The organism is Calidithermus chliarophilus DSM 9957 (genome assembly GCF_000430045.1).
Classification (GTDB): Bacteria; Deinococcota; Deinococci; order Deinococcales; family Thermaceae; genus Calidithermus; species Calidithermus chliarophilus.
On sequence record NZ_KE387023.1, the window covers coordinates 930,038 to 972,477 of the forward strand.

The window sequence follows — 42,440 nt, forward strand, 5'->3', positions numbered from 1 at the left end:
GGGTGGGGGCGTGAGCCGGGGCAGGCCCGCCGCCCGGCCGCCGTAGGGCGCCCCCCGCCGGCCCTTCCGCCCTCAGCCATCCTTCCCCCAGGAGTCCTGCCATGGCATACGAACCCAAACCCGAGCACAAGTTCACCTTCGGCCTGTGGACCGTGGGCAACGTGGGGCGCGACCCCTTCGGCCTGCCCACCCGCCCCCCCCTCGAGCCCGACTACATCGTCTACAAGCTGGCCGAGATCGGCGCCTACGGGGTCAACCTGCACGACAACGACCTCATCCCCGTCGAGGCCACCGAGGCCGAGCGCGAGCGCATCCTCAAGCGCTTCAAGAAGGCCCTGCAGGACACCGGCTTGGTGGTCCCCATGGCGACGACCAACCTCTTCGGCGACCCCGCCTTCAAGGACGGCGCCTTCACCTCGCCCGACGCGCGGGTGCGGGCTTATGCCATCCAGAAGACCATGCGGGCCATGGACCTCGGCGCCGAGCTCGGCGCGAAGACCTACGTCTTCTGGGGCGGGCGCGAGGGGGCCGAGGTGGACGCCGGGGGCAACGTGCTCGACGCCCTCGCCCACTACCGCGAGGCGCTGAACTTCCTGGCCGAGTACTCCGAGGACCAGGGCTACGGCTACCGCTTCGCCCTCGAGCCCAAGCCCAACGAGCCGCGGGGCGACATCTACCTGCCGGTGGTGGGGGCAGCGCTGGGCTTCATCGCCACGCTGGACAAGCCCCACCTCTTCGGCCTCAACCCCGAGGTGGCCCACGAGACCATGGCGGGCCTCAACTTCGTGCACGCGGTGGCCCAGGCCATCGACGCGGGCAAGCTCTTCCACATCGACCTCAACGACCAGAAGATGGGCCGCTTCGACCAGGATTTGCGCTTCGGCGCCGAGAACCTCAAGACGGCCTTCTTCCTGGTCAAGCTGCTGGAGGACTCCGGCTACGACGGCCCCCGCCACTTCGACGCCCACGCCCTGCGCACCGAGGACGAGGCGGGGGTGTGGGAGTTCGCCAAGGGCTGCATGAGGACCTACCTCATCCTCAAGGAGAAGGCCGAGCGCTTCGGCCGCGACCGCGAGATCCAGGACCTCATCGGGGCCTACAAGGTCCAGGACAAGGCGCTCGCCCGGCTCACCGCGAAGTACAGCCGCGAGAACGCCCGGGCGCTGAAGGGGCTCGAGTTCGACCGCGAGGCGCTGGGGCGGCGGGGGCCGGGCCTGGAGTGGCTGGACCAACTCACGGTGGAGCTGCTGCTCGGGGTCAGGTGAGGGGCCCGCAGGCCCGCGGCGCTTGGTAGAGTTTGGGAAGGGTTAACGCCTCATGAGACCTGAAATCCTCCACAACTCCAAGCTCCGCCTCACCGTCCTCCCCGGCTTGGGGGCGAGCGTCGGCGGCCTCGAGCTCTACCGCGAGGGCTTCTGGCTGCCGCTGCTGCGCCCGACCTCGCTGGCCGCCGTGGCCGCGGGGGCCTCGCCCGACACCTCGAGCTACATCCTGGCCCCCTACTCCAACCGCATCCGCGAGGGGCGCTTCAGCTTCCGCGGCAGGAGCTACCAGCTCCTGCCCAACTGGCCCGACGGGGAGCAGACCATCCACGGCGAGGTGCACGGCCGCCCCTGGACCGTCGTCGAGCGCAGCGAGGGCCTGCTGGTGTGCCACTTCAACGCCAACAACCCCCAGGCCCTCAACTTCCCCTTCCGCTATACCGTGCGGGCGGTGTACTGGCTGGGCGACAGCAGCCTGCGCATGAGCCTCGAGCTCACCAACACCGGCGAGGAGGCCATGCCCGCGGGCTTCGGCTTCCACCCCTACTTCGTGCGGCGCCTGGGCGCCAGCCTCGACCCCCTGCTCTCCTTCCGCGCCGCCCGGGTCTACCTCACCAACGGCAGCCGCATCCCCGACGAGCCCCCCGTCCCGCTGCCCCCCGGCTTCGACTTCTCCACCCCCCGCCCCCTGGGCGACGCCGCCTTCGACCACGTCTTCAACGGCTGGGACGGGTCGCTCAGCCTCGAGTGGCCCGGCATCGACGTGCGCCTGCAGCTCGAGGCCGACCCCGTCTTCTCCCACCTCGTGGTGTTCACCGCCCCCGACGGCACGCTGGCCCTCGAGCCCGTCTCCCACGCCACCGACGGCTTCAACCTCATGGACCGCGGCTGGCCCGACACCGGCGTGCGCGTCCTCGAGCCCGGCGAAAGCCTCGCCGGCGAGGTGCGGATCAAGGTCCGGGCGGAGGGGTGGTAGGTGGGGGCGGGGGTGGGGACGCGTGGCACGTGGGGGGTTCGGAGAGCCGTCAGCGGTCAGCCATCAGCCATCAGCCATCAGCGGTCAGCTCGTGGCCCGGGGTTGCCCCTCCCCGTCCCTCCCCGCGCGCGGGGAGGGTGTATCCCCCCCAGCCCCCCTTGCTAAGGGGGGAACAAGGCGTTCGGCTATCAGCTATCGACCATCGACCCCACAGGAGCCCCATGAAACCCGTCAGCATCGGCATCGACCTGGGCACCAGCGGCCTCAAGGCCCTCGCCCTCACGCCTGAAGGCCACGCCGTGGCCGAGGCGGGCGCGGCCTACCCCTTGCTCACCCCCCGGCCCGGCTGGACCGAGCAGAACCCCGCGGACTGGCTCGAGGCCGCCCGCAAGGCGCTCGCCGAACTCACCGGGAAGCTCGAGGCGGGCGGTTATACCCCGGTCGCGCTCGGCCTCTCGGGGCAGATGCACGGCGGGGTCTTCCTCGACGGCGGGGGAGAGGTGGTGCGGCCCGCGCCGCTGTGGAACGACCAGCGCACCGCCGAGGCCTGCGCCGAGCTCGAGGCCGCCGTGCCTAGGGCCGAGCTCATCCGGCGCACCGGCAACCCGGCCGTCACCGGCTTCCAGCTCCCCAAGCTGCTGTGGCTGCGCCGGGCCGAGCCCGGCGCCTTCGCCCGCACCCGCCGGGTGCTGCTGCCCAAGGACTACCTGGGCTTCGCGCTCACCGGCCGCGCCGCCACCGAGCCCTCCGACGCCTCGGGCACCGGGGCGCTCGACCTGGCCAGGCAGGACTGGGACGCCGAATTGCTGGCCGCGCTGGGTCTCGACGTGGGCCTTTTCCCCACGGTGATCCCCTCGCACGGCGTGGTGGGCGGGCTTAAGGCCGAGTGGGCACGGGCCACCGGGCTGCCGGAGGGCCTGCCGGTGGTGGCCGGGGCGGGCGACAACGCGGGCGCGGCCATCGGGTTGGGGCTCTCGAGCGCCCGCCCGGGCGTGGGCAGCGTCTCGCTGGGCACCTCGGGCGTGATCTTCCTGCCCCTAGAGCACCCCACCCCCGACCCCCACGGCCGCGTCCACCTCTTCTGCCACGCCGACGGCGGCTACCACCTGCTGGGCGTGACCCTGGCCGCCGCCGGCAGCCTCCAGTGGTACCGCGACCGTCTGGCCCCCGGCGTGCCCTTCGACGCGCTGATGCAGGAGGCCGCCGCCGTGCCCCCTGGGAGCGAGGGGCTGCTGTTTTTGCCCTACCTGGCGGGCGAGCGCAGCCCCCACCTCGACCCCGACCTGCGCGGGGCCTGGCTGGGCCTGAGCCTGGCCCACGCCCGCGGCCACCTCACCCGCGCCCTGCTCGAGGGCGTGGCCTTCAGCCTGCGGGACGTGCTCGAGGTCATGAAGCCCCTCGCTGCCGCGGACCGGCTCCTGGCCATCGGCGGCGGGGCCCGCTCGGAGCTGTGGCTCTCCGTCCTCGCGGCCGTGCTCGAGGCCCCCCTGGCCCGCACCCCTGTCGAGGAAGGCCCGGCCCGGGGCGCCGCCCTGCTCGGCCTGGTGGGCGCCGGGGTATACGGCAGCGTGGGGGAGATGCTGGAGGCCACCGCGCCCGCGTCCGACCCCCTCCCCGGCCATCCTGAGCCAGCCTACGCCGCGGCGTACGAGCGCTTCAAGGCGGGGTTCCGGGCGGTGGCGGGGGTGGCTCGAGCGGGGTCGATAGCTGATAGCCGATAGCTGATAGCCGAACGCCAAACGCAAGACGCAAGACGCAAAACGCAAGACGCAAAACGCAAGACGCAAAACGCAAGACGCCTTGTCACCCCCTTAGCAAGGGGGGCCGGGGGGGATAAACCCTCCCCGCCCGCGGGGAGGGACGGGGAGGGGCAACCCCGGGCCACGAGCTGACCGCTGACCGCTGAAGGCTGACGGCTTACTGCCGCCTTCCACACGCCACCCTACTCACTCCCGGTACAAATCGGCCCGTGTCGGCGGGAGGTTTACGCGCCCCCGGGCGTCCGGTTTGGCCAGCAGGCTCTGGTGGATGGCGAGGTGGCCGAAGGCGAACTGGTGGGCGGAGGCGGTGAGGTAGAGGCGGTAGAGGCGGGTGCGTTCGGGGCCGACGAGGGCGGTGGCTTCGGGGAGGCGGGCCTCGAGGCGCTGGCGCCAGTGCTCGAGGGTGCGGGCGTAGTGTTCGCGCAGGTCCTCCACGTCGCGCACCTCGAAGCCGGCGGTTTCCGCCTCGCGCAGCATCTCCCACAGCGGGAGGATCTCGCCGTCGGGGAAGACGTAGCGCCGCATGAACTCGCCGGAGGCGGCCCAGGCGGGGGATTTCGGCGGGACCGGCCCCCGCGCGATGGCGTGGTGCAGGAAGAGGCCGCCGGGCTCGAGGCAGGCGAGGGCGGCCTGGAAGTAGCGCCCCAGGTTGGCCCGGCCCACGTGCTCGGCCATGCCCACGCTGGCGACCTTGTCGAAGCGGCCCCGCACCTCGCGGTAGTCGAGGGCCTCGACCCTCACGCGGCCCTCGAGCCCCCGCTGCCGCACCCGCGCGCGGGCCTCCTCGAGCTGGGTCTGCGAGAGCGTGATACCTACGGCCTCCACCCCGTAGCGCTCGGCCGCGTAGACCACCAGCCCGCCCCAGCCGCAGCCGACGTCGAGCAGGCGCTCGCCCGGCCGCAGCCGCAGCTTGCGGCAGATGAGCTCGAGCTTGGCCTCCTGGGCCTGCTCGATGGTCTCGTCGCCGCGGGGGAAGTAGGCGCAGGAGTAGACCATGCGCGCGTCGAGCCACAGGCGGTAGAAGTCGTTGGAGAGGTCGTAGTGGTGCTGCACCGCCTGGCGGTCGCGGGCCAGGGAGTGCGCCGCCCCGTGCAGGCGGGCGCCGAGCCCGCGAACGCCCGCCGCGCTCAGGGCCACCCCCCGCACCCACTCCAGCGGGGAGGCGGGCAGCTCGACGTGCTCCAGCGCCGCCAGCACCGCCCCCAGGTCGCCCTCGACCTCGAGATCCCCCCGCACGAAGGCCTCGCCCAGGGCCAGGTCGAGCGGGGGAGCCAGCCCCTCGAGCAAGCCCCGCCCCAGCACCAGCGTGGCCTTAGGCTCCGCCGTGGCGGGCAACACCGATCCGTCCCACAGCCGCACCTCGAAGGGCCGGGCGGGGAGGACGCGCTCGAGCAGGCGCCGCAATTCGCCAGCCTGCATGTTCACCGCCTCCTTTCCTTCAGGGTAGGCCGGACCCTCGGCCGGGCGCAACGGGTGGGCGGGTTAACCCGTCGGCGCGCGCGAGGAGGCGGGCCCTGGCTGGCCTTTAGCTGACGAGGCCGCGAGACACTGGCCCCTGGGGCGGGAGCTTTTCGGCCATAAACCGAACCGTTCCAGAGAAAAAAGCGGGGAAAACCGTACAGTGTCGCTAGGAGGGATCCAATGAATTCAGCTCGCCTTTGGTTGGCGGCGGGCCTGGTGGCTGCCATCGCAGCCTGCAGCCAGGCCCCCAAGTCTTCGGCCCTGCCGGGCGGGGTTTTCCCGCTGGGGGGAACCCCGGTGGTGCTCAGCACCGTCCCGGCGGCCGGGGCCGTCGGCGTGCGGCCGGACCGGCCGGTGAGCGTCACGTTCGACGAGGCCATGGACGCGGCCCCGACCCAGACCGCCGTCAGCGTATTCCCCGGCCGCTACGACCCGGCCAGCAACCCGGCGAGCTTCGACAGGCTGCGCCTGAGCAGCGTGTGCAACGGCAAGTGGCGGGTTCGCAACCCCAACCCCCAGCCCATCAGCTTTAGCTGGGACGTGTTCAGGACCCCGCAGAAGGGCGTGGGCGTGGTGCCCGCGGGCGGCGAGGTGTTCTTCTACACCTCGAGGGGGATGCCCGGCACCACGCGCATCTTCGTGGGCGGCGTGCAGCAGGACGTGAAGGCCGCCTTCCCCGGCGCCTGCCCCCCGCGCGAGGAGCAGTTCGCCTGGAGCGCCGACTCCGCCACGCTCAGCCTGACCCCGGCCCAGCCCTTCGCCGAGGCCAGCACCTATACCGTGGCGCTGAGCACCCTCGCCCACAGCCGCGCGGGCGGCCACCTGGCTGAGCCCTACGCCTGGAGCTTCACCACCCTGCGCACGCCGCAGTGCCCGGCTGGGGCCAGCGTGACCCGAACCTACCAGATCCAGGGCAGCGGCATGGCCAGCCCCCTGGCGGGCCAGACCGTGACCACCGAGGGCGTGGTGATAGGCGACTACCAGGCGGGCGGGCAGCTCGGCGGCTTCTACATCCAGGACTTCCGCGGCGACGACGACCCCGCCACCTCCGACGGGCTGTTCGTGTTCAACACCTCCTTCCCGGTGAGCGTGGGCGACTACGTGCAGGTGACGGGCAACGTCAAGGAGTTCGCCTCCGGCAGCGACACCCTGACCGAGCTCGAGGCCGTCAGCAGCGTGACGGTGTGCGAGGGCGGGGTTTCGGTGGAGCCCACCCCGGTAGACCTCCCCGTAGCGGCGGTGGCCGACCTCGAGCGCTACGAGGGCATGCTGGTGACCTTCCCCGAGACCCTCACCGTCACCGAGGTCTTCAACCTCGCCCGCTTCGGCGAGCTCACCCTCTCCTCCGACGGGCGCCAGTACAACCCCACCAACGGCAACGGGCTGGGCGACTCCCCCGCCCTCAACCCGCGCCGCCGCATCCTGCTCGACGACGCCTCCACGGTGCAGAACCCCGCCACCATCCCTTACCTCAGCGGCCCCGGCCCTGACGGCACCCGCCGTGTGGGCGACACCGTGAACGGCCTCAGCGGCGTGCTGACCTTCGGCTTCAGCGCCTACCGCGTGCAGCCGGTGGGCCCGGTGAACTTCACGAACGCCAACCCGCGCCCGGCCACCCCCGAGGCGGTGGGCGGCTCGTTGCGGGTGGCGAGCTTCAACGTGCTCAACTACTTCACCACCTTCGGCTCGCGCGGGGCCAACAACCCGGCCGAGTTCGAGCGCCAGAAGGCCAAGCTCGTCGCCACCGTCGCCGGCCTCAACGCCGACGTGGTGGGCCTCATCGAGATGCAGAACAACGGCGACACCGCCCTCACGGACTTCGTGGCCGCGCTCAACGCGGTGCTGGGGGCGGGCACCTACGCCGCCGTCCAGACCGGCACCATCGGCACCGACGAGATCAAGGTGGCCCTGATCTACAAGCCCGCCAGGGTCAAGCCGGAGGGGGCCTTCCGGGTGGACATCGACCCCGTCTACTCCCGTCCCCCCCTGGCCCAGACCTTCCGCGACCTGGGCAGCGGCGGGCGCTTGACGGTGGTGGTCAACCACTTCAAGTCCAAGGGCTCCTGCCCCTCCGACCCCTCCGACCCCAACCAGGACTACGGCCAGGGCTGCTGGAACGTGCAGCGGGTGCAGCAGGCCCAGAAGCTTTTGGGCTTCCTCGAGCAGCTCAAAGCCACCGACCCCGACGTGGTGCTGCTGGGCGACTTCAACGCCTACGCCGCCGAGGACCCCGTGAACACCCTCACCGCCGCGGGCCTGGAGAACCTGGTGCTGCGCACCCCCGCCCCCAAGCGCTACAGCTACGTCTTCAACGGGGAGAGCGGCAACCTCGACCACGCCTTCGTCACCGCCTCGCTCAGCCCGCAGGTCACCGGCTTCACCGAGTGGCACATCAACGCCGACGAGCCCCGCGCCTTCGACTACAACACCGAGTTCAAGCCCGACGACCGCTACGCCCCCACCCCCTACCGCTCCTCCGACCACGACCCGCTGCTGATCGGGCTCAGCCTCACCGCCGACCCCGCCGCCCCGCCCGACTTCGCCCTCAGCCTCTCGAACACCGCGCCCAGCGTGCAGGCCGGGCAGGGCACCCGCCTCACGGTGAGCGCGACAGCGCTCGAGGGCTTCACCGGCGACGTCACCCTCTCGGTAGGCCCCGGCGTGCCGGGCGTCCTGATCTCCTCGCCCACCAACACCCTCAGCCTGCCGGGCGGCCCCACCAGCACCGACCTCGACGTCGCCACCTCCGCCAGCCTGGCCTCCGGCGCCTACACCTTCACCGTCACCGGCACCGGCGGCGGCCTGACCCGCACCGCCAGCTTCACCCTCACCGTCACCCCGGCCCCCGCCACGAGCTGCGTGGTGATCAGCCAGGTCTACGGCGGCGGCGGCAACAGCGGCGCCACGCTCAAGAACGACTTCATCGAGCTGTTCAACTGCGGCAACACCCCTCTGGACCTCTCGAGCTGGAGCGTGCAGTACGCCTCCTCGAGCGGCACCTCCTGGCAGCGCACCAACCTCACCGGCTCCGTCGCCCCCGGCCAGTACTACCTGGTGCAGCAGGCCGCGGGCACGGGCGGCACCGTCAGCCTGCCCACCCCGGACGCCGTGGGCAGCATCGCCATGAGCGCCACGGCCGGCAAGGTGGCGCTGATGAAGAACCAGACCACCCTCACCGGCTCGAGCCCCGTCGGCAACCCCGACCTGGCCGACTTCGTGGGCTTCGGCGGCGCCAACGCCTTCGAGGGCAGCGGCCCGACCCCCGCGCTCTCCAACACCACCGCCGCCTTGCGGGCGGGCAACGGCTGTCAGGACAGCAACAACAACGCCGCCGACTTCAGCGTGGGCGCTCCCAACCCGCGCAACACGGCCGCGCCGCTCAACCCCTGCACGCCGTAGCGTGCCATGACCCGGCCCCCCGCCCGCGGGCGGGGGGCTGCCGCGGTTAAAAACCGGGAGGCGCCAACCGGCCCGCCCCGCCTTGGGCTGTTGCGGCCATGCTGGCACCTTGTTCCGGAGTCGTCGCGTGCTTGGCGCCTTCTGCACGCAGGGTTTGGCCCGCGGGCGAGAGGAGGAACCTTCCCCTTGAAGGCTCGAGCGTCGCTCCCGCCCCTCGGTGACGTTAAGGTGCACCTCGAGGCTGTGCCGGGCTTGATGGGGCACTGAGCCGGGACTGAGCTAGGGGGGGTTGGTTTTTTTGGCGGTTGGTGGGGGGGGTGCTGCGGTGCTATGGTTTGGCGACCACGGTTCCGCCGTCGGGGGAGCTAGGGGGAGGCGATTCCCCATCACCTCCCCCTCAGCTCCCCCGACACCCCCGTCACCCCCTCCCTCGCGAGCCGCACACCCCGGCCGGGGCGGGGCAGCAACCACCGAGCGCCTGTCCCCTGGGGCGTGGGGCTGTAGTTAGCCTGCGGGGTGGGCACAACCCCAGTGGATGATCGATTTCAAGGCTATCGGCTATCAGCTATGGGCTATCGGCTATCAGCTATGGGCTATCGACTATCGACTATCGACTATCGACTATCGACTATCGACCTCACTGCAACCCCATCGAGATGAACTTCGCCTCGAGGTACTCCTCCAGCCCCCACCAGCCCCCCTCGCGGCCCACGCCGGAGTTTTTCATGCCGCCGAAGGGGGCTTGGGGGGCCATGGCGGTGGGGATGGCGTCGTTGATGCCGACGATGCCGTAGTGCAGGCCCTCGGCGACGCGCCAGGCGCGGGCGAGGTTGTTGGTCCAGGCGTAGGCGGCGAGGCCGTAGGGGGTGTCGTTGGCGAGGCGGAGGGCTTCCTCCTCGGTGGTGAAGGGGATGACGGGGGCTACGGGGCCGAAGGTCTCCTCGGTCATGATCTTCATGCCGGGGCGCACGCCGCTGAGGACAGTGGGCTCGAAGTAGAGGCCTTCGCGCACCTTGCCGCCCACCACGGCCTTCGCGCCCTTGGCGAGCGCGTCCTCGACGTGTTCGCGCACCTTGGCGAGGCCCTGGGCGTCCACCACCGGCCCCACCTGGGTCTCGGGGAGCAGGGGGTCGCCCAGGCGCAGGGCGGCGGTGGCGGCGGCGAAGGCTTCGGTGAAGGGTTCCAGGACGCTCTCCTGCACGAAGACGCGGTTGGTGCAGATGCAGGTCTGGCCGGCGTTGCGGAACTTGGAGAGCACCACGTCGCGGGCGGCTTTGTCGAGGTCGGCGTCCTCGAAGACCAGGAAGGGGGCGTGGCCGCCGAGCTCGAGCGAGACGCGCTTGAGGGTCTTGGCGGCCTGGGCGTAGAGGACGCGCCCGACCTCGGTGGAGCCGGTGAAGGTGACCTTGCGGACGCGCTCGTCCTCGAAGAAGGGCTGGCTGAAGGCCACGGGGTCGGAGGTGGGCAGCACCTGCAGCGTGCCCTTGGGGCCGCCGGCCTCCTCCCACAGCCGCGCCAGGTACAGAGCGCTCATGGGGCTCTGCTCGGCGGGCTTGATGACGATGGCGCAGCCCGCCGCCAGCGCGGGGGCGGCCTTGCGGGTGATCATGCCGGTGGGGAAGTTCCAGGGGGTCACGGCGTAGACCACGCCCACCGGCTCGTAGGACACCAGCCCCCGCTTGTGGTCGAAGCGCGAGAGCACCCGCTCGCCGTGCAGCCGCACGGCCTCCTGGGCGTACCACTTGACGAAGCTCGCCGAGTACTTCACCTCCCCGCGCGACTCGGTGATGGGCTTGCCCATCTCGAGGCTCATCAGGCGGCCCAGCTCGGCCTCGTGGGCTAAGAGCAGGTCGTTCCAGCGCTCGAGGATCTCGGCGCGGGCGTAGGGGTTGGTGCGCTTCCAGGTCTCGAAGGCCTCGAGCGCGGCCTCGATGGCCCGCCGGGCCTCGGCGGGGCCGCAGTCGGCCACCTCGCCCACTATGTGCCCGTCGCCGGGGTGGGTGACGGTGAAGGTCTTGCCGGTGGTCTGCCAGCCGTCTGCGAAGTAGGCCTGGTTGGGGAGTTCCTTGATCATGGGGGGTCCTTTCTGGGGGAAGTCGATGGTCGATAGCCGATAGCTAAAAGCGAAGGACGAAAGGCTCGTGGCCTGGGGTGAAGGGGGTGTCTTGCGTACGCCACACGACCTCACCCATCGTGCCTAAGGCCAACCTCCGGGCTGAAATCCTTGCTGGTCCAGGTGGAGCGCACCTCGAGGCTGCCCAGCGCCTCGGGCGGCGCGGTGCGGGGGTCGCGGTCGAGGAGCACGAAGTCGGCCCAGTGGCCGGGCTCGAGGCGGCCCCGGTTGCCCTCGTCGCCCTGGGCGAGGGCGCCGCCCACGGTGTAGGCCCATAGCGCGGTCTCCAGGCTCACGCCGTTGCCTTCGCACATCGGCTCGGCCACGGCGGCCTGCAGGCCGATGAGGGGGGAAACCCGGCTCACCACCGGCCCGTCGGAGGAAAAAGCCACGGTGAGGCCGGCGGCGAACATGGCCCGCAGGTTGTAGCAGCGGCAGACCATGGCCTCGGGGAGGTACTTGAGGAAGTTGCCGCGCAGCTCGTGGATGAACACCGGCTGGGGCACGGCGATCACGCCGAGCCGCCGGGCGAGCTCGAGGTGTTCCTCCCCCGCCAGCCCGAAGTGCTCGATCCGGTGGCGGGGGCCTTGAGTACCGGCACCGCCGGGGGCCTCATGGCCCTTCACTTGAGTACCGGCACCGCCGGGGGCCTCATGGCCCTTCACTGGCGAATCCCGATACAGCCGCTCGTACACGTCTAGAACCTGGTTCAAGGCCCGGTCCCCGATGGCGTGGGTGCCGATGCGGAAGCCCTGGCGGTGGGCCTCGAGCGCCAGCTCGTAGAGTTCTTCCGTCTCGAAGCGCAGGATGCCGTAGCTGGGGGGCTCGAGGGTCTTGTAGGGCTGGCTGATGGCGGCGGTGGCCCCCGAAAGCCCGCCGTCGGCGAAGAACTTCACCGAGTCGCAGCGCAGGAAGCCGGAGCGGTGCTTTTCGGGCAGGGGGAAGGTCTCGCTGCCCCCGTCCGGGCGGCGGATGTAGAGCAGGTTGACCCGGACGGGCAGCTTACCGGCGGCGTCCAGGGCGCGGTAGGCCGCGTAGAGCGGCGGGTCTACGGCGGGGTCGGTGGCGCTGGTGATGCCCAGCGACTTCAGGTACTCCAGCCCCGCCAGCACCCAGCGCTCGTAGTCGGCCTGGGTGGGCGCGGGCATGGCGTTGAACACCAGCCCGTAGGCCGTCTCGTAGAGGATGCCGCGCCCAAAGTCGATCTCCCCGCCCGGCACGCGGGTCTCGGGCGTGACCCCCGCCGCCTGCAAGGCCGGGGTGTTCACGGCGTGGATGTGGGCGCAGGTGCGCGTCAGCAGCACCGGGTTTCGCGGGGCGATGGCGTCGAGGGCCGAGCGGTCGGGCCAGCCGCCCATGCGGGCCTCGTTCCAGCCGCGCCCCCAAAGCCACTGGCCGGGTTGCAGGGTCTGGGCACGCTCCCTCACCGCGGCGTAAAAGGCGTCGAGGCTTTCCACGCCCCGCAGGTCGAGCAGCGTGGTGCGCAGTTGTCCCACCTTCCACACGTGCACGTGCGCGTCGTTGAAGCCGGGCAGCAGCGTCTGGCCCTCGAGGTCCACGCGCCGCGTGGCCGGGGAGAGAAGAGGCTCGAGCTCGCTCATCCGCCCGGCCGCCAGGACGCGCCCCTCGCGCAAGGCGACGGCCTCGAGCGCCTCGAGCCCGCCGGGCGCGGGACCGGGGTTGAGGATGGTGCCCCCATAGATCAGGGTGTCAGCTTTCATGGGTGGCCTCCCGGGATGCGTCGATAGTCGATGGTCGATAGCCCATAGCCGATAGCCGATAGCCAAGGCGAAGGCGTCTTGCGTTTTGCGTCTTGCGTTTGGCGTTTTGCGTACGACGTAGGACGTACGACGTACGACCCTCGCCCGGCGTCACGAATCCACCTCCGGGTTCCGCCACACGATGAACACCCCGTAATTCGCGCAACTGGCGTCCTCGAGGTAGTCCGGGATGATGCCCCACACCGCGTAGCCCCGCCTGAGCTGCACCGAGAGCACGGGGTCGGAGAGCTCGCCGCGCACCACGCGCTGCACGTACTGCTCGACGGGCATTTGGTCGCGGTGGGCCCCGTAGCCCTTGGGCATGGCCCCGGCCACGTGGCCCTTGAGCCCCAGGCGGCGGATGAGCCGGTGGCGGGCGGTGTAGAGCAGCGTGGAGAGGCCGTGGCCCCGGAACTCGGGGTGAACGCCGATGTCGGCGCCGTAGAGCCAGTCGCCGTCCGGGTCGTGGGTGGTGAGGTAGTTGCCGCCCACGGCCTCGAGGTACTTGTGCGCGAAGTGGGCGAAGTCCACCTTAGCGCGCAGGTCGGTGGAGCAGGCCACCACCCGGCCCGTGGCCACCTCGAGCACCGCGTGCTGCCCCTCGGGGAAGATGCGCATCTGCGAGAGGTAGTGCTCGGCCAGCATGCGCTCGTGGGGGGCGAGGTCGGGGAAAGAGGCGGCCTGGATGGCCTCGAGGTGGGGGGCCATCCAGGGCTCGCTTTGCACCACGGCGAAGCGGCCGTCGGGGCTGGTGAGGATGGGGCTGGGGTGGGTCATGAGGGTTCAGCGCGACTTCACCTGGGTCCAGGCCTCGTCGAAGAGGCGGGAGTTCTTCCCGGCGTCGAGGATGTACTCCAGCACCTTGAGCTGGGCCTCGCTGGGCCAGATGGCGGGGTTTTTGAGGGTGCTCTGCTTGAGGAGCTTCTTGGCCTGGGCGTTGGGCGTGGCGGATTGTTGATATTCGGCCAGCCGCGCGCCGATCTTGGGGTCGAGGATGAAGTTGATGAAGCGGTGGGCGGCGTCGGGGTTGGGGGCGCGGGCCGGGATCGCCATGCTGTCGATGAACAGCGTGCTGCCCTCCTTGGGGATGGTGAAGCCGTACTTGGGGTTGCCCGCCGCCGTGCGCAGGGCGTCCTGGTTGTAGACCACCGCCGCCACCGCCTGCCCCGCCAAGAGCGCCTTGGTGGCCGAGACCCCGCCCTGGAAGCCCAGGCTGTTCTTCGACTTCTTGGCCTGCAAGAGCACGTCGATGGCCTTCTTCATGGCCGCGGGGTCGGCGGAGTTGACCGACTGCCCCACGTAGCGCAGGGCGATGCCCAGCATCTCGCGCTGCGAGTCCATCAGGGCGAAGCGCCCCTTCTGCTGGGCGGGGTCGAAGATCACGCCCCAGGAGGTGGGCGGGGTTTTGAACACGTCGGTGCGGTACATCAGGCCCACGGTGCCCCACAAGTAGCCCACGGTGTACTGGTTGCCGGGGTCGAAGGGCGGGTTGGCGAACTTGGGGTCGAGGTTCTTGACGTTGGGCAGCTTGCTCTTGTCCAAGGGCTGCAACAGCTTGAGCTGGACCATGCTGGGGATGATGAAGTCGCTGGGCACCACCAGGTCGTACTGCCCCAACCCGCCCGCTTGCAGCTTGGCGACCATTTCCTCGTTGGACTCGTAGTAGGTGATGTTGACCTTGATCCCGGTCTGCTTCTCGAAGTCGCTGACGATGGTGGGGTCGATGTACTCGGTCCAGGTGTACACGCGCAGCTCCTTGGTCTGGGCCAGCGCGAGCCCGAGCACGGTGATAAGGGCCAGAAGGTGCTTCATGGGGGTCCTCCTTTGGTGAGTGTCGTACGCTTTGCGTCGTACGTCATACGTCGTACGTCGTACGCAATACGCCAGACGCTAAACGCAAAACGCTAAACGCCAGAAACCACGACCCACCGGCTTCTTGCGTCCGGCAGTTTTTGGCTATCGACCATCGACCATTGACTATCGACTACCGACTTCCTCACGCCGTCGCCGCCATCGCCTGGTGCGTGGCGTAGATGGCCTCCTTCACCACGCCCAAGGCTTCTTCCAGCATGTCCTGGGGGATCTCGAGCGCCGGCAAGAAGCGGATGCAGTTGGTGTAGAGCCCGGCCCGGATCAGCACCACGCCGCGCTTGCTGGCCTCCTTGATGGCGTTCATGGCGAAGTCGGACCACGGCTCTTTGCTCACCGGGTCGCGCACGAACTCCAGCGCCATCATCGCGCCGATGCCGCGCACGTCGCCGAGCACCGGGAGTTCGGCCTTCATGGGCTCGAAGGTGCGGCGCACGGTCTGCTCGACGCGGGCGGCCTGGGCCAGGGTCTCGGGCCTGGAGAGGTGCTCGAGCGCGGCCAGCGCGGCCACGCAGGCCAGGGGGTTGCCGCCGTAGGTGCTGCCCACCCCGCCCACGTGGGGCGAGTCCATGATCTCGGCGCGGCCCGTGACCGCGCTGATGGGCATGCCCGCGCCCAGGCTCTTGGCCGAGATGATCAGGTCGGGGACGACGCCGGAGTGCTCGACGGCCCACAGCTTGCCGGTGCGGCCCGAGCCCGACTGGATCTCGTCGGCGATCATCACCGCGCCGGTGGCGTCGCAGACCTCGCGGATCTTGCGCAGGAAGGAGTGGGGCACCGGGATGAAGCCCCCCTCCCCGATCACCGGCTCGATCACGATGGCGGCGAGGGCGGAGGGGTCGATGTGGGCGGTGAGGGCGTTCTCGAGGTTCCAGCAGCACCACTCCACGTACTCCTCGGGGGTCATGCCCCTGGGCGTGCGGTAGAGGTTGGGCATGGGCAGCCGGTAGACCTCGGGGGTGAAGGGGCCGAAGCCCTTCTTGAACAGGCCCCACTTGCTGGTCATGGCCATGGTCAGGTTGCTGCGCCCGTGGTAGGCCCCCTCGAACACGAGGATCCCGGAGCGCCCGGTGTAGCGCCGGGCGAACTTGACCGCGTTCTCCACCGCCTCAGCCCCGCCGTTGGAGAGCAGGGTCTTCTTGGGGAAGTCGCCCGGGGTGAGGCGGTTCAGGGCTTCACAGACCGCCACGTAGGCCTCGTAGTTGGTCACGATGGAGCAGGCGTGGACGAACTCCTCCACCTGCGCCTTGATGGCCTCCACCACCGCCTGCGGGGCGTGGCCCACCGCCATCATGCCGATGCCGCCCGCCAGGTCGATGAGGGTGTTGCCGTCGGCGTCCTCGATCAGCGAGCCGCGGGCCCGCTTCACCGCGACGGGGTTGGCCTGCGCGAGGGCGCTCGTCACCGACGCGGCGCGCCTCGAGTTGAGCTCCTGGCTCTTGGGGCCAGGGATGGGGGTCTTGAGCTGGATGTACGCCATGGGTTCCTCGGTCGAGTTCGTAGGTCGCGGAGGCTTCGGGCAGCCCGCGACAGGTGTTTTGTCTTAGCTATCGGCTATCGACTATCGACGTTCTCAGGCGGCGGGATGCTGGCCTTCTGGATGTCCATACACCCCCCTAGCGCGACTTCACCTGCGTCCAGACCTCGTCATAAAGCCGCGCGTCCTTGCCCAGGTCGAGGACGAACTCGAGCTTGGCCTTCACGTTCTCGGTGGGGTAGATGGCCGGGTTCTTGAGGTCTTCCTTGTTGATGAACGGCAGCGCGGCCTTGTTGGGGGTGGCGTAGCGGTTGTAGTTCGAAAGCTGCGCCCCGATCTTGGGGTCGAGGATGAAGTTGATGAACTTGTGCGCCGCGTCGGGGTTGGGGGCCTTGGCGGGGATGGCCATGTTGTCGAGGAAGAGTGCGGCGCCCTCCTTGGGCACCACGAAGGCCACGTTGGGGTTCTCGGAGGCGGCCTTGATGGCGTCGCCGTTGTAGACCACCGCGTAGGTCGCGGTCCCGGCCACCAGGCGGTTCTTCGCGCCCACGCCGCCCTCGAAGCCCACCGCGCGCTTGGACTTCTTGGCCTCGAGCAACAGCTTCCCCGCCGCCTGCACCTGCTTGGGGTCGCGGGTGTTGATGCTGTAGCCCAGGTAGCGCAGCGCCCCGCCCATCATCTCGCGGATGGAGTCCATGAGCACGTAGTTGCCGCTTTGTTTGGGGTCGAAGATCACCGCCCAGCTATCCGGGGGGGTCTTGACCTTGTCCTTGCGGTACATGATCCCCGACATGCCCCACTGGTAGGCCGCCGAGTACTTGTTGCCGGGGTCGAAGGGCGGGTTGGCGAACTTGGGGTCGAGGTTCTTGAGGTTGGGGACCTTGCTCTTGTCGAGGGGCTGGACCAGCTTGAGCGCGACGAGGGTGGGGATGATGTAGTCGCCGGGCACGATCACGTCGTACTGGCTCACCCCGCCCGCCTGCAGCTTGGCGAGCATGTCCTCGTTGGACTCGTAGAGGTCGATGCGGACCTTGAGCCCGTACTGCTTCTCGAAGGCGGCGATGATGGCCGGGTCCATGTACTCCGACCAGATGAACAGCCGCATCTCCTTGTTCTGGGCCAACGCCAGTGAAACGAACGCCAACAGGGCCAGCAATTTTTTCATGCGCTCCTCCGGGTGAGCCGTTCGCTGAGCAACACCAGAATGACCGTAGCCAGGAAAATCAGGGTGGAGAGGGCGTGGATCTGCGGGGTGACCCCGCGCCGCACCGAGCCGTAGATGATGAGCGGGAGGGTTTGGGAGTCGGGGCCGGCGGTGAAGAAGCTGATGACGAAGTCGTCGAGCGAGAGGGTGAAGGCCAGCATGGCCCCGGCCACGATCCCCGGCGCCAGCAGGGGCAGCAGCACCCGCCGCACGAAGTAGCCGTACGAGGCGTAGAGGTCGCGGGCGGCCTCGTCGAGGTCTGCGCCTAAGCTCTTGAGGCGGCTCTGCACCACCAGCGCCACGAAGGCGATCTGGAAGGTCACGTGCCCGATGATCATGGCCGGCAGGCCCAGCTCGAAGAGGCTCGAGGCCTGCCGCAGCACGCTGAAGGCCACCACCAAGGCCGCCGCCAGGATGATGTCGGGCGTGACCACCGGCAGGTAGAGCAGGTTGTCGAGGAAGGCCCGCGCCCGCCGGGTCCAGGGGTAGCGCTCGAGGGCGATCGCCAGCAGCGTCCCCAGCACCGTCGCGACCAGCGTGGACACCACCGCCAGCACCATCGTCGTCACGAAGGCCGCCTGGATGGTCTCGGTGAGCTTGGGGTCGGGCGAGAGCGCCGGGTTGAAGAGGCTCTGGTACCACTTCCAGGTGAAGCCCCCCCACGACATCCCGTAGCGGGTCTCGTTGACCGAGAAGACCGCCACCGCCAGCATGGGCAGGTACAAGAACGCCAGCGTCAGGACGGCGGTGATGCCGACGGCGGGGTGGAGGCGGCTCATAAGCAGCCTCCGGCCGTGCCGAACGCCAGGATACGTCGATAGCCGATAGCCGATAGCCGATAGCTAACGAGGGCTAGTGGCGTGTGGCCCACGGTCTGTCGAGGGTCCAGCGTCAAGGGTCGAAGGCCGAGGCGTTTTGCGTCTGGCGTAGGACGTACGACGTACGACGTATAACCCGCGTTTAGCGTTTTGCGTTCAGCGTTCAGCGTCATACCAGATCCACGTCCTTTCCGCTGCGCCGGTAGACCCGCAGGGCCACCAGCGTGAGGGCCATCAGGCCCAGGCTGATGGCGGCGGCGAAGGGCCAGTCGCGGCTGGCGCCGAACTGCTGCTGGATGAGGTTGCCCACCAGCAGGTACTTGGCCCCGCCCAGCAGGTCGGGGATGACGAACATGCCCATGGCCGGGATGAAGGTGAGGATCACCCCCACCGTGAGGCCCGGCAGGGTCTGGGGCAGGATGGCCTGGAAGAAGACGCGGGCGCGGCTGGCGTAGAGGTCCCTGGCGGCTTCGATGAGGCTGGAGTCGATGCGCTCCACCGAGGAGTACAGCGGCAGCACCATGAAGGGCAAGAAGGCCGAGACCATGCCGACGTAGACCGCGAAGGAGCCGGGGTAGAGCGCCGCGCCCGGCTCCGCGAGCCCCAGCGCCGCCGCGACCTGCGCGAAGGGCAGGTCGGGGGAGAGCAGCAGTTGCCAGGCGTAGGTGCGGATGACCAGGTTGGTCCAGAAGGGGATGATGACCAGCGTGAGCCAGAGGTAACGGGTGCGCGGGGGCCGGCTGGCGATGAAGAAGGCCAGGGGGTAGGCCAGCAGCGCCGCGATGAGCGAGGTCACGAAGGCCACCCACACCGAGCGCCCCAGGATCAGCAGGTTGTCGGGGCTCCAGCCGAAGAGCCCGTAGCCCAGCAGCCGCCTGAGGTTCTCGAGGCTGAAGGTCCAGACGACCTCGCCGTAGGTGCCCCGCTCGGCGAAGGCCACCGCCACGAGCGCCAGGCTGGGCAGCACCAGAAAAGCCATCAGCCAAAGCGCCGCGGGCAGCAGGAACAACAGGCCGCGCCTCGAGAGCGCCCCCGGCGTGGTGAGCTCGCCGTACCAGACCAGGACGCGGTTCACGGGCAGCCTCCGAAGGTGCCGAACGCCGAACGCCCAACGCCGAACGCCAGAACGCGCTGATAGCTACATGCAAAACGCAAAACGCCAAACGCTAAACGCTGAAAACCACAGGCACCGGCGTCTTGCGTCTTGCGTTTTGCGTCTCGCGTTCCACGCCAAAGGCTAATCATCCAGCACCACCAGCGCTTCCTTCGGCAGGTGCACCACGACCTCCTGGCCCGGCCGCAGCGCGGGGTGGGCCGCGGCGCGCACGCGCAGGCCGCCGGGCTCGAGCCAGGCTTCCTGGTGGCTGCCGCGGTAGACCACGTCGCGCACCCGCGCCCGCAGGCAGTTGTGGCCCCTGGGGTCGGGCACGAGCTCGACCCGCTCGGGGCGGATGGCGAGGTTGCCCTGCTCCCAGCGGGGCGGGGCGGGGAGCTCGAGGGGCCCCAGCGGGGTTTCTGCGCCGCCGCCCTCGCGCCGGGCGGGGATCAGGTTGGCCGCGCCCAGGAACTCGGCCACGAAGCAGGTGCGGGGGCGGGCGTAGACCTCCTCGGGGGTGCCCACCTGGATCACCTGGCCCTCGCGCATCACCGCGATGCGGTCGGAGACGGTCATGGCCTCGTCCTGGTCGTGGGTGACGAGGATGAAGGTGGTGCCCAGGCTACGCTGCAGGCGGCGCAGACCCACCTGCACCTCGGCCCGCAGCTTGGCGTCGAGGGCGCTCATGGGCTCGTCCAAAAGCAGCACCTGCGGCTCGTTGACCAGGGCGCGGGCCATCGCCACGCGCTGCTTCTGGCCGCCGGAGAGCTGGTGGGGGTAGCGGGCCATGAAGCGCTCGATCTGCAGCATGCCCATGACCATCTCCACCCGCTTCTGCACCTCGGCCTGCGGCACGCGGCGGCTGCGCAGCCCGAAGGCCACGTTCTCGAAGACGCTGAGGTGGGGGAAGAGAGCGTAGCTCTGGAAGACGGTGTTGACCGGGCGCTGGTTGGCGGGCATGCCCGTGATGTCCGCGCCGCCCAGCCGCACGCAGCCGGCGCTGGGCAGCTCAAAGCCGGCGATGATGCGCAGCAGGGTGGTCTTGCCGCAGCCCGAAGGCCCGAGCAGCGTGAAGAACTCCCCGGCCTTGATCTCCAGGCTCACCCCGCCCAGCGCCGTCACCTCGCCGAAGCGCTTGACGACGTCCTCGACGGCGAGGGTGCCGGTGGCGGCTCGAGCCTGTGGGTTGACTGAGGGTCGGGTCACTGCCATCGTGGTTCCTCTAGGTGCTCACCAGGGCGCTTTCGCCCTTCTTCAGTACGGCCAGGATCTCCTCGGCCACCCGCTCCCCGCTCGCGCAGCCGCCCTCCATGTAGCCCTGGGCGTCGACGGAGGTGTGCTCGCCGCAGAAGTGCAGGCCCCCCACCGCCTCGGCCTCGGCGCCGGAGAAGGCGGTCCACTGCCCCACCCGGTAGGCCGAGTACGAGCCCTTGACCCAGGGGTCGGCCGGCCAGAAGGCCCGCACCGGGGCCACGCGGGGGTCCTGGGCGGCTTTGACCCCGGGCCAGATCTTCTCGAGGTCGCCCAGCCAGGCGGCGACCTGCGCCTCGGCCGTGCCCTTGCCCACCGCCAGCCCCTGCTTCCCGCCGGTGTAGTTGGAGAAGGGGCCGCCCACGCCCTCGGGGGTGCGCTTGGGCTCCCACTGGTTCTGGAAGGGGTAGTCGGTGAAGAGCTGGCCGCTGGCGCCGTAGCGGGTGCGCCAGACGCGCTCTTTGAACTCGGCGATGAGCTTGGAATTGGTGCCGTAGCCGATCTCGCGGATGGCCTTGAACTTGACCGCCGGCAGCGGCACGCCGATGGCCACCTCGCGCAGCAGGGTGAAGGGCAGGGCCAGCACCACCCGCGGCGCCACCACCTGCACGCTCCTGCCGCCCTGGCGGAAGGACAGCAGGTACTGCCCGTCGGAGCGCTGGGAGATGGCCTCGAGCGCCGAGTCGAGCTGGATGGAGTCGCCCACGATCTGCGCCAGGCGCCGGGGCAGCAGGTCGTTGCCCCCCTCGACGGTGTAGCGCTCGTCGGAGGCGCCGAAGACGCGGAACTGGCCCTGCCCGCCGATGAGGTAGAGCAGGTTCAGGCACGACTGCTCGTCGGCCTCGAGGCCGTACTCGATGGTGTAGGCCACCTCGAGCAGCTCCTGCATGAGCGGGCTGGCCCCCGCCCGCACCAGGTAGTCGCGGATGGAGAGGCTGTCGAGGAAGCGGCCGTTCTTGCCGGGGTCCTTGTAGCTGATGTAGGTGTAGCGGCCCAGCCCGGTGTCGATGAGGTCGGTGTCGATCTGGCGGGCGATGGGGCGGAAGCCGTCGATAACCTCCTCGGTGGGCACGAAGCGCCCGCCGAAGTGGTAGACCTCGGGTTCGAGGCCCTTGTCGGCGGCGAAGAGGTCGCGCAGCTCGAGCTTGAGCTCGGAGGCCAGCCGCCGGATGGAGTAGTGCCAGGAGTCGATGAGCTCGCCGCCGATCTCGACCGGGCGCGAGAAGCGGCCGCGCAGGGTGTGCATGCGCCCGCCCACGCGGGTGTTGGCCTCGTAGAGCCGGAAGGGCACGCCGTTCTGCCACAGCCGGTAGGCCACCGTCAGCCCGGCGATGCCCGCGCCCACGATGGCGACGGGCCTGCCCAGGCTGCTGCCGGAGAGGGCGGCGTTGGGCGGGGCGCTGCACCCCGCGAGCGCCGCCCCGGCCGCGCCCAGGCCTGCCTGGAGCACCGCGCGGCGCGAGAGCCGGGCGTCCTCGCGCTCGAGGGCGCGCCGCCGCTCGGCGGCCTGGAGTTGCCGGTCCCACCCCACGACCTCGTCGGTCTCGAGGCCTTTGATCTCGGCCAGCCGGGCCAGGCGGAACGCGCGTCGGAGTTGTCCCATCAACGGAGTGCGGCTCATAACTCCACCTCCCCAAACCAGGACCAACGGGGGAATATGTCGTAGAACGTCAGGCCGTGGCGGCCTCGAAGCTGTGCCCCAGGATCTCCAGGCCCTTGCGCACCTCGTCCTCGCTCGCGACCAGCGGCACCAGGCAGCGGATGACGTTGTGGTGCATCCCGGCCTTCATCAGCAGCAAGCCGCGCTCGCGGGCCGCGTCGAAGACCCGGGTGGTGAGGGCGGGGTCGGGGGCCTTGCTCTCGCGGTCGCGCACGAGCTCCATCGCGACCATCGGCCCCAGGCCGCGCACGTCCCCGACCTGGGGGAAGCGCTCTTGGATCTCGCGGAAGCCCTCGTGCAGGATCTCGCCCAGCCGCCGGCCCTTCTCCAGAAGCTTCTCCTCCTCGAAGACCTCGAGCACCGCCAGCCCCGCCGCGCAGGCCAAGGGGTTCCCGGCGAAGGTGCCGCCCAGCCCGCCGGGCATGGGCGCGTCCATGATCTCGGCCTTGCCCAGCACCCCGGCGATGGGCAGCCCCCCGCCGATGCTCTTGGCGAAGCAGATGAGGTCGGGCTCGACGCCGGCGTGCTCGATGGCCCAGAACTTGCCGGTGCGCCCGATGCCGGTCTGGATCTCGTCGTCGATGAGCACGATGCCGTGCTTGGCGGTGAGGCTGCGCAGGGCCTTGAGGAAGGGGGTGGGGGCGGGCACGAAGCCGCCCTCGCCGAGCTGCGGCTCGATGATGACGGCGGCGACGCGGTCGGGGGCGATCGCCGTGTCGAAGAGCTCGTGCAGGCCGTCCATGGCCCGGCGGGTGTCGAGGCCGTGGTACTCGTAGGGGTAGGGGGCGTGGTAGACCTCGGGGGCGAAGGGCCCGAAGTTCTGGCGGTAGGGCGTGGCCTTGCCGGTGAGGCTCATGCCCAGCAGGGTGCGGCCGTGGAAGGCGTTCTTGAAGGCGATCACCCCGGGACGCCCGGTGTAGGCGCGCGCCACCTTCACCGCGTTCTCGGTGGCCTCGGCCCCGGTGGTGACGAAGAAGGCCTTCTTGTCGGCGTCGCCGGGCGCGCTGTCGCACAGCTTCTCGGCGAGCTTGATGTAGGGCTCGTAGGCCGTGACCTGGAAGCAGGTGTGGGCGAAGCGCTCGAGCTGCGCCTGCACCGCCGCCACCACGCGCGGGTGGTTGTGCCCGACGTTGAGCACCCCGATCCCGCCGATCCAGTCGAGGTACTCGCGGCCGTCGACGTCCCAGATCTTGGCCCCCTGGGCCTTGGCCGCCACCACCGGGTGCACCTGGGAGACGCCGCGCGGGACCACCTTGTGCCGCAACTCCAGCAACGCCTGGTTGCGGGACTCTGTCGTGGGCATGGGTTCCTCCTTTGGCTCACCAGCCTATTGGGGCCCCCGTGCGCCCGGCTATGGCGCCGGGCCACGAATTGCGCCCTCATTTATTGTGGCCCAGCTCCAATAGCTGCAGCCCGAGCTGGAGGCGGAACTGGGCCTGGGGGTCGCGCAGGTCGAGGCCGGTGAGCTGCTCGAGGCGCTCGAGGCGGTACCTCAGGGTGTTCTCGTGGACGCCCAGCGCGTGGGCGGTGCGCTTGAGCTGGAAGCCGTGCCGGGCCAGCGCCTTCAGCGTCTCCAGCAGCGCCTCGCGCCCGCGCTCGGCCTCCAGCGGCCCGAACAGCTCGCGCAGCAGGTCCTGCTGGGCCTGGGCATCCCCGGCCAGCACGCGCGGCAGCAGGAGCTGGGCGTAGGTGCTCACCCGCCCCGGGCGCAGGTGCGGCAGCAGGGCCTGCGACTCGCGGTAGCTCTCGGCCACCCCGGCCCAGCCCGCGCGGGCGCGGGAGAGCCCCAGGCTCAGGCCCTTCTGCGGCAGCCGCTCCCACACCCGCGCCGCGTCGAAGCCCTCGGGCAGCAGGAAGAGGACCTGGTTGAGGAAGACCGAGATCAAAGGGGCCAGCCCCTGCTCGCGCAGCAGCTTGCGCAGGCCCTCGGCCAGGCGCTCGCGGCGGTTGAAGCCCTCCGGGCTCAGCGGCACCGGCTCCTCGAGCACCAGCAAAGCCAGGTAGTAGCGGCCCTCGGGGTGGAAGCCCTGCAGGCGGGCGCGCTCGAGGTTGTGCGGGGTGGGCTCGAAGCGGCCCTCCAGCAGCGCGTCGAGGAAGGCGTAGCCCAGCCGGGCCTCGCGCTGGGCGATGTCGCGCTGGTGCATCAGGTGCAGCCCCGCCACCGTCGCGGCGTGCTCGGCGGCGCGCATGTCGAGCTCGGAGAGGGGCTCTTCCCCCTCGATCAGCCACACGCTGCCCACCAGCTCGCCCCCCAGCCGGATGGGGCAGACCACCCGCCCCACCATCCCGATCTCGGGCCGCGCCGGCAGCCGCAGCGGCCCCAAGCTCTCCCGCAGCCGGCGCTCGAAGCCGATCTCCTGCAGGTAGTGGCTGAGCTCGGGGGTGGTGCCGCCGGAGGCGATGGAGCGCAGGCGCAGCTCGTCCTCGCCGCCGGTGAGGGCGTAAGCCAGCAGGTTGCCCTCGAGGTCCTCGAAGACCACCGAGCGCCCGATGAGCCCGCTGAGCACGTCGGCCAGGGGTTGCAGGCCGCCGGCCTCGAGCGCCGAGAGCGTGAGCGCGCGGTGGATGGCCTCCGAGCGCTCGATGACGCTGTACTGGCGGGCCAGGAGCTGCTGGTTGAGCTCCCCGATCACCTGGGAGAAGGGCACCTCCCAGGGCAGCTCGACGGCCGGGATGCCCGATAGCTCGGCCTCCTCGCGGGCGACCTCGGGGAAGCTCTCGAAGAACTGGGGGACCGCCAGCACGACGGCCGCGGGCTCGGCCCGGGCGATCTGGCGCATGAAGGCGCGCAGGGCCTGCTCCTCGCGGGGCCAGGCGTAGCCGGTGGTGAGGAAGAGGAAGCCGGGCCGGATCCACTCCTGGGGGTCGGGGATGTCCACCGCGTGCGCCCCCAGCACCCGGCTGTTCAGCCGCGCTGCCGCCGCGACCACCCGGGCCCGGCTGAGGGCGGGCAGGCGGAGGGCCTCGAGCAGGGTCATCGTCGTCAATGCTGATTCTAGGTTTCTCCAGGGTGACTTTGTCAAAAGTCACCCCGACCGGCCCTCGCGAACATGCCGCCGCTAGGGGGTGGCGTACGCCACAGCCGCCGTGCGGCTAACCTGGCGGGGCGGCATGCTCGGGAGCGAGAGGGAGAATGAGGGCTCCGGCCTGGGTTTGTTACCCTACCTCCTGACAAGCCCAGGCCGGAGCTACTTAAGTGTCCTGGGGGGAACCTGCTTACACGTCCTCCCGGCTCGCGCTCGAGGCGGCCGGTTCTGCCTTCTGCCGGATAATAGACCCGGATCGTGGATCGACCGCGTAATTTCCCGACAAACTGCCTCTGAAAAAGGTTCTCATGAGATATTAACCTATAAACTGGACTGCGAGCCTTTCTCGACCACAACGCTTATCGCATCGAGAAACCGGTATCGTTTTACCTACAGAGTTGCTTTAGCGGGAATGGACGCAATCTGAACTAAATTAAGAAGCTTCTAGTATAATCTCATTCGTTCTAATAGATGTGCAGTGCGTGAGCCCTATCCGTGGGGAGAAGGGAGGTCTGGGCGGTTGTAGCCATTCGCAGGTGCCCTCGAGCTGTGTCGATCAATTTGGTCCAAGGAATTTGGGGGTTGTCGATGAAAGCAAAGGCTTTACTGCTGGCAGTGGCGATGACGGCATTGGCCGCGTGCGGGACGCAACAGGCGCCGCAAAGCGGCGGGGTGGGACCACAGACGAACTCGGGACCGCGGGTGGACCCGATCTTCGTCGCTGGCAACCCGACCTGTCAGGACCTCGGCTATACCTACGAATTCAAGCTCGACCTCGACCCTGCTTCGGGCGAGTACACCGACGCGGCGACGGGCGTCAAGGTGACGATCACGAACAACGTCGCAGGTGACGGGGTTCTCGACGCCTGGTCGGCAACTTTCGAAGGAAATCCCTTCGGGATCGACGCCGTGATCATGAAGGGTGGGCCTGGCGCCAACGTTTACGTCTACAACCCGGAAGCCACGGCCGATGGCAACCTCGTGACTCCCACCAACCCCAGCAACGGGAAGCCCTACGGCATCTCCCACGTCAGCTTCTGCTTCGACTTCAACGTCATCGTCACCAAGACCGCCGACCCCTCGCTGAAGCGCACCTGGACCTGGAACATCGAGAAGAAGGCCGACCAGAGCAGCCTGACGCTCTCGGCAGGGCAGTCCTTCATCGTCAACTACACGGTGAAGGTGAGCGCCACCTCCACGGACAGCGACTGGAAAGTCGGCGGGGAGATCAAGGTCAAGAACCCGGACCCCAACTACGCCGCCACCCTCACCAGCGTCACCGACGTGATCTCGAAGGCCGGCGACCCCGACGTTGTCGCTACCGTGAACTGCGGGGTGACTTTCCCCTATAACCTCCCCTCCGGGCAGACCCTCACCTGCACCTACACGGCCAGCCTCCCCAACGGCGACACCCGGACCAACACCGCCACCGCCGCCACCGCCGGCAAGGTCGAGGGCGGTTCGGGCACGGCCACGGTGGACTTCAGCAAGGCCACCATCACCCAGGTGGACGACAAGGCGGACGTCACCGACAGCCTGCAGGGCAACCTCGGCACCGCGAGCGCCCCGGGCACCACCTTCACCTACAGCCGGACCCTCAAGTACGACGCCTGCGGGCAGTACACCTACGGCAACACCGCCTCGCTCACCACCAACACCACCGGGGCGACCGGCTCCTCGTCGTGGTCGGTCGCGGTGAACGTGCCCTGCGCCACCGGCTGCACCCTCACCCCCGGCTACTGGAAGACCCACTCCAAGTACGGCCCCGCGCCCTACGACGACACCTGGGCCCAGGTCGGCGAAGACGCGGCCTTCTTCCTGAGCGGCCAGACGTACTACCAGGTGCTGTGGACCCCGCCCGGCGGCAACGCCTACTACATCCTGGCCCACGCCTACATCGCCGCCCGGCTCAACCAGCTCGGCGGTGCCGACTTCACCGCGGCCCAGGCCGCCTTCAACTCGGCCACCGCGCTGTTCGGTACGTACACCCCGGCGCAGGTGGCGGCCATGAAGGGCAGCAGCACCGTGCGCCAGCAGTTCATCAGCCTGGCGGCCACGCTCGACAACTACAACAACGGCCTCATCGGCCCCGGCCACTGCAGCGAGTGACCGGCGGACAGTCCCCGGGACCCGGCCAGGCCGGGTCCCGGCTTGGCATTCGCCCGCCGCCGGGGGACAATCAGGCCATGGGCGTTCGCAAGGTGGAGCAGATCAGCGGGCGGGTGGGCGGAGAGGCGGCCGGGTTCGACCTCGAGCTCACCTGGGACGGCACGCGCCTGAAGGGCCGCGTCGGCGGCGCGGTGGTGGGCAAGGACGTAAACCTCAGCCTGCACAGCGGCTTCGTCACCGGGCGGGTGGGGGGCAGCCTCGAGGGCTTCGACGTGGCCGGAAGCCTTCAGCCCCACGCGGTCGAGGTGCGCTTCGGCGGCAACACCCTGGGGCAGGACCTCAGGCTCGAGCTGTCGCGGGGCCAGGTTCGCGGGCGGCTCGGGGGCAGCCTGATCGGCAACGACGTCGCCCTCGAGCACTCCGGCGAGCAGCTCAGCGGGCGCATCGGCGGCCGCAGGGACGGCAAGGACGTGCGCCTGAGCACCCAGGCCCCGCCGGAGGTGGCGGCGTTGGCGGCGGCCATCGCCTTCCAGTTGTTCGAGGAGTCGGCGGCGGGGGCGGGCTCGAGCGGCTAGCCTCTGCCCCCTCGAGGACGAGCCGGAACGCGGCATGACCTAAGCCGGCTTGACAAATGACCAGCGGTCAGTAAATATATGACCTGTGGTCAGTAAGCTTCGTGCCCGTAAACAGCAGGACAAAGAAGCCCGCCGGGAGCAGATCCTGGCGGGAGCGCTCGAGCTCTCGCAGCAGGTCGGCTTCGCCGAGTTCACCATGACCGCGCTGGCCGCGCGGCTAGGGCTGGCCAAGGGAACCCTCTACCTCTACTTCCAGACCAAGGAAGAGCTCTTTCTCACCCTCTACGAGCGGCTGCTGGGGGAGTGGTTCGACGCGCTGGAGGCCGAGCTGAACGCCGAGGGGGCTTGGGACTCCATCCGGATGGCGTGGGTGCTGCGCCAGACCCTCGAGTCCCGCCCCCAGCTCACCCGGCTGCTGGTGCTGGTGGAGGGCATCCTCGAGCACAACATCAGCCTCGAGCGGGCCCGGCAGTACAAGGGCTGGCTGGCCCAGCGGGTGCAGCAGGCCGGCGCCCTGATCGAGCGACGGCTGGCGTACCTGAGCGCGGGGGAGGGCACGAGGGCACTGGTCTTCACCCAGGCCCTGGTGGCTGGGCTGCACCAGATGAGCCACCCGGCGCCGGTGGTGGCGCAGGTGCTGGCCCAGCCGGAGTTCGCCGCGCTGCGGGTGGAGTTTGGCCCCGCGCTCGAGCGGGCCCTGGAAGCTTTGCTGCGGGGGCTCAAGCCCCGCCTCTCCCGAAGCGCCGAGATCGGCTGAAGGCGCGGGAGCAAGGAGAACCTAACGATGAACGGCAACACCAAGAAAACCGCGTTGATCACGGGGGCTTCCGGGGGCATCGGGGAGGCGCTGGCCCGCGAGCTGGCCCCCAAGGGCTACGACCTGATCCTGGTGGCCCGCAGCGCCGGCAAGCTCGAGGTACTAGGGCGAGAGCTCGCCCAGAAGCACGGCATCACCTGTCACGCCCTGGCGGTGGATCTCGCCACCCCCCAGGCCGCCGGCGAGGTGGTGAAGGGGCTGGGGGCCAGGGGCCTGCAAGTGGACGTGCTGGTCAACAACGCCGGGTTCGCCGACTTCGGCGACTTCGCCCACTCCGACCCGCTCAAGCAGCAGCAGATGATCCAGCTCAACGTGGGCACCCTCACCCTCCTGACCCGCGCCCTGCTGCCGCAGATGCTCGAGCGCCGCTGGGGCCGGGTTCTCAACGTGGCCTCCACCGCCGCCTTCATGCCCGGCCCCCTGATGTCGGTCTACTACGCCAGCAAAGCCTACGTGCTCTCCTTTTCCGAGGCCATCGCCGAGGAGCTCGAGGGCAGCGGGGTCAGCGTCACCGCGCTGTGCCCCGGCCCGGTGGAGACCGGTTTTCAGAGCCGCGCCGAGATGCAGGGCTCCAAGCTGTTGCGCCAGCGCTTCAACCCCCTGATGGACGCGGCCACCGTGGCCAGGGAGGCGGTGGCGGCGATGGAGCGCGGCCAGCGGGTGCTGATCCCGGGCCTGATGAACCAGCTCCAGGCCCTCGCCCCCCGCTTTCTGCCCCGCGGCCTGATGCCCAGCTTCGTCAAGAACGCCCAGGCCCGCTCGCAGTAGGTGGCTCCAGGGTGAGGCGGTAAGGCTCACCCCGACCCAAGGGAGTAGGGGAGCGCCATAGTGGGTTGGCCTTTCGCGGATTCCAGTTCGCGGTGTTCGCGGGGCTGGCGCCGACGGATCGGGCTGACCCGCTGCTCCCGACCTCCGGAACTCGCCCAGGGCCAGCTCGAGGGCCGCCTCGGCAGGAGCCTCATCGGCGACGACGTGCGCCTCGACAGCGCGGCCCCCCCGGCGCTAGCGCCGGCGCATCCGGCTCATGGCAGCCGTAGCCAGCAGGGTGGTCAGCACGGGGGCGATCCCCACCACGGCCAGGTCGGCGGCCATGGGGAGCTGCTGGTAGTGGAGGCTCACCGCGCGCAGCAGGTCGAGGAAGTAGGTCACGGGGTTGAGGTAGACCAGCACCTGCAGCCACAGCGGTAGCTGCACCACCCACCCCCCGCCGATGGCGTTGATGCCCAGGCGGTTGAGCTCGTCGCGCAGGGCGTCGGGCAGGTCCAAAAACCCCACCCCGCCGATGATGCCCTTGAGGGGGAAGATCGAGCCCGACAGGAAGTACAGCGGCTGGATCACCCCGTTGGAGATGCTGCCGAAGCCCTCGAAGGTCGCCATGCGCGAGGCCAGGAACATCCCGAAGCCGGTGACGGTGAGGCCCAGCAGGGCCATCACCCCCCACGCCAGCAGCAGCCCGCCCAGGCCCGGGTTCACCCCGATGAGGGGGGCGAAGAGCAGGGGGATGGAGCCCTGGAGCACCGCCACGCTGGCCCCGCCCAGCAGCTTGCCCAGCGCCACCGAGAACATGGGGGCGGGGGAGACGAGCACCTCCCGCAGCAGCCCCACCTCGCGGTCCCACACCAGTGCCACTGCCGACTGCAGCGCGGCGAAGAGCACGTTGAGGGTGATGACGCCGGGGAAGATGTACTGCGCGTAGGTGTAACCCTCGATGTCGCGGAAGGAGGCCCCCAGGCCGAAGCCCAGGATCACCAGCCACAGCACCGTGCGGGAGAGGCCGCCGAAGACCTGCGAGCGGTCGCGGGCGTAGCGCAGCAGCTCGCGCCGCCACATCACGCCCACCACCGCCGCGTCGAAGAAGGGGGCCCTGGGGGCCCGGGCCAGGGCGCTCACCGGGTGTGCTCCCCGCCCTTGCGGGCGAAACCCAGCAGGCGGTCGCGGGGGCGGGCCTCCTCGTCGCGCAGCTTGCGGCCGGTGAGCTCGAGGAAGACCTCCTCGAGGCTGCCCTCGGCCCGGCCCAGCACCTTCAGCTTGAGCGCGGCCGGGGCGCCCTCCGCGATCAGGCGGCCCTGGTCGAGGATGCCCACCCGGTCGCAGGCCTCGGCCTCCTGCAGGTAGTGGGTGGTCATGAACACCGTCAGGCCCTGCCCGCGCAACCCGTCGATGCGCTCCCACAGGTGCCGCCGCCCCTGGGGGTCGAGGCCGAGGGTGGGCTCGTCGAGGAAGAGCACCTGCGGCGTGTGCATGAGGGCGCGCGCGAGCTCGAGCCGCCGCTTCATCCCCCCGGAGAAGGTGCGCACCGGGCGGCGGGCGGCCTCCGCGAGGCTGGCCCACTCCAGCGCCTGGGCGATGGCCGCCTTCAGCCGCGCGCCCCGGATGCCGTAGAGCACCCCGTGGATCTCGAGGTTCTCCTGCGCGGTGAGGCGCTCGTCGAGCGCGGGCTCCTGGAACACCACGCCGATGGCGGCCCGCACCGCCGCCGCCTGGCGCACCACGTCGAAGCCGACGACCCGGGCCTCGCCCGAGCTGGGCGGCAGCACCGTGGTGAGCATGTGCACCGCCGTGGACTTGCCCGCCCCGTTGGGCCCGAGGAGGGCGAAGAGCTCCCCCGCCTCCACGGCGAGGCTGAGGGCGTCCACCGCCACGGCTTCCCCGAAGCGGCGGCTGAGGTCGTGGCACTCGATGGCGGGCATGGCTACCTCAGGACCCCCCCGGCGGCCTCGAGCGCCCCCAGGGTCTGCTCGCAGGCGGCGCCGACCCGCGCCGTCCCGCCCGCGCGGATCGCCGCGGGCAGCGAGTCCTGCAGCAGCGCGCCCAGCCGGTCGCCGAGGGCGGGCTCGAGCGCGCCGAGCGGGTCGGCCAGGTGGGCACGGTAGTAGAAGCGCGCGGCGGCGGCGTGCTCGAGGGCCAGCCGCCCGGGCCCCGAGCGCGCGGCCTGGCAGGCCTGTTCGGTCTGCCGGCGCACCAGCGCGACCAGCGGGGGCAGCTCGCGCGGCAGCAGGGGCGTGCGCACCGCGGCCTCCAGGGCGAAGGCGACGTCCAGGCTGGCCCGCTCGGCGTCCTCGGGGTCGCGGAAACGCGCGGGCGGGGCCGGGGAGGGCAGGAGCGCGGCCAGGGCCTCGAGGCCCTGGGCCACCCGCGGGGTGGCCTCGCGGCCGCGCAGGGAGGGCTCGAGCCGGCCCCACAGCACCCGCGCCCGCTGCAGGGCGCCCCAGCCCAGCCGGTACGCGCCCTCCTCCCCCTCCGCCGCCTCCTCGTAGCCCTCGGCCGCCGCCTCGACGAGCTGCGCCAGCAGCGCGGCCTGGAAGGCCGCGTCGGCGCGCAGCTCGCGGGGGATGAGGGCCTGGCGGGCCTGCTCGAGCAGCACCAGGTTGGCCCCCAGGCTCGCCCGCAGCCGCGCCGCGTCGCGCTGGCGGGCCCACTGCCCCGCCCGGCGCAGGGCCTGCTCGAGCCGGCGGTACAGCCCGGCGTCGCGCCGCTCCAGGCTCCCCGCGAAGAGCGGCCAGTGCTCGAGCTCGGCGGCCTCGGCCAGCTCGCCGGCGGGCTCCAGGGCCAGCGCCGCGAGGTGGAGGCCGACCTGCTCGGAGGCCAGGGCGAAGCGCAGGGGCTCGGCCCGCTCGACCAGCAGCGGCCCGGCGGCGTAGGCGGGGGCCAGGAGCAGCGCCAGCAGGGCCAAAGGCCTCACTGCACCACCCCGATCACCACCGAGTGGGGGCCCCGCCCCGCGGCCACCTTTTTGACCACGCTCAGGCTGGCGGCGTCGATGACCGTGACGCTGTCGGAGAGGCCGTCGGCGGTGTAGATCTTCTTGCCGTCGGGGCTCACCGTGACCCCCCAGGGCCGCCGCCCCATGCGCTCCTTGACGGTCTTGATCAGCTTGTTGGTGGCGGTGTCGATGACGTAGATGGTGCTGGTGCCGCCCCCCGCCGCGAACAGGCGCTTGCCGTCGGGGGAGAGGGCGAGCTCGACGAGCCTCGAGTCCAGCCCCAGCGCTACGGTCTGGACCACCTGATGGGTCTTGGTGTCCACCACCGAGACCGTGCCGCCGATCTCGGCCGAGACGTAGGCGCGGCTGCTGTCGGGCGAGAAGACCACGTGGCGCGGCCGGTTGCCCACCAGGAAGTGCTTGACCAGCTTCAGGCCCTTGGCGTCGATCACCGTCACGGTGTGGCTGGTCTCGCCGGTGACGTAGACGAAGCGGCCGTCGGGGCTCACCGCCACCCCCTCCGGCTCGACCCCGGTGGGGAAGGAGCCCAGCACCTGCTTGGTCTTGAGGTCGAAGCCGGTGCCCTTGGCCGCGTTCTCGTTGGAGGCCCAGAGCTGGCCGCCGTCGGGGCTTACCGCCACCCGCTCGGGGTTGGTGCCGATGCGGTACTCCGCCACCACCTTGTTGCTGGCGACGTCGATGGCCACGATCTTGTCGTCGGGGGTCTCGAGGCGGGGCTGGAAGTCGCTGAGGGCCACGTACACCGTCCGCCCGTCGGGGCTCACCGCCATGCCCCGCGGGCGCACCTCGCCGGGGCGGCCGGCGACCTGGATGGTGCCGATGACCTGGTCGGTGGCGACGTCGATGACCGTGATGCTGGCGCCGTACTCGTTGGACACGTAGGCCCGGTACTTGGCCTGCGGCTGCGCCAGCGAGAAGAGGGCGGGCAGCAGCGCGAGCAGCAGGGCGAGGGGGGGCAAGGCTTTGGGCATCAGCGTCCTCCGAAGCGGCAGTTGAAGTCGCGGGGGCCGTCGCCGAGCTGATCGAGCCGCTCGACGGGGTCGGTCCCGGGCTTGACGATGGCGGGGGCCTCGCCGACGAGGCTGGCCAGGCCCACCCGCTTGGAGAGCTCGAAGCCGGGGTTGGGCTCGGCCTTGATCTTGACCAGGTAGAAGGGCTGGCGGAGCTGGTGGTCCCAGGGCCGGAAGGACACCCCGATCCCCTTGTGCACGTCGAAGACGGTCTGGGGCCGCTCGAGGTAGGGCACCAGACGGCCGGCCTCGAGGCTGCGGGCGAAGAAGGCGCTCTCGTAGAGCATCTTGACCGACTGGTAGGCGGCCCAGCCGGGCGAGTCCATGGGCTGGCCCCAGCGCTGCTGGAAGCGCGCGTTGAGCTCGCGGGCGCCGTAGTTGTCGAGGGTGGGCTCCCACAGCAGCGGGCGGTAGCCGGCCGCGCTGCGGGGCGCGACGCGCAGCAGGGCGTAGAAGTAGTCGCGGGTCTGGGTGAGGGGGTCGGGGAAGCCGGTGACCTGGGCCCGCAGGCCGGAGGTCTCGTACTGGCCCAGAAAGGTCATCTGGTCCTCGCCCCCCAGCAGCAGCACCACCACGTCGGCCCGGGCCCTGCCGATGGCCTCGAGCTCCTTGCTGAAGTCGGGCTGGCCCGCGGCGACGGCGGCGGTGCCGGCGACGTTGGCCCCCCAGTGGCGCACCTCGAGGGCCTTGCGGGCCCGCGCCAGCAGGGCCTGCCCCCCGGCGTCGCGGGTGTGGACCAGGAACCAGCGCCGGAAGTTGGCCCGCACGAACCAGTCGGCCAGGGCGTCGAGGTACATGGCCGCGCTGGCTTCGACGTGGAAGGTCAGGCGGTTGCAGGCGCGCCGCAGGGCGTCGCTGGCGTTGCCGATGTTGAAGAACAGCACCCGGCGCTCCTGGGCCACCTTGGCGATGGCCTCGGCCTGGCCGGGCCCGATGCCGCCCACCAGGGCGAAGACCCCCTCCGTGGCGACGAGCCGCTGCGCGGCGCGGGCAGCGGCCTCGGGGCTGGGGGCGCTCGCCAGCAGCACCTTGACCCGCGTCCCCAGCAGCTCGGCGTTCTCGCCCACCTCCTCCCCGGCCATCACCGCGCCCATGCGGGCGATCTCGCCGCCGATGGCGTGGGCGGAGGAGGAGACGGGCTGCTCGAGGCTCCCGGTGCGGGTGGGCACCACCACCCCGATGCGGATGAGCTTGGGGGGTTGGCCCTGGCCCAGGGCCTGCGCGGCCAGCAAGCCTCCCCCCAGCGCCAGCACCTGGCGGCGGGTGAGCCGAGGTTCTTTCATGGCTTCTTGACCTCCAGCACGGGTTTGGGCAGGGGGATCTGCGGCACGCCGTACTCCTTCAGGATGGCCTGGATCTGGTCCCAGCGCCGGACCAGGGCGATGTTGAGCCGGTCGCGCAGGGCCTCGTCCCCTGCCCGCACCCCGATGACCACGGGGTAGACCATGGAAATGGCGGGTAGCTCGAACTCCGGCTGCACGGGGACCACCTTGAGCTTCGTCGGCTGCCGGCGGGCGAAGTAGCCCGCCACCGGGCCCCACACGATCGCCACGTCCACCTGCCCCTTGGCCACCGCCTCGACGATGGGGGAGGAGGGGGGCGAGGCGGCGGGGTCGGTGGCCTCGAGGATGACCGCCTTGGCCGACAGGCCCCGGTTGGCCAGCGCCTCGAAGGGCGGCACCCCCGGCGTCTCGACGGCCACGCGCAGCTCCTTGAGCACCGGGTCGTCCATCGAGGCGACGGCGTAGGGGCTGTCCTCGCGGTAGACGAAGACGAAGCTGCTCTGGTAGTACGCCAGCGTGGAGAGCGTGCCCTCGTAGCCCTCGCCCAGGCCCAGGATCAGGTCGCAGTGGCCCTCGCGCAGGCGCATGTGGACCATGCTGGGGCTGCGTTTCCACCACACGTAGGTCAGCCGGGCCCCCAGGTCCTTCGCCAGGAGCTCGGCGATGCGGTTGTCGAAGCCCTGCATCTGGCGGTTGGAGAAGGGCAGGTCGTCCGGGTCGGCGCACACCCGCATCTCCCAGCCCTGCGCGGCGCCGAGCTGCCCCAGGAGGAGGAGGGCGCAGAGGAGGCCGGGCCAGGCCGAGCGTCCCCTCATGGCGCTCCTTCCGGCCCCCGCCCAGCGGGGAGCCGGGCATCACGGGTGCGTCGTGGCATCTTCAGCGGCTCCTGATCTCACGGGCTTTCGTGTTGGAAGGGGGCAAGGGAAGAGGCCGCGGCTCCTTCCCTTGCCCGCTCGAGGTCGTTCAGTTGGGCACGTGGAAGACGAACAGGAAGTTGCCCTTGCGCTGGAAGGCCCCGACCGTGCCGTTGCCCACGTCGTCGAGGTCGATGGCGCGGTTCCCGAAGCCCTTCGACCCTACCAGGATGGCCACGTACTGCTTGCCGTCGGGGCCCAGGTAGGTCATGGGGTTGGCGTAGGTCCCGGCCCCCGTCCTGAATTGCCACAGCACCTGGCCGGTGCGGGCGTGGACGGCCTTGAAGTAGCCGTCGACGGTGCCGTAGAACACCAGGTCGCCGGCGGTGACCACGGTGCCCGAGCGGTTGTGGAAGGGTTCCTTAACGCTCCAGGCCTCGCGCTGGTTAACGGGGTCCCAGGCCATCAGCGCCGAGCGGACGTTGGCGGCCGAGAGGAACTTGGCGGTGCTGCGCACGCCGATGTAGCGCTCCCCCGGCTTGTAGTCGACGTCGATGGCTTCCTGGTCCATGCAGATGTTGAGCACGGTGGTGAAGTAGAACAGCCCGGTGCGCGGGGAGTAGGAGGCCGGCTGGAAGTTCTTGCCGCCGATGAGGTAAGGACAGATGTCCTTGATCACCTGGCCGGGCACCAGCAGCTTGTCCTTGTTGAAGACGGGCCGCCCGGTCTTGAGGTCGTAGCCCGAGGCCCAGTTGGTCTCGACGTAGGGCTTGGCCGAAAGCAGTTCGCCCGTGGCGCGGTCGAGCACGAAGAAGAAGCCGTTGCGCCCGGCGTGGACCAGCGCCTTGCGCGTCTGCCCGCCGATGTTGAGGTCGACGAGGTTCATGTCGCCGACCTCGTCGTAGTCCCACTGCTCCTGCGGGGTGAACTGGTAGGCCCAGATCAGCTCGCCGGTGTCGGGGTTGCGGGCCAGCACCGAGGCGACGTACTTGTTCGACCACACGAAGGGGTCGGGGTTGTTGGGGTCGCGGCGGTACTTGGGGTTCCAGGGGCCGCCGTTGGAGGTGCCGTAGTAGATGAGGTTGAGCTCGGGGTCGTAGGTGATGTAGCCCCAGGTGGTGCCGGTGCCGCGCTGCCAGGAGTCGCCGAACCAGGTCGCGGTGCCGGGCGACTTCACCTGGTCGTCGGGGTAGAAGGGCTTGAAGTTGGGGCCGATGAGCATGTCGGCGTCGGGGCCCATGCTGTAGCCGCGCCACTTGCGCTGGCCGGTGGCCAGGTCGTAGCCGGTGACGTGCCCGCGGTTGCCGAACTCGCCCCCTGCCATGCCGACGATCACCGTGTTGCCGGCGATGATGGCGGGCGCGGTCTGGACTTCCTGCTTCTCGATGTCGCCGTTCTGGGCCTTCCAGACCTCTTTGCCGGTCTTGGCGTCGAGGGCGATGAGCTGGCCGTCGAGGGTGGCGATGATGATTTTCCCCTGGGCGTAGGACCAGCCGCGGCTCATCAACCCGCAACAGGTCACGGGGATGGCCTTCTCGTTCTGTTTGGGCTCGTACATCCACTTGATGACGCCCTCACGCCCGGGCCGCAGGTCCAGGGCGTAGACCTGGTTGGGGTAGGGAGCCATGATGTACATGGTGTCGCCAATGACCAGGGGCTCGCCCTCCACCCCGTCCTGTTGCACCCCCAGGGCGAAGGTCCACGCGACCTGCAGCCGCCGGGCGTTGAGTGTATTGATCTGGCTCAGAGGGCTGTAGCGCAGGCCGTCGTAGCTGCGGCCCGTCATCACCCACTGGCCCTGGTCGCGCTGCAGGGATACCAGCTCCGGGTTGGCCATTGCCCAGCCCAAAAGCGACACCGCCGCCGCCAGGAAAATTCCTCGGATATTACCCCGCATAATTTCTCCTCTACCCGCGTTCCTCGAGTCTCACCTCTCGCTTAGACAACGGATCGGTCACCTTTTCCCGCACTCACCTCCTCGCTGAGAGTCCTCCTAAGGTCACCCTGCTGAAGAAAGCGACCCCGCCGCAGCCCGGGCTGGTCCCGGCTAGCGGTTGGCCTTGACCTCCTCTGCGGTCGTGACGCCGAACTGGTTGCCCCAGGAGTTGCGGATGTAGGTGGTCACTGCCGCGACCTCCTGGTCGGAGAGGGTGCCGCCGAAGCCCGGCATCTGCTGGCCCCCGCCCAGGATCTGGCGGATGGTGAAGCGGGCGTCCTTGAGGTTAGGAACCCCGGCCAGCTTCGGACCCACGCCGCCGGCCCCGTTGGCGCCGTGGCAACCCGCGCAGTAGCGGGTGTACAGCGGCTCCCCCTCGGCCATGAGCTTGGCCATGGCCTCGCTTTGAGCCGGGGCGGGCTGGGCGGGCTGGGCAGGTTGGGTCGCCTGGGCCGCCTGCCGGATGGCCTCACCCTTGGGCGACACCAAGAACCAGTTGCCCCCCACCCCCTGCCCGCCGAAGTCGCCGGGTTTCTGGTCGCGGGCGTAGTAGTACAGCGGCCAGCCGTTGTACGTGATCTGCGAGCCCGCCCCGTCGGTGCGCTTGGTGAAGCCCAGCAGCTTCTCGTCCACGCCCTGGCCCGCCAGGGGCTTGGCCTTGTCCTTGAACAGCAGCGGAGGCCAGTTCTGCGCGCAGGTGCCGTAGCAGGTGACGGTGTCCTTGGTGTCCCGGGTGAACAGGTACAGCGAGCGGCCCTTGAGGTCGGTGAGGTAGGCGCCGTAGGTCGGGCTTTGCGCGACCAGTACGTCGAGTTCCTCAGGGTCGTAGGCGGTGGCCCCGGGGAGGAGCATCGAACACACCACACCGAGCACGACGAGCCGTTTGATCCTTACCCCTTTGCGCATCTTGGCCTCCAAAAGCCGGACGTATTGTGGCAATACGCCCCGAACCAATCGAATAAAACTGCTTCTGACCCGACTTGCTTAGCTTTAACTTTTATGGTTCTAAGATAACCCATTTGCTATCCACAGGCAAGCAACCGCCGCAATTCGCGTCGGCGGGGCAATCCCCGCCGATCCGGCTTCCGTGCTTCGGTGCTGGTTCCAGGAAAGCGGCGAGCTCACCTGCCCAGGCATGGGCAGGGCGCGGGTTTGTTTAGAGCAACCATATTTGATCAAACCAAACACCCGACTCGAGCGCCGGAGCGCATAGTGTTTGGGATTTGACAGAATCAAATTTATTTGATCTAATCAACCCACCATGGAACGCTACGTGATCCAGGCGGCTTACAAGACGCTACAAGTTCTGCTGGCCTTTACCCACGCCCCCCACCGCTTCTCGCTGGTCGAGCTCACCGAGCTGACTGGGATGGACAAGAACCAGGTCTTCCGGGCGGTCAAGACCCTCGAGCACGCCGGTTTCCTGAGCAGCGAGCCCGACGGGAAGCTGGTCCTGACCTCCGTGGTCAACGCTCTGGCGGTGGGCAACCCCCGCCTGGCCGCGGTGTCGCTGCCCCGGGCCGCCTCCAGCCACATGTCCCGCCTGTTCGAGCAGTCGGGCGAGACGGTCGCGCTCTACGCCTACGACGGGGAGCAGGCGGTGTGCATCGACGTGATCGAGAGCGCCAAGGCCGTCCGCTGGTCCTCGATGCTGGGCAAGCACTTCCACCTGCACGCCGGGGCGGGGGCCAAGACCATCCTGGCCTACCTCGAGCCCCGCGCCCAGCAGGCCTTCCTGGCCAAACTGCCCACCCTCCCCAAGTACACCCCGCGCACCATCACCGACCCCGAGCTCATGCGGCGCGACATCGAGCGCACCTGCGAGCGGGGCTACGCGGTCAGCGACCGGGAGTACGACGCGGAAACCCGCGTCGTCGGGGCCCCCATCTTCGGGTCGAACGGGCGGGTGGCGGGCTCGATCACCGTGGGCGGCCCCGCCTTCCGCATCGACGACGAGCACCTGCAGATCTACGGCCACATGGCCGTGGGCACGGCCGCCGAGATCTCGGCGGAGATGGGCTTCCTCAGGCTGGGCTCGAGGCGCCTCTCCGCCTCCTAGCCGCCTTCGGCCCAAGGCACGCCGGGCGGTTGAGCGGTATACTGTTGGAAGTTCAAGCAGGAAAGGGGTGGGCCATGGGCGCAGGCGTGAGGTTGTTGGCGCTGCTCGCCATCCTGGCGGCGGGCAGTTGGGCTTTGGCTCAGGAGCCCCGGGTCGTGCGGGTGGGGCTCCAGGCAGGGGGCACGTTCAGTTGGGTGGTCTACGCGATCGAGCGTTTCGGCATCGACAAGCAACTGGGCATACAGGTCAAGGAGGTGACTTACCCCTCCAAGCAGGCCACCCAGATCGCCCTGCGCTCGGGCGAGGTGCAGGTCACGGTGGACGACTTCATCGAGGCGGTCCGGATGCAGCAGCAGGGGATCCCGGCTCGAGCGGTCTACCCCTACAGCCTGGTGACGGGCGGGGTGGTGGTCCGGGCCGACAGCCCCATCAAGAGCGTCGCCGACCTCAAGGGCAAGACCATCGCCGCGCAGAGCCTGGGGGACAAGAGCCTGCTCATCCTGCGGGCGCTGGCGGTCTTCAAGTACGGCTTCGACCCCCAGAAGGACAGCAAGGTGGTGGCCGCCGCCCCGCCGCTGATGGCCGAGCTGCTGCGTAGGGGCGAGATCGACGCGGGCCTGCCCTTCTGGCACTTCGTCGCCCGCCAGGTGGCCTCGGGCGAGTCGCGCGAGCTGATCTCGGCCGCCGCCATGCTCAAGGAGCTCGGCGCCCCGCCGGACCTGCCGCTGCTGCTGATCATCGCCCGCAACGACGCCGACGCCGGCACCATCGAGCGCCTGCTCAAGGCGGTCCAGCTCGCCAACCAGCGCATGAGGGAGACCGACGCCTTCTGGAAGGAGATCCTCGACAGAAACCTCTACGCCCTGCCCGACCCCTCCCTCATGCCCGCCGTGCGCAAGCGCTGGGAGGCGGGCCTGCCCCAGCGCTGGGACGCGGGGGTGGTGGTGGGCCTGACCAACCTGGTGCAGCGCATGGTGCAGGTGGCGGGCGCGGAGGTGGTGGGGGTCTCGCGCTTCGACGCGCGGGCCTACAGCACCCAGTTCAGGCCGCTGGGCGACTAGGGGGAAAGGCGGCGACCGTGCTGAAGCAACCGTCTATGGCCGCAACGCGCCCGGGGCAGGGGTAGCGTGGAGACCCTGCCCGCGCGGGCCCAGCCCCGCGCCACGGGGGAATTGTCCCGTTCGCTGGGGCTGCGCCTGCTGTCGCTGCTGTCGATCGTGCTGGCGTGGCTGCTGTTGTCGTGGCTGATGGGGCGCACGGTGGTCCCGGGGCCGCTCGAGACCGTCGCCTTCCTGGTTCGCGAGCACGAGCGCGGGCAGTTGTGGCTGCACGTCGGCATCACCTTGTGGCGGGTGATGGTGGCCTTCACCATCACCATGGCCCTGGGCGTGCTGATCGGGGTGGCGGTGGGGGCCTCGCGCACCCTCGACCGGCTGCTGGAGGCCTGGGTGGTCACCGGGCTGGCGGTCCCCCGCATCCTGCCGCTGGTGGTGTGCTACTTGCTCATCGGGCTCAACGACACCGCGGCCATCGTGGGGCTGGTGATCATCCTGGTGCCGCAGGTGGTGGTGCAGATGCGCGAGGGCATCCGCGCCATCGACCTCAAGCTGGTGGAGATGGCCCGCGCCCTGCGCCGCCCCCGGGGCCAGATCTGGCGGCAGGTGGTGCTGCCCCAACTGGCCCCCTACCTGCTGGGCACCGCGCGCGGCGCGCTGTCGCTGAGCTGGAAGATGGTGGTGTTCGCCGAGCTGCTCGGCCGCACGAGCGGGGTGGGCTACCAGATCAACTTCTACTTCCAGATGTTCGAGATGCGCGGCATCCTGGCCTACGGGCTGGCCATGACCCTGGTGCTGGCGGCCGTGGACCTCACGATGCTGGCTTTGGGCGAGCGGGCCTTCCGCTGGCGGCGGCCGGTGGAGCGGGTGGTCTGATGGCGGGGATCCGCTGCACGGCCCTGCGCAAGGTGTTCGCCTCGAGCCGGGGCCCTAAGGTGGTGCTGGAGGGGGTGAACCTGGAGGTGAGGAGCGGGGAGTTCGTCGCCGTCCTGGGCCCCTCGGGCTGCGGCAAGAGCACCTTGCTCAACATCCTCAGCGGCCTGGAGCGCGACTACGAGGGCCGGGTGAGCTTCCCCGGCTTCGCCGGGCGCGGTGAGCCCGTCCTGGGCTACGTGTTCCAGGAGCCCCGCCTGCTGCCGTGGATGACGGTGCGGCAGAACATCCACTTCGCCCTCGAGGCCACCCCCTCCCCGGAGGCGGGCGCGCGGGTGCGGAACTGGCTCGAGCGGGTGGGCCTGGCCGACTACTACGACTACTACCCCAACCAGCTCTCCGTGGGCATGCAGCACCGCGTGTCCCTGGCCCGTGCCCTCATCCTCGACCCCCAGGTGCTGCTGCTCGACGAGCCCTTCAGTTCCCTCGACGAGATCACTGCCATGAGCATGCGCGGGGAGGTGCTGGAGCTGTGGAAGGAGCAGCGGGGGACGGTGCTGCTGGTGACCCACAACCCCCTCGAGGCGGTCTACCTCGCCGACCGGGTGCTCATCATGGCCGCCAACCCCGGGCGCATCGTCGCCGAGCTCGATCTCACCGGGCGCCTGCCGCGACCCCGCGACCCCGAGGACCGGCGGCTGTGGGAGCTCTCCCGCGAGACCGTGCGCCTGCTCTCCCCCCACCTCCGCCTGGGCAGTGCGGCCGGCGGCTGAGCCTGGGAATCACCTCGACACCGTCCCATGCCCTTTTTCGTTGTTTTAGCGGATGGAAGGGGGTGGTTTTGGGTGGGGTGGTTTGGTGTCCCCCGCTCCGCCGTCAGGGGAGCGAGGGGGAGGCCATTCCACGTGGCGAGGGCATCGCAGTACGCGATCCGGCATACGCCGGAAACCTGCTCCCCCTGGCGGCCCCCGAGGGACTCGCGGGCATGCCGCCGGGCCTCAGTGCCCGCGTAC

The 42,440-nt window shown here is 70.0% G+C and carries 33 protein-coding genes; 12 read left to right on the forward strand and 21 right to left on the reverse strand.

The window, feature by feature from the left end:
- Nucleotides 1-101: 101 nt before the first annotated feature.
- The 3 genes from xylA to xylB all read left to right on the forward strand — a co-directional run bounded on the left by xylA (nt 102) and on the right by xylB (nt 3,959).
- Nucleotides 102-1,265: a xylose isomerase gene (xylA, locus tag MEICH_RS0104480; protein ID WP_027891611.1), complete on the forward strand. Its 1,164-nt coding sequence runs from the start codon at nt 102-104 to the stop codon at nt 1,263-1,265.
- A 52-nt stretch (nt 1,266-1,317) separates the two neighbouring features.
- On the forward strand, nt 1,318-2,238 hold the full coding sequence (locus MEICH_RS0104485; RefSeq protein ID WP_027891612.1) for an aldose 1-epimerase: 921 nt from the start codon (nt 1,318-1,320) through the stop codon (nt 2,236-2,238).
- A gap of 221 nt (nt 2,239-2,459) precedes the next feature.
- Complete coding sequence (xylB, locus tag MEICH_RS23605) at nt 2,460-3,959, forward strand: xylulokinase (protein WP_013157202.1); 1,500 nt, start codon at nt 2,460-2,462, stop codon at nt 3,957-3,959.
- A 225-nt stretch (nt 3,960-4,184) separates the two neighbouring features.
- On the opposite strand, the gene MEICH_RS0104495 is transcribed toward xylB, so the two are convergent.
- Complete coding sequence (locus MEICH_RS0104495; protein ID WP_027891613.1) at nt 4,185-5,417, reverse strand: SAM-dependent methyltransferase; 1,233 nt, start codon at nt 5,415-5,417, stop codon at nt 4,185-4,187.
- Between the two features lie 222 nt (nt 5,418-5,639).
- On the opposite strand from MEICH_RS0104495, the gene MEICH_RS29800 reads away from it, so the two are divergent.
- Nucleotides 5,640-8,858: an ExeM/NucH family extracellular endonuclease gene (locus MEICH_RS29800; RefSeq protein WP_218916384.1), complete on the forward strand. Its 3,219-nt coding sequence runs from the start codon at nt 5,640-5,642 to the stop codon at nt 8,856-8,858.
- A 637-nt stretch (nt 8,859-9,495) separates the two neighbouring features.
- On the opposite strand, the gene MEICH_RS0104505 is transcribed toward MEICH_RS29800, so the two are convergent.
- The 12 genes from MEICH_RS0104505 to MEICH_RS0104560 form a co-directional block, all read right to left on the reverse strand.
- A complete protein-coding gene (locus tag MEICH_RS0104505; protein WP_027891614.1) occupies nt 9,496-10,932 on the reverse strand; it encodes an NAD-dependent succinate-semialdehyde dehydrogenase in 1,437 nt (478 codons plus the stop codon).
- Between the two features lie 110 nt (nt 10,933-11,042).
- A complete protein-coding gene (locus tag MEICH_RS0104510) occupies nt 11,043-12,692 on the reverse strand; it encodes an amidohydrolase (protein WP_027891615.1) in 1,650 nt (549 codons plus the stop codon).
- 150 nt (nt 12,693-12,842) lie between these two features.
- On the reverse strand, nt 12,843-13,508 hold the full coding sequence (locus MEICH_RS0104515) for a GNAT family N-acetyltransferase (RefSeq protein ID WP_027891616.1): 666 nt from the start codon (nt 13,506-13,508) through the stop codon (nt 12,843-12,845).
- Nucleotides 13,509-13,514: 6 nt separating this feature from the next.
- A complete protein-coding gene (locus MEICH_RS0104520; RefSeq protein ID WP_027891617.1) occupies nt 13,515-14,543 on the reverse strand; it encodes an ABC transporter substrate-binding protein in 1,029 nt (342 codons plus the stop codon).
- Between the two features lie 184 nt (nt 14,544-14,727).
- Entirely contained in the window at nt 14,728-16,080 is a 1,353-nt protein-coding gene (locus tag MEICH_RS0104525) for an aspartate aminotransferase family protein (RefSeq protein WP_027891618.1), read from the reverse strand.
- A 136-nt stretch (nt 16,081-16,216) separates the two neighbouring features.
- Entirely contained in the window at nt 16,217-17,242 is a 1,026-nt protein-coding gene (locus MEICH_RS0104530; RefSeq protein ID WP_027891619.1) for an ABC transporter substrate-binding protein, read from the reverse strand.
- The gene (locus tag MEICH_RS0104535; protein ID WP_027891620.1) at nt 17,239-18,060 is read right to left on the reverse strand and encodes an ABC transporter permease; all 822 of its coding nucleotides are present in this window, start codon (nt 18,058-18,060) and stop codon (nt 17,239-17,241) included. The genes MEICH_RS0104530 and MEICH_RS0104535 overlap by 4 nt, the downstream gene beginning before the upstream one ends.
- Before the next feature lie 208 nt (nt 18,061-18,268).
- Nucleotides 18,269-19,174, reverse strand: coding sequence for an ABC transporter permease (locus MEICH_RS0104540; protein WP_027891621.1), 906 nt, complete (start codon nt 19,172-19,174; stop codon nt 18,269-18,271).
- A 162-nt stretch (nt 19,175-19,336) separates the two neighbouring features.
- On the reverse strand, nt 19,337-20,407 hold the full coding sequence (locus MEICH_RS0104545; protein ID WP_027891622.1) for an ABC transporter ATP-binding protein: 1,071 nt from the start codon (nt 20,405-20,407) through the stop codon (nt 19,337-19,339).
- Nucleotides 20,408-20,417: 10 nt separating this feature from the next.
- Complete coding sequence (locus MEICH_RS23615) at nt 20,418-22,049, reverse strand: flavin monoamine oxidase family protein (protein ID WP_169730632.1); 1,632 nt, start codon at nt 22,047-22,049, stop codon at nt 20,418-20,420.
- A 67-nt stretch (nt 22,050-22,116) separates the two neighbouring features.
- Nucleotides 22,117-23,409, reverse strand: a complete 1,293-nt coding sequence (gene gabT / locus MEICH_RS0104555; protein ID WP_027891623.1) for a 4-aminobutyrate--2-oxoglutarate transaminase — start codon at nt 23,407-23,409, stop codon at nt 22,117-22,119.
- 76 nt (nt 23,410-23,485) lie between these two features.
- Nucleotides 23,486-25,084 carry a PucR family transcriptional regulator gene (locus tag MEICH_RS0104560; protein ID WP_027891624.1) on the reverse strand — a complete coding sequence of 533 codons (1,599 nt, stop codon included), beginning with the start codon at nt 25,082-25,084 and terminating at the stop codon, nt 23,486-23,488.
- 750 nt (nt 25,085-25,834) lie between these two features.
- Here MEICH_RS0104560 and MEICH_RS0104565 point away from each other — a divergent pair.
- The 4 genes from MEICH_RS0104565 (at nt 25,835) to MEICH_RS0104580 (ending at nt 29,401) form a co-directional block, all read left to right on the forward strand.
- Entirely contained in the window at nt 25,835-27,241 is a 1,407-nt protein-coding gene (locus MEICH_RS0104565) for a hypothetical protein (RefSeq protein ID WP_051303907.1), read from the forward strand.
- 77 nt (nt 27,242-27,318) lie between these two features.
- Nucleotides 27,319-27,816, forward strand: coding sequence for a hypothetical protein (locus tag MEICH_RS0104570; RefSeq protein ID WP_027891626.1), 498 nt, complete (start codon nt 27,319-27,321; stop codon nt 27,814-27,816).
- A gap of 85 nt (nt 27,817-27,901) precedes the next feature.
- Nucleotides 27,902-28,573: a TetR/AcrR family transcriptional regulator gene (locus MEICH_RS0104575; protein ID WP_027891627.1), complete on the forward strand. Its 672-nt coding sequence runs from the start codon at nt 27,902-27,904 to the stop codon at nt 28,571-28,573.
- Nucleotides 28,574-28,600: 27 nt separating this feature from the next.
- Nucleotides 28,601-29,401, forward strand: a complete 801-nt coding sequence (locus MEICH_RS0104580; RefSeq protein ID WP_027891628.1) for an SDR family NAD(P)-dependent oxidoreductase — start codon at nt 28,601-28,603, stop codon at nt 29,399-29,401.
- Between the two features lie 234 nt (nt 29,402-29,635).
- Here MEICH_RS0104580 and MEICH_RS0104585 read toward each other — a convergent pair whose 3' ends face one another.
- From MEICH_RS0104585 to MEICH_RS0104620, 8 genes are all read right to left on the reverse strand, one after another.
- On the reverse strand, nt 29,636-30,523 hold the full coding sequence (locus MEICH_RS0104585) for an ABC transporter permease (protein ID WP_245587616.1): 888 nt from the start codon (nt 30,521-30,523) through the stop codon (nt 29,636-29,638).
- Nucleotides 30,520-31,323, reverse strand: coding sequence for an ABC transporter ATP-binding protein (locus MEICH_RS0104590; RefSeq protein ID WP_027891630.1), 804 nt, complete (start codon nt 31,321-31,323; stop codon nt 30,520-30,522). The genes MEICH_RS0104585 and MEICH_RS0104590 overlap by 4 nt, the downstream gene beginning before the upstream one ends.
- Before the next feature lie 2 nt (nt 31,324-31,325).
- Nucleotides 31,326-32,315 (reverse strand): hypothetical protein, encoded by a 990-nt coding sequence (locus MEICH_RS23620; RefSeq protein ID WP_245587617.1) that lies wholly within the window; start codon nt 32,313-32,315, stop codon nt 31,326-31,328.
- Nucleotides 32,312-33,328, reverse strand: coding sequence for a beta-propeller fold lactonase family protein (locus MEICH_RS0104600; protein WP_027891631.1), 1,017 nt, complete (start codon nt 33,326-33,328; stop codon nt 32,312-32,314). Before MEICH_RS0104600 ends, MEICH_RS23620 begins: the two co-directional genes overlap by 4 nt.
- Nucleotides 33,328-34,650, reverse strand: a complete 1,323-nt coding sequence (locus MEICH_RS0104605; RefSeq protein WP_027891632.1) for an ABC transporter substrate-binding protein — start codon at nt 34,648-34,650, stop codon at nt 33,328-33,330. Before MEICH_RS0104605 ends, MEICH_RS0104600 begins: the two co-directional genes overlap by 1 nt.
- Nucleotides 34,647-35,465 carry a quinoprotein dehydrogenase-associated putative ABC transporter substrate-binding protein gene (locus tag MEICH_RS0104610; RefSeq protein ID WP_027891633.1) on the reverse strand — a complete coding sequence of 273 codons (819 nt, stop codon included), beginning with the start codon at nt 35,463-35,465 and terminating at the stop codon, nt 34,647-34,649. Before MEICH_RS0104610 ends, MEICH_RS0104605 begins: the two co-directional genes overlap by 4 nt.
- Before the next feature lie 148 nt (nt 35,466-35,613).
- Nucleotides 35,614-37,401 (reverse strand): PQQ-dependent dehydrogenase, methanol/ethanol family, encoded by a 1,788-nt coding sequence (locus tag MEICH_RS23625; protein WP_084542176.1) that lies wholly within the window; start codon nt 37,399-37,401, stop codon nt 35,614-35,616.
- Nucleotides 37,402-37,551: 150 nt separating this feature from the next.
- The gene (locus tag MEICH_RS0104620; RefSeq protein ID WP_245587618.1) at nt 37,552-38,346 is read right to left on the reverse strand and encodes a c-type cytochrome; all 795 of its coding nucleotides are present in this window, start codon (nt 38,344-38,346) and stop codon (nt 37,552-37,554) included.
- A gap of 355 nt (nt 38,347-38,701) precedes the next feature.
- Between MEICH_RS0104620 and MEICH_RS23630 the strand changes: the two genes are divergently transcribed.
- The 4 genes from MEICH_RS23630 to MEICH_RS23635 all read left to right on the forward strand — a co-directional run bounded on the left by MEICH_RS23630 (nt 38,702) and on the right by MEICH_RS23635 (nt 42,200).
- On the forward strand, nt 38,702-39,499 hold the full coding sequence (locus MEICH_RS23630; RefSeq protein WP_051303909.1) for an IclR family transcriptional regulator: 798 nt from the start codon (nt 38,702-38,704) through the stop codon (nt 39,497-39,499).
- 86 nt (nt 39,500-39,585) lie between these two features.
- A complete protein-coding gene (locus MEICH_RS0104630; protein ID WP_245587619.1) occupies nt 39,586-40,560 on the forward strand; it encodes an ABC transporter substrate-binding protein in 975 nt (324 codons plus the stop codon).
- A gap of 66 nt (nt 40,561-40,626) precedes the next feature.
- Nucleotides 40,627-41,430, forward strand: coding sequence for an ABC transporter permease (locus tag MEICH_RS0104635; RefSeq protein ID WP_027891636.1), 804 nt, complete (start codon nt 40,627-40,629; stop codon nt 41,428-41,430).
- Nucleotides 41,430-42,200, forward strand: coding sequence for an ABC transporter ATP-binding protein (locus tag MEICH_RS23635; RefSeq protein ID WP_036218311.1), 771 nt, complete (start codon nt 41,430-41,432; stop codon nt 42,198-42,200). Before MEICH_RS0104635 ends, MEICH_RS23635 begins: the two co-directional genes overlap by 1 nt.
- The last annotated feature ends 240 nt before the right edge of the window (nt 42,201-42,440 follow it).

Excerpts from the sequence above, each read along its gene's own strand:
- MEICH_RS0104570 (WP_027891626.1), top strand. The coding sequence starts at position 27,319 with ATGGGCGTTCGCAAGGTGGAGCAGATCAGCGGGCGGGTGGGCGGAGAG.
- MEICH_RS0104610 (WP_027891633.1), bottom strand. The coding sequence starts at position 35,465 with ATGAGGGGACGCTCGGCCTGGCCCGGCCTCCTCTGCGCCCTCCTCCTC.
- xylA (WP_027891611.1), top strand. The coding sequence starts at position 102 with ATGGCATACGAACCCAAACCCGAGCACAAGTTCACCTTCGGCCTGTGG.
- MEICH_RS0104495 (WP_027891613.1), bottom strand. The coding sequence starts at position 5,417 with ATGCAGGCTGGCGAATTGCGGCGCCTGCTCGAGCGCGTCCTCCCCGCC.
- MEICH_RS0104600 (WP_027891631.1), bottom strand. The coding sequence starts at position 33,328 with ATGCCCAAAGCCTTGCCCCCCCTCGCCCTGCTGCTCGCGCTGCTGCCC.
- MEICH_RS0104520 (WP_027891617.1), bottom strand. The coding sequence starts at position 14,543 with ATGAAGCACCTTCTGGCCCTTATCACCGTGCTCGGGCTCGCGCTGGCC.
- MEICH_RS0104510 (WP_027891615.1), bottom strand. The coding sequence starts at position 12,692 with ATGAAAGCTGACACCCTGATCTATGGGGGCACCATCCTCAACCCCGGT.
- MEICH_RS23635 (WP_036218311.1), top strand. The coding sequence starts at position 41,430 with ATGGCGGGGATCCGCTGCACGGCCCTGCGCAAGGTGTTCGCCTCGAGC.
- MEICH_RS0104545 (WP_027891622.1), bottom strand. The coding sequence starts at position 20,407 with ATGGCAGTGACCCGACCCTCAGTCAACCCACAGGCTCGAGCCGCCACC.
- gabT (WP_027891623.1), bottom strand. The coding sequence starts at position 23,409 with ATGCCCACGACAGAGTCCCGCAACCAGGCGTTGCTGGAGTTGCGGCAC.
- MEICH_RS23630 (WP_051303909.1), top strand. The coding sequence starts at position 38,702 with ATGGAACGCTACGTGATCCAGGCGGCTTACAAGACGCTACAAGTTCTG.
- MEICH_RS23615 (WP_169730632.1), bottom strand. The coding sequence starts at position 22,049 with ATGGGACAACTCCGACGCGCGTTCCGCCTGGCCCGGCTGGCCGAGATC.
- MEICH_RS0104605 (WP_027891632.1), bottom strand. The coding sequence starts at position 34,650 with ATGAAAGAACCTCGGCTCACCCGCCGCCAGGTGCTGGCGCTGGGGGGA.
- MEICH_RS0104515 (WP_027891616.1), bottom strand. The coding sequence starts at position 13,508 with ATGACCCACCCCAGCCCCATCCTCACCAGCCCCGACGGCCGCTTCGCC.
- MEICH_RS0104525 (WP_027891618.1), bottom strand. The coding sequence starts at position 16,080 with ATGGCGTACATCCAGCTCAAGACCCCCATCCCTGGCCCCAAGAGCCAG.
- MEICH_RS0104485 (WP_027891612.1), top strand. The coding sequence starts at position 1,318 with ATGAGACCTGAAATCCTCCACAACTCCAAGCTCCGCCTCACCGTCCTC.
- MEICH_RS0104620 (WP_245587618.1), bottom strand. The coding sequence starts at position 38,346 with ATGCGCAAAGGGGTAAGGATCAAACGGCTCGTCGTGCTCGGTGTGGTG.
- MEICH_RS0104530 (WP_027891619.1), bottom strand. The coding sequence starts at position 17,242 with ATGAAAAAATTGCTGGCCCTGTTGGCGTTCGTTTCACTGGCGTTGGCC.
- MEICH_RS0104560 (WP_027891624.1), bottom strand. The coding sequence starts at position 25,084 with ATGACCCTGCTCGAGGCCCTCCGCCTGCCCGCCCTCAGCCGGGCCCGG.
- MEICH_RS0104580 (WP_027891628.1), top strand. The coding sequence starts at position 28,601 with ATGAACGGCAACACCAAGAAAACCGCGTTGATCACGGGGGCTTCCGGG.
- MEICH_RS23625 (WP_084542176.1), bottom strand. The coding sequence starts at position 37,401 with ATGCGGGGTAATATCCGAGGAATTTTCCTGGCGGCGGCGGTGTCGCTT.
- MEICH_RS0104535 (WP_027891620.1), bottom strand. The coding sequence starts at position 18,060 with ATGAGCCGCCTCCACCCCGCCGTCGGCATCACCGCCGTCCTGACGCTG.
- MEICH_RS0104590 (WP_027891630.1), bottom strand. The coding sequence starts at position 31,323 with ATGCCCGCCATCGAGTGCCACGACCTCAGCCGCCGCTTCGGGGAAGCC.
- MEICH_RS0104505 (WP_027891614.1), bottom strand. The coding sequence starts at position 10,932 with ATGATCAAGGAACTCCCCAACCAGGCCTACTTCGCAGACGGCTGGCAG.
- xylB (WP_013157202.1), top strand. The coding sequence starts at position 2,460 with ATGAAACCCGTCAGCATCGGCATCGACCTGGGCACCAGCGGCCTCAAG.
- MEICH_RS29800 (WP_218916384.1), top strand. The coding sequence starts at position 5,640 with ATGAATTCAGCTCGCCTTTGGTTGGCGGCGGGCCTGGTGGCTGCCATC.